Source organism: Leifsonia sp. PARNA 1/14 (assembly GCF_055720965.1).
In genome coordinates, this window is the sequence record NZ_JBVQSP010000002.1 from 322779 (window position 1) to 378736 (window position 55958).

The 55958-nt window shown below is 69.5% G+C and carries 47 protein-coding genes and 1 pseudogene; 20 read left to right on the top strand and 28 right to left on the bottom strand.

The window, feature by feature from the left end:
- The first annotated feature begins 16 nt into the window (after window positions 1–16).
- From AC0HS0_RS06535 to AC0HS0_RS06555, 5 genes are all read left to right on the top strand, one after another.
- Entirely contained in the window at window positions 17–1198 is a 1182-nt protein-coding gene (locus AC0HS0_RS06535; protein WP_472962594.1) for an ROK family transcriptional regulator, read from the top strand.
- Window positions 1199–1347: 149 nt separating this feature from the next.
- On the top strand, window positions 1348–2466 hold the full coding sequence (locus AC0HS0_RS06540; RefSeq protein WP_472962595.1) for an ABC transporter substrate-binding protein: 1119 nt from the start codon (window positions 1348–1350) through the stop codon (window positions 2464–2466).
- A 147-nt stretch (window positions 2467–2613) separates the two neighbouring features.
- A complete protein-coding gene (locus AC0HS0_RS06545; protein WP_472963531.1) occupies window positions 2614–3459 on the top strand; it encodes an ATP-binding cassette domain-containing protein in 846 nt (281 codons plus the stop codon).
- Complete coding sequence (locus tag AC0HS0_RS06550) at window positions 3456–4709, top strand: sugar ABC transporter permease (protein ID WP_472962596.1); 1254 nt, start codon at window positions 3456–3458, stop codon at window positions 4707–4709. Before AC0HS0_RS06545 ends, AC0HS0_RS06550 begins: the two co-directional genes overlap by 4 nt.
- A gap of 38 nt (window positions 4710–4747) precedes the next feature.
- The gene (locus AC0HS0_RS06555; RefSeq protein WP_055921732.1) at window positions 4748–4984 is read left to right on the top strand and encodes a hypothetical protein; all 237 of its coding nucleotides are present in this window, start codon (window positions 4748–4750) and stop codon (window positions 4982–4984) included.
- A 19-nt stretch (window positions 4985–5003) separates the two neighbouring features.
- On the opposite strand, the gene hemL is transcribed toward AC0HS0_RS06555, so the two are convergent.
- From hemL to hemE, 11 genes are all read right to left on the bottom strand, one after another.
- Window positions 5004–6380 (bottom strand): glutamate-1-semialdehyde 2,1-aminomutase, encoded by a 1377-nt coding sequence (hemL, locus tag AC0HS0_RS06560; protein WP_472962598.1) that lies wholly within the window; start codon window positions 6378–6380, stop codon window positions 5004–5006.
- On the bottom strand, window positions 6368–7294 hold the full coding sequence (gene hemB / locus AC0HS0_RS06565) for a porphobilinogen synthase (protein WP_472962599.1): 927 nt from the start codon (window positions 7292–7294) through the stop codon (window positions 6368–6370). Before hemB ends, hemL begins: the two co-directional genes overlap by 13 nt.
- Window positions 7295–7407: 113 nt before the next feature.
- The gene (locus AC0HS0_RS06570) at window positions 7408–8199 is read right to left on the bottom strand and encodes a uroporphyrinogen-III synthase (RefSeq protein ID WP_472962600.1); all 792 of its coding nucleotides are present in this window, start codon (window positions 8197–8199) and stop codon (window positions 7408–7410) included.
- Window positions 8196–9197, bottom strand: coding sequence for a hydroxymethylbilane synthase (gene hemC / locus AC0HS0_RS06575; protein WP_472962601.1), 1002 nt, complete (start codon window positions 9195–9197; stop codon window positions 8196–8198). Before hemC ends, AC0HS0_RS06570 begins: the two co-directional genes overlap by 4 nt.
- Window positions 9194–10375, bottom strand: coding sequence for a ferrochelatase (locus AC0HS0_RS06580; protein ID WP_472962603.1), 1182 nt, complete (start codon window positions 10373–10375; stop codon window positions 9194–9196). Before AC0HS0_RS06580 ends, hemC begins: the two co-directional genes overlap by 4 nt.
- Entirely contained in the window at window positions 10372–11106 is a 735-nt protein-coding gene (hemQ, locus tag AC0HS0_RS06585) for a hydrogen peroxide-dependent heme synthase (RefSeq protein WP_472962605.1), read from the bottom strand. Before hemQ ends, AC0HS0_RS06580 begins: the two co-directional genes overlap by 4 nt.
- 56 nt (window positions 11107–11162) lie before the next feature.
- Entirely contained in the window at window positions 11163–11378 is a 216-nt protein-coding gene (locus AC0HS0_RS06590; protein ID WP_472962606.1) for a DUF3618 domain-containing protein, read from the bottom strand.
- The gene (locus tag AC0HS0_RS06595; RefSeq protein WP_472962608.1) at window positions 11368–11778 is read right to left on the bottom strand and encodes a phage holin family protein; all 411 of its coding nucleotides are present in this window, start codon (window positions 11776–11778) and stop codon (window positions 11368–11370) included. Before AC0HS0_RS06595 ends, AC0HS0_RS06590 begins: the two co-directional genes overlap by 11 nt.
- 36 nt (window positions 11779–11814) lie before the next feature.
- Window positions 11815–12129, bottom strand: a complete 315-nt coding sequence (locus tag AC0HS0_RS06600; RefSeq protein WP_472962610.1) for a hypothetical protein — start codon at window positions 12127–12129, stop codon at window positions 11815–11817.
- 7 nt (window positions 12130–12136) lie between these two features.
- Window positions 12137–13750, bottom strand: a complete 1614-nt coding sequence (gene hemG / locus AC0HS0_RS06605; RefSeq protein ID WP_472962612.1) for a protoporphyrinogen oxidase — start codon at window positions 13748–13750, stop codon at window positions 12137–12139.
- Window positions 13747–14913, bottom strand: a complete 1167-nt coding sequence (hemE, locus tag AC0HS0_RS06610; protein WP_472962613.1) for a uroporphyrinogen decarboxylase — start codon at window positions 14911–14913, stop codon at window positions 13747–13749. The genes hemG and hemE overlap by 4 nt, the downstream gene beginning before the upstream one ends.
- A gap of 113 nt (window positions 14914–15026) precedes the next feature.
- Between hemE and AC0HS0_RS06615 the strand changes: the two genes are divergently transcribed.
- From AC0HS0_RS06615 to AC0HS0_RS06635, 5 genes are all read left to right on the top strand, one after another.
- Window positions 15027–16331, top strand: a complete 1305-nt coding sequence (locus AC0HS0_RS06615) for a glutamyl-tRNA reductase (protein WP_472962614.1) — start codon at window positions 15027–15029, stop codon at window positions 16329–16331.
- Window positions 16332–16363: 32 nt separating this feature from the next.
- Window positions 16364–16987 (top strand): GNAT family N-acetyltransferase, encoded by a 624-nt coding sequence (locus tag AC0HS0_RS06620; RefSeq protein WP_472962616.1) that lies wholly within the window; start codon window positions 16364–16366, stop codon window positions 16985–16987.
- A gap of 65 nt (window positions 16988–17052) precedes the next feature.
- Window positions 17053–18441 carry a glycine--tRNA ligase gene (locus AC0HS0_RS06625; protein ID WP_241703067.1) on the top strand — a complete coding sequence of 463 codons (1389 nt, stop codon included), beginning with the start codon at window positions 17053–17055 and terminating at the stop codon, window positions 18439–18441.
- Between the two features lie 54 nt (window positions 18442–18495).
- Window positions 18496–21057 (top strand): bifunctional lysylphosphatidylglycerol flippase/synthetase MprF, encoded by a 2562-nt coding sequence (locus AC0HS0_RS06630; RefSeq protein WP_472962618.1) that lies wholly within the window; start codon window positions 18496–18498, stop codon window positions 21055–21057.
- Window positions 21058–21087: 30 nt separating this feature from the next.
- Complete coding sequence (locus tag AC0HS0_RS06635) at window positions 21088–22155, top strand: NAD-dependent epimerase/dehydratase family protein (RefSeq protein WP_472962620.1); 1068 nt, start codon at window positions 21088–21090, stop codon at window positions 22153–22155.
- Window positions 22156–22182: 27 nt separating this feature from the next.
- Here the strand turns inward: AC0HS0_RS06635 and AC0HS0_RS06640 are convergent, their stop codons facing one another.
- From AC0HS0_RS06640 to AC0HS0_RS06700, 13 genes are all read right to left on the bottom strand, one after another.
- Entirely contained in the window at window positions 22183–23097 is a 915-nt protein-coding gene (locus AC0HS0_RS06640; protein WP_472962622.1) for a serine hydrolase, read from the bottom strand.
- 159 nt (window positions 23098–23256) lie between these two features.
- Window positions 23257–25233 (bottom strand): M13 family metallopeptidase, encoded by a 1977-nt coding sequence (locus tag AC0HS0_RS06645; RefSeq protein WP_472962624.1) that lies wholly within the window; start codon window positions 25231–25233, stop codon window positions 23257–23259.
- A 33-nt stretch (window positions 25234–25266) separates the two neighbouring features.
- Entirely contained in the window at window positions 25267–25668 is a 402-nt protein-coding gene (locus AC0HS0_RS06650; RefSeq protein ID WP_472962626.1) for a hypothetical protein, read from the bottom strand.
- 421 nt (window positions 25669–26089) lie between these two features.
- A complete protein-coding gene (locus AC0HS0_RS06655; RefSeq protein WP_472962627.1) occupies window positions 26090–26779 on the bottom strand; it encodes a hypothetical protein in 690 nt (229 codons plus the stop codon).
- Window positions 26733–26975 (bottom strand): hypothetical protein, encoded by a 243-nt coding sequence (locus AC0HS0_RS06660; protein ID WP_472962628.1) that lies wholly within the window; start codon window positions 26973–26975, stop codon window positions 26733–26735. The genes AC0HS0_RS06655 and AC0HS0_RS06660 overlap by 47 nt, the downstream gene beginning before the upstream one ends.
- Before the next feature lie 295 nt (window positions 26976–27270).
- A complete protein-coding gene (locus tag AC0HS0_RS06665) occupies window positions 27271–27981 on the bottom strand; it encodes a hypothetical protein (RefSeq protein ID WP_472962631.1) in 711 nt (236 codons plus the stop codon).
- Window positions 27975–34283 (bottom strand): RHS repeat domain-containing protein, encoded by a 6309-nt coding sequence (locus tag AC0HS0_RS06670; protein WP_472962632.1) that lies wholly within the window; start codon window positions 34281–34283, stop codon window positions 27975–27977. Before AC0HS0_RS06670 ends, AC0HS0_RS06665 begins: the two co-directional genes overlap by 7 nt.
- A 50-nt stretch (window positions 34284–34333) precedes the next feature.
- Complete coding sequence (locus AC0HS0_RS06675) at window positions 34334–37486, bottom strand: DNRLRE domain-containing protein (RefSeq protein WP_472962634.1); 3153 nt, start codon at window positions 37484–37486, stop codon at window positions 34334–34336.
- 114 nt (window positions 37487–37600) lie between these two features.
- Window positions 37601–38077 carry a GbsR/MarR family transcriptional regulator gene (locus AC0HS0_RS06680; protein ID WP_472962636.1) on the bottom strand — a complete coding sequence of 159 codons (477 nt, stop codon included), beginning with the start codon at window positions 38075–38077 and terminating at the stop codon, window positions 37601–37603.
- 10 nt (window positions 38078–38087) lie between these two features.
- A complete protein-coding gene (locus AC0HS0_RS06685) occupies window positions 38088–39788 on the bottom strand; it encodes an ABC transporter permease (RefSeq protein WP_472962638.1) in 1701 nt (566 codons plus the stop codon).
- A complete protein-coding gene (locus AC0HS0_RS06690; RefSeq protein WP_472962641.1) occupies window positions 39785–40759 on the bottom strand; it encodes an ABC transporter ATP-binding protein in 975 nt (324 codons plus the stop codon). The genes AC0HS0_RS06685 and AC0HS0_RS06690 overlap by 4 nt, the downstream gene beginning before the upstream one ends.
- 70 nt (window positions 40760–40829) lie before the next feature.
- The gene (locus AC0HS0_RS06695) at window positions 40830–41582 is read right to left on the bottom strand and encodes an HNH endonuclease family protein (protein ID WP_472962643.1); all 753 of its coding nucleotides are present in this window, start codon (window positions 41580–41582) and stop codon (window positions 40830–40832) included.
- Window positions 41579–42205 (bottom strand): hypothetical protein, encoded by a 627-nt coding sequence (locus AC0HS0_RS06700; protein ID WP_472962644.1) that lies wholly within the window; start codon window positions 42203–42205, stop codon window positions 41579–41581. The genes AC0HS0_RS06695 and AC0HS0_RS06700 overlap by 4 nt, the downstream gene beginning before the upstream one ends.
- Before the next feature lie 75 nt (window positions 42206–42280).
- On the opposite strand from AC0HS0_RS06700, the gene AC0HS0_RS06705 reads away from it, so the two are divergent.
- The gene (locus AC0HS0_RS06705) at window positions 42281–43630 is read left to right on the top strand and encodes an MATE family efflux transporter (protein ID WP_472962646.1); all 1350 of its coding nucleotides are present in this window, start codon (window positions 42281–42283) and stop codon (window positions 43628–43630) included.
- A 78-nt stretch (window positions 43631–43708) separates the two neighbouring features.
- On the opposite strand, the gene AC0HS0_RS06710 is transcribed toward AC0HS0_RS06705, so the two are convergent.
- Together AC0HS0_RS06710 and AC0HS0_RS06715 are read right to left on the bottom strand one after the other, a co-directional pair.
- Window positions 43709–44917 carry an amidohydrolase gene (locus AC0HS0_RS06710; RefSeq protein ID WP_472962648.1) on the bottom strand — a complete coding sequence of 403 codons (1209 nt, stop codon included), beginning with the start codon at window positions 44915–44917 and terminating at the stop codon, window positions 43709–43711.
- A gap of 129 nt (window positions 44918–45046) precedes the next feature.
- Window positions 45047–46117: a LacI family DNA-binding transcriptional regulator gene (locus tag AC0HS0_RS06715; RefSeq protein ID WP_472962650.1), complete on the bottom strand. Its 1071-nt coding sequence runs from the start codon at window positions 46115–46117 to the stop codon at window positions 45047–45049.
- A 66-nt stretch (window positions 46118–46183) separates the two neighbouring features.
- Between AC0HS0_RS06715 and AC0HS0_RS06720 the strand changes: the two genes are divergently transcribed.
- Window positions 46184–47443, top strand: a complete 1260-nt coding sequence (locus tag AC0HS0_RS06720; protein WP_472962651.1) for an MFS transporter — start codon at window positions 46184–46186, stop codon at window positions 47441–47443.
- Between the two features lie 13 nt (window positions 47444–47456).
- Here the strand turns inward: AC0HS0_RS06720 and AC0HS0_RS06725 are convergent, their stop codons facing one another.
- Complete coding sequence (locus AC0HS0_RS06725; RefSeq protein WP_472962653.1) at window positions 47457–48509, bottom strand: lactonase family protein; 1053 nt, start codon at window positions 48507–48509, stop codon at window positions 47457–47459.
- A 56-nt stretch (window positions 48510–48565) separates the two neighbouring features.
- Between AC0HS0_RS06725 and nucS the strand changes: the two genes are divergently transcribed.
- From nucS to AC0HS0_RS06745, 4 genes are all read left to right on the top strand, one after another.
- Window positions 48566–49261 (top strand): endonuclease NucS, encoded by a 696-nt coding sequence (nucS, locus tag AC0HS0_RS06730; protein ID WP_472962655.1) that lies wholly within the window; start codon window positions 48566–48568, stop codon window positions 49259–49261.
- Window positions 49261–49683 (top strand): SseB family protein, encoded by a 423-nt coding sequence (locus AC0HS0_RS06735; protein ID WP_472962657.1) that lies wholly within the window; start codon window positions 49261–49263, stop codon window positions 49681–49683. The genes nucS and AC0HS0_RS06735 overlap by 1 nt, the downstream gene beginning before the upstream one ends.
- Window positions 49684–49720: 37 nt before the next feature.
- A complete protein-coding gene (locus AC0HS0_RS06740; RefSeq protein WP_472962659.1) occupies window positions 49721–50416 on the top strand; it encodes an HAD hydrolase-like protein in 696 nt (231 codons plus the stop codon).
- 84 nt (window positions 50417–50500) lie between these two features.
- The gene (locus AC0HS0_RS06745; RefSeq protein WP_472962661.1) at window positions 50501–50911 is read left to right on the top strand and encodes a hypothetical protein; all 411 of its coding nucleotides are present in this window, start codon (window positions 50501–50503) and stop codon (window positions 50909–50911) included.
- A gap of 85 nt (window positions 50912–50996) precedes the next feature.
- On the opposite strand, the gene AC0HS0_RS06750 is transcribed toward AC0HS0_RS06745, so the two are convergent.
- Window positions 50997–52898 carry a BglG family transcription antiterminator gene (locus AC0HS0_RS06750; protein WP_472962663.1) on the bottom strand — a complete coding sequence of 634 codons (1902 nt, stop codon included), beginning with the start codon at window positions 52896–52898 and terminating at the stop codon, window positions 50997–50999.
- A 246-nt stretch (window positions 52899–53144) separates the two neighbouring features.
- Here AC0HS0_RS06750 and AC0HS0_RS06755 point away from each other — a divergent pair, with 246 nt between their 5' ends.
- The 4 genes and pseudogenes from AC0HS0_RS06755 to AC0HS0_RS06770 all read left to right on the top strand — a co-directional run.
- Complete coding sequence (locus AC0HS0_RS06755) at window positions 53145–53453, top strand: PTS sugar transporter subunit IIB (RefSeq protein WP_472962665.1); 309 nt, start codon at window positions 53145–53147, stop codon at window positions 53451–53453.
- Window positions 53454–53516: 63 nt separating this feature from the next.
- Complete coding sequence (locus AC0HS0_RS06760; RefSeq protein WP_055921832.1) at window positions 53517–53783, top strand: HPr family phosphocarrier protein; 267 nt, start codon at window positions 53517–53519, stop codon at window positions 53781–53783.
- Between the two features lie 2 nt (window positions 53784–53785).
- Window positions 53786–55474, top strand: a complete 1689-nt coding sequence (gene ptsP / locus AC0HS0_RS06765; RefSeq protein ID WP_472962667.1) for a phosphoenolpyruvate--protein phosphotransferase — start codon at window positions 53786–53788, stop codon at window positions 55472–55474.
- 30 nt (window positions 55475–55504) lie between these two features.
- Window positions 55505–55958, top strand: a pseudogene (locus AC0HS0_RS06770) (PTS mannitol transporter subunit IIB); the annotation flags it as partial.

The following is a 55958-nucleotide window of genomic DNA, read 5'->3' on the forward strand; positions in this document are numbered from 1 at the left end:
ATGTATCCTTCTCGTCGTGGCAACGCAGCGGCGGACTCCGGGCTCGCAGACTTCACTTCGTGAAGCCAACCGGGCTCGAATCGTCGACGCCATCAAAAAGCACGGAGGCCTGACCCAGGTCGAGCTGGCCGGCGCCACAGGCCTCTCCCCGGCCACGGTCTCGAACATCGTCAAGGAGCTGTCCACCTCCGGAGTGCTGCATACCGCGCAGAGCATCCGCTCCGGCCGCCGCGCCCAGCACGTGACCCTCGCGCACGCGCTCGGCCTGGTCGTCGGGGTGCATTTCTCCACCCGCCACCTCCGGGTCGCGCTCGCCGACGTCGCCAACACGGTGGTCGCGGAGAACCACATGCCGCTGGCCAAGGACCACCGCGCGGACAACGAGCTCGACAAGGTCTCGATGCTCCTGACCGACATGCTCGACTCCGTCGACGCGTCGCGCGACGAGGTGCTCGCCATCGGACTCGCTGTGCCCGCTCCGCTCGACCGCGCCACCGGCACCATCGCCCGCAGCGGCATCATGCGCGGCTGGGACGGCGTGGTCATCGCCGACGCCCTGGAGCGACGCGTCAAGCGGCCCGTGTTCATCGACAACGCGGCCAACCTCACGGCGCTCGCGGAGTCGCGGCTCGGCGCCGGGCGCGGTAAGCGCACCACGATCACGCTCGACGTGGGCGACGGGATCGGCGCGGGGCTCCTCCTCAACGGCCAGCTCTTCCGCGGGAACAACGGCGTCGCCGGCGAGTTCGGCCACACCACGATCCGCGAGAACGGCCCGCTCTGCCGCTGCGGCAACCGCGGCTGCCTGGAGGCGCTCGCGGGAGGCCCCGCCATCCTGGACGAGCTGCGCGACCACCTCGGCAGCCTCAAGCTGGGCGACGTCGTGCTGCAGGCCATGGCCGGCGACGCGCGCTGCATCCGCGCCATCGCCGACGCAGGCAAGCACATCGGGATCGCCACGGCGAACCTGTGCAACCTCCTGGACCCCGAGCGGGTCGTCGTCGGCGGCGAACTGGCGCGGGCCGGCGAGCTGCTGCTCGGCCCGATGCGGCATGCCGTTGAGCGTTCGATCATCGTGAACGAAGACCTGATGCCCGACATCGTCCAGGGGCAGCTCGGGGTGCGGGCGGCGACGCTGGGAGCGGTCGCCCACGCCGTCGACAGCCTCTCGATCACCAGCGTCGGAGTGGCCGTGTGACGGTCGGCCCCCATCCCGGACGCACCATGCCCCCCGTCCGTGACGAACCGTTATCGAAAGCTTGAATTCAAGTATTGACGCCAAGCGCGCCGCCCTGACACACTCAACCCAGCCGCCAACGAAGGCGGCCTCGAATCGGAGGTTTTTCAATGAAGATCGCCACCAAGAGAGCGGTCGTCGCATCCGCCGCGATCCTGGCCACAGCCCTCACGCTCACAGCATGTTCGAACGGTTCCGGCAATTCTTCGACGAACAACGCGTCGGACGCCGCGAACGCCAAGATCGGCCTCCTCCTCCCCGACTCGGTCACCGCTCGCTACGAGTCGGCCGACAAGCCGTTCTTCGAGGCGAAGGTCAAGGACCTCTGCTCCGGCTGCCAGGTGCTCTATGCGAACGCAGACGGCGACGCCAGCAAGCAGCAGCAGCAGGCGGAGTCCATGCTGACGCAGGGCGTCAAGGTGCTCGTCCTCGACCCGTTCGACGGTGAGGCGGCCGCCTCGATCGTCGGCGAGGCGAAGGCCAAGAACATCCCGGTCATCTCCTACGACCGCCTCATCAACAGCCCCGACCTCAACTACTACATCTCGTTCGACAACGAGAAGGTCGGCAAGCTGCAGGCCCAGGCGCTCGTCGACAAGCTGAAGAAGGACAACGTGGCCTCGGGCAGCGGCATCCTGATGGTCAACGGCTCGCCGACCGACAACAACGCGACACTCTTCAAGAAGGGTGCGCACAGCGTCATCGACTCCAGCGGCTTCAAGGTGCTGGCCGAGTACGACACACCAGGATGGGACCCCGCCAAGGCCCAGGACTGGGTGGCCGGTCAGGTCTCGCAGTTCAAGGACCAGATCAAGGGCGTCTACGCGGCCAATGACGGCACCGGCGGCGGTGCGATCGCGGCCATGAAGGCGGCCAACGTGACCCCGCTCCCGCCGGTCACCGGTCAGGACGCCGAACTCGCGGGCATCCAGCGGATCCTCGCCGGCGACCAGTACATGACGGTCTACAAGGCGCTCCAGCCCGAGGCCGAAGAGGCGGCGACCCTCGCCGTCGCTCTGACGAAGGGTCAGAAGCCGTCCGAGAAGACCACCGAGGTCGCCACGGCGGGCGGCGCGAAGATCGCGTCGATCCTGTTGAACCCGGTCGCTGTCACCACGGACAACATCGAGTCCACGGTCGTGAAGGACAACTTCTACGGCCCCGACTCCGCCTCGAAGATCTGCACCGCGGACTACAAGGCGGACTGCGACAAGTACGGCATCAAGTAACCACCGAGAGCAGTACCCACCCGGCCTGGGGAGGCGGACATCCGCCCTCCCAGGCCGGGTGGTTCCGCCATACAGTTAGCAAGAAAGCACGCGAACGATCGCGCAGCGTGATCGACAGCGTCAGGCCCGAAGGAGAACGCCGTGACGATGGAATCCGCGGTCACCGACCAGGATCGGTCCAGCCGAGAGCCCGTCCTCTCGCTCCGAGGCGTCTCGAAGGGATTCGGTGCCGTCCAGGCGCTCACCGACATCCACCTCGACGTCTACCCCGGCGAGGTGGTCGCCCTCGTCGGAGACAACGGAGCGGGCAAGTCCACCCTGGTCAAGATCCTCGCCGGCGTGCACCCGCAGGACTCGGGCACCATCACGTTCGACGGCCAGGACGTCAACATCCCCTCGCCCGCCGCCTCCCGCGCGCTCGGCATCGCGACGGTGTTCCAGGACCTTGCGCTCTGCGACAACCTCGACGTGGTGTCCAACCTCTTCCTGGGCCGCGAGATCACCCACGGCACCCTCGACGAGGAAGAGATGGAGAAGCGGTCGTGGAGCCTGCTCCGCCAGCTCTCGGCGCGCATCCCGTCGGTGCGGATCGCCGTCGCGTCGCTCTCGGGAGGCCAGCGCCAGACGGTCGCGATCGCCCGCTCCCTGATCGGCGACCCGCGCATCGTCATCCTCGACGAGCCCACCGCCGCCCTCGGCGTCGCTCAGACCGCCGAGGTCCTCAACCTCATCGAGCGTCTCCGCGAGCGCGGCCTCGGAGTCATCCTCATCAGCCACAACATGGCCGACGTGCAGGCGGTGGCCGACCGCGTCGCCGTTCTGCGTCTCGGCCGCAACAACGGGGACTTCCGGGTTCCCGACGTCAGCTATGAAGAGATCATCTCGGCGATCACCGGTGCGACGGACAACGTCGTCTCGCAGCGCGCCGGACGCATCGAGGAGCGCGTAGAGCTCATCGAGCGCGAGAGCACCGAAGGGAAGCAGGACCGATGACCAAGGCAACCGAGACCCCGGCCCAGGTCGCGGCCGACCTGCAGGACGAACGGCTCATCAGAGACGAGGGGCTCACCGGCGCCGCGCGCGCGTTCGGGCGCCGGGTGCGCGGAGGCGACCTGGGCTCCCTGCCGGTCGTCGTCGGCCTCATCGTGATCTGGGTGGTCTTCCAGATTCTGAACCCCAACTTCCTGAGCGCCAACAACCTGGTCAACCTGACCCTCCAGTGCGCCGCGATCGGCACCATCTCGATCGGCATCGTGCTCGTGCTGCTGCTCGGCCAGATCGACCTGTCGGTCGGCTCGGTGAGCGGCGTGGCCGCGGCCATCCTCGGTGTCGGGTTCACCCAGTTGCACTGGCCGCTCGCGTTGACGGTCATCGTCGCGATCCTCGCGGGATCCGCGATCGGCTTCCTCTACGGCATCCTCTTCACCCGGTTCGGCGTGCCGAGCTTCGTGATCACGCTGGCCGGCCTGCTCGGCTTCCTGGGCGTCCAGCTCTGGATCCTCGGCCCGAACAGCTCGATCAACATCCCCTACGACTCGTGGATCGTGAAGTTCGCGCAGCAGACCTTCCTGCCGCCGTGGGCGGCGTACGCGCTGGCCGCCATCGCTGCGATCGCGATGTTCTGGTCCGACTGGCGCCGCAACACGCGCCGACGCAAGGCCGGTCTCTCCGAGGGCTCGATGGCCGTCGTGCTGATCAAGGCCGTGCTCCTGCTGGTCGGCCTGTGCATCGCCGTCTGGTACCTGTCGACCGACCGCGGCACCGGGGCGATGTTCCTGTTCTTCGTGATCCTCGTGATCATCATGAACTTCTTCCTCACCCGCACGAAGTGGGGCCGTTCCGTGTTCGCGGTCGGAGGCTCGGTCGAGGCCGCACGCCGTGCCGGTATCAAGGTGAATCGCATCTTCATCAGCGTGTTCATCCTGTGTTCGACGTTCGCCGCCATCGGCGGGCTGCTGGCCGCGGCGCGCCTCGCGTCGGTGAGCGCCGGCTCCGGTGGCACCGACACGAACCTGAACGCCATCGCGGCGGCGGTCATCGGCGGCACCAGCCTCTTCGGAGGCCGCGGATCGGCCTGGTCGGCGCTGCTCGGCATCCTGGTCATCCAGTCGATCTCCAACGGCTTGACGCTGCTGAACCTCGACTCGTCGTACCGCTTCATGATCACGGGCGCCGTGCTGCTGCTCGCGGTCATCATCGACTCGCTGTCCCGCCGCTCGCGCGAATCGCACGGGCAGGCTTAGCGGCCGGCGACCCGGGACGGGTGTGAGAAGGTGGACCGGTGACCCGAACCACCACCTTCCACGCCCGTCTTCTGCGTTCAGGGGTGGACCCGCAGACGGTGACGGTGCGGGCGTCCTCTGACGTACCTCCGCGCACGCTGCGGCGCGCGGCGGGAGGCGGCGGTCAGCTCAACTTCGACGTCTACGCCCTTCTCGACGCCGACGGCTGGCCGACGTCGGCGACGTACACGTACGTCGAGTCGCTCTCGCGGGAGCCCTCGGCCGCCGACGAGTGAGCTAGACCGCCGAGGGGCGTCAGGCCGGGGTGCTGGAGGCCGTGGCGGCGGCGCGTGCGGCGGCAGGTAGCGCCTGGAGGATGCGGTCGACGGCTGTGTCGTCGTGCGCGGCCGTGACGAACCACGCCTCGAACACGCTCGGCGGGAGCGAGACGCCCGCGTCGAGCATGGCGTGGAAGAACGGGCGATACCGGAACGCCTCCTGCGACTGCACCTCCGCGTACGTACGAGGCGCCGTGGCGAAGTCGCCGAACACGAAACTGAACAGGCTGCCCGCCCGCTGCACGCGGTGGGCGACGCCCTCAGCCGACAGCGCGTCCGACACGGCGTTCGAGAGCGTGTCCGCCACGAGGTCGAGCCGGTCGTAGACCGCCTCGTCGGCGTGCGCCAGCGTGGCGAGACCGGCGGCCACCGCCACCGGGTTCCCGGACAGCGTCCCCGCCTGGTAGACCGGGCCGGTCGGCGCGAGGAAGTCCATGAGGTCCGCTCGACCTCCGACCGCCGCGAGCGGCATCCCGCCGCCTATGACCTTGCCGAACGTGACGAGATCGGGCGTGTAGCCGCGGTCGAGTCCCCAGAACCCTGCCTCGCTCACCCGGAACCCGGTGAGCACCTCGTCGAGGATCAGCAGCGCGCCGTACTCGTGCGCGAGGTCGGTCAGGGCTGCGTTGAAGCCCTCATCGGGTGCGACGACGCCCATGTTCGCCGCCGCGGCCTCGGTGATGACGGCCGCGATGTCGGGGCCGTTCGCCTCGAAGGCGGCGCGCACGGCGTCGAGGTCGTTGTACGGCAGCACGAGGGTCTGCGCGGCCGTCGCCTCGGTCACGCCGGCGGACCCGGGCAGCGACAGTGTCGCGAGACCCGAGCCGGCCTCCGCGAGGAGGCTATCGGAGTGGCCGTGGTAGTGCCCGGCGAACTTGATCAGCAACGGTCGACCGGTGTAGCCGCGCGCCAGGCGGATCGCCGTCATCGTCGCCTCGGTGCCGGTCGAGACCAGCCGCAGCTTCTCGACGAACGGGACGCGGGCGAGCACGGCCTCCGCCAGCTCGGTCTCGGCCGGCGTGGACGCGCCGAACGAGAGCCCGCGGGCCGCGGCCTCCTGCACCGCCGACACGACGGCGGGATGCGCGTGCCCGAGGATCGCCGGACCCCACGATGCGACCAGGTCGACGTACTCGCGACCCTGGGCGTCGACGATATAGGGGCCATATGCCGACACCATGAAACGCGGCGTGCCGCCGACCGAGCGGAACGCGCGCACGGGCGAGTTGACTCCGCCCGGGATCACCCGCTGTGCGCGCTCGAACTGCGCGAGATTCACGTCGCCGATCGCGGCGCCGTCGGCGAGGCCCTGGAGGTCTTGGGACGCAGTGCCGTAGTCGTTCATCGCAGCCATCCCGCGACCTCGGTCGCCCAGTAGGTGAGCACGGCGTCGGCGCCCGCACGGCGCGCGCCGATCAGGATCTCCTCGATCACGCGCTCACGGTCGATCCAGCCGTTCGCGGCCGCAGCCTCCACCATCGCGTACTCGCCGGAGACCTGATAGGCCCAGACCGGCACGTCGCTGATCGCGGCGACGTCGCTCAGCACGTCGAGGTAGCTCAGCGCCGGCTTCACCATGAGGATGTCCGCTCCCTCGTCGAGGTCGAGGCGCGCCTCGCGCAGGCCCTCGCGGCGGTTCGCCGGGTCCTGCTGGTAGGCGCGGCGGTCGCCGGAGAGCTGCGAGTCGACAGCCTCCCGGAACGGACCGTAGAAGCCGGACGCGTACTTCGCGGCGTACGCGAGGATGACGACATCGGTGCGGCCCGCCTCGTCGAGCGCGTCGCGGACCGCGGCCACCTGGCCGTCCATCATGCCGCTCAGCCCGAGCAGCTGCGATCCGGCGTCGGCCTGCGCGATCGCCATGTCGCGGTAGCGCAGCAGCGTCGCGTCGTTGTCGACGTGCCCGTCGCCGTCGAGCACGCCGCAGTGGCCGTGGTCGGTGAACTCGTCGAGGCACAGGTCGGTCTGCACGACGAGCGCGTCGCCCACCTCGTCGACGACGGCCCGCGTGGCGACGTTGAGGATGCCGCGCGGATCGGTCGCTGCGCTGCCGACGGCGTCGCGCGTCTGCGGCACGCCGAAGAGCATGACCCCGCCGACGCCGGCCTCGGCGGCCTCCACAGCCGCACGCTTCAGGGAATCGAGGCTGTGCTGCTCGACGCCCGGCATGGAGCCGATCGGCTGCGGCTCGGAGGCGCCCTCGCGCACGAACAACGGCAGGATCAGCTCGGCCGGGTGGAGGCGGGTCTCGGCGGTCAGACGGCGCATTGCGGGCGACTGCCGGAGCCGTCGCGGCCGCACAACGGGATGCAACTCACTCACTCTCCCCAGCCTACGCCCGCGGCGCTGAGTGCCCGCTCAGCCGGACGATCGCACAACGGTCAGGAAGCGCTGGGCCGGGCGACGGCGGCCGCCGCGACGGCCTCGATGAGGGAGGCCGCCGTACGCTCCTCGGCGATCACGTCCACGCGCAGGCCGTATTCGCGGGCGTCGCGCGCAGTCTGCGGCCCGATGGCCGCGACCAAGGTCGTCTCCGGGATGGGGCCGAGCTGCACCTGCACCTGCTCGGCCACCGAACCGCTGGTGACGAGGATGGCCTGCACGAGGCCCTCGCGCACGTCGGCGACGATGTTCTCCGGCACCGGGATGCCGACGGTGCGGTACGCGACGACGGATTCGACCTGGTGGCCGATTCGTCGCAGCCCCTCGGTGAGGAGGGGCTTGGCGATCTCCGAGCGCAGGGTGAGGATGCGCAGTGGCACGACGCCCTCGGTCGCGGCCTCCCACTCCTCCAGGAGTCCGCGGGCGGAGTTGTCCTCGCCGGGGACCAGGTCGACGGCGTACCCCGCCGCGGCCAGGGCGGCGGCGGTGGTCTCGCCCACGGCCGCGATCCGGGTCGTCGGCGGAACGACGGCGCGCGCGGCGCTCAAGACGTCGACGGTCGTCGCGCTGGTGACGGTGACCCAGTCGAACCCGCCGTCGGCGAGGCGCGCCAGGGCCGCCTCCAACGCCGGTGCGTCCGCCGTCGGCGCGAAATTGATCATCGCCGCCACGACGGGCGACGCGCCCTTCGCACGCAGGTCGGCGGCGACCGAGTCGCCCCACGGGCCGCCCCGCGGCACGAGCACGCGCCAGCCGGCGAGCGGCTTCGGGGAGGGGGATGTGGAGGTCATCGTGTGCTCCCGAGCGGGGCCAGGCCGGCCGCCCCCGCGGCGAGCAGTTCGGCGACCACGCGTGCACCGACATCGCGGGCGGCCTCATCGAGGTCGGCGGCGCCGAAGGACTCCGGAGTGGCGGCATGGGAGGCCGTCAGCCGCTCGGTCCCGTCGGGACGGTACACGGTCGCGGTGAGGAAGAGGAGCCCGTCGTCGACGAGCGCGGACGCGCCGATCGGTGCGGCGCACCCGGCCTCGAGGCCGGCGAGCACGGCGCGCTCGGCGGTCGCGCAGGCGTGGGTGGTCGTGTGGTCGACGGCCTTCAGTGCGCGCGCGACGTCGCCGCGGCCGTTCTGCTCGCCCTCGCGGACCTCCAGTGCCAGAGCGCCCTGACCCGGTGCGGTCGGGACCTGAGACAGCGCGAAGAAGTCGGTGACCGCCTCCAGCCGGCCGAGCCGGCCGAGACCGGCCGCGGCCAGGACGACGGCGTCGAGGTCGCCCTCGGCCACCCTCCCGAGCCGGGTGTCGACGTTGCCGCGGATGTCGATCACGTCGAGGTCCGGTCGCACCGACCTCAGCTGGGCGACGCGACGCGGCGATCCGGTCCCCACCTTCGCGCCCTCGGGCAGCGTCTCGAGCGTCCAGCCCTCGCGTGCGCACAGGGCGTCGCGCGCGTCGGCGCGCTTGGGGACGGCGCCGACGACGAGCCCGGGCGCCGGGGCCGTCGGGAGGTCTTTGAGCGAATGCACCAGGAGGTCGCACTCGTCGGCCCGCAGCGCCTCCCGGAGCGCGGTGGCGAAGACGCCCGTGCCGCCGAGCTCGGAGAGCGACTCGCGGGAGGTGTCGCCGTGCGTCGTGACAGTCACGAGCTCGACGTCGAGACCGGTGGCGCGTGCGATCGACTCGGCGACGGCGCGCGTCTGCGCGACCGCCAGCGCGCTTCCGCGGGTGCCGATGCGCAGCACACCGTCGCGTCGCTCCGAGCGGCCCTCGGCCAGGCTCACCGTGCCGGTCACGGCGCGAGCCCCGCGGCGGCGGGCTTGAAGCCCAAGCGGACGTTCTCGCAGCAGCCCGGCCGGCACACGTCGTACCAGGGGCCGAGGGAGGTCAGCGCCGGGCGCTGATCGACCGGCACGCCGTCGCGGCGCTCGAGCACCAGGTCGACGAGACCCTGCACGTAGCGCGCGTGCGTCCCGGGCGTCGGCACGCGGACGGCGACGAGGCCGTTCTCCTCGCTGGTCTCCATGGCCTCGTTGTCGAGGTCCCAGAGCACCTCCATGTGGTCGCTGACGAAGCCGAGAGGCACGATGACGACGGCCTTGACGCGGAGCGCGGGGAGCTCCGCGATGCGGTCGTTGATGTCGGGCTCCAGCCACGGCATCGACGGCGGACCGGAACGCGACTGGTAGACGAGGTCCCATCCGATCGTGCCGCCGGTCGCGGCCTGCGAGACGACCTCCGCGACGGCGAGGTGCTGGGCCGCGTACGCGCCGCCCTCACCGAAGCCGCGCTCCGCGGGGCCGGATTTCGCGGCGTCCGTCGACGGAATCGAGTGCGTCGAATAGAGGATGCGGATCTCGGTCGCCGGATCGATGCCGGGGACCTTCTCCTGCAGCTCGGCGACGGCGTTCTTGACGCCCTCGATGAACGGCTCGACGAAGCCCGGGTGGTCGAAGAACTGGCGCACCTTATCGATCTGGATGGTGCCTTCCAGCCCGGTCTCCTCGAGCTCGCGCGCGAAGTCCTCGCGGTACTGGCGGCAACTCGAGTAGGAGGAGTAGGCGCTCGTGGCGATCGCGATGATGCGCGTGAGACCGCGCTCCTGCGCCTCGCGCAGCGCGTCCTCGAGGTACGGGTCCCAGTTGCGGTTGCCCCACAGCACCGGGAGGTCGATGCCGCGCGAGGCGAGCTCGGCCTCCAACGCCGCCTTCAGCTCGCGGTTCTGGTCGTTGATCGGGCTCACGCCGCCGAAGTGCCGGTAGTGGTGAGCCACCTCCTCGAGACGCTCCTCGGGGATGCCGCGGCCGCGGGTCACGTTGCGGAGGAAGGGGATGACGTCGTCCTGGCCCTCAGGACCTCCGAACCCGGCGAGCAGGATCGCGTCGTAGGCGACCGGCACGGTGACGTGCTCGGGTCCGGACGCGGCGGCCGGTGTGGCGCCCAGCACTCGCGAGGCGGCCTCGGTTCCCGTCACTGCAGGACCTCCACGACCTCGGCCGGCAGGATGCGGCGACCGGTGAAGAACGGCACCTCTTCGCGTACGTGGCGGCGGGCCTCGGTGTAGCGGAGGTCGCGCATGACGTCGACGAGGTCGGTCAGCTCGTCGGCCTCCAGCGGGAGGATCCACTCGTAGTCGCCGAGCGCGAAGGACGCGACCGTGTTCGCGAGGACCCCGCGGAACGCGGCACCCTTGCGGCCGTGCTCGGCGAGCATCTGCGAGCGCTCCTCGTCGGGCAGCAGATACCACTCGTAGCTGCGCACGAACGGGTAGACGCACAGCCAGCCCTTCGGCTCCTTGCCGCGCAGGAAGCCGGGAACGTGCGAGCGGTTGAACTCGGCGTCGCGATGCACACCCATCGCGTTCCAGGTCGGGAGCAATGCCTTGAAGAGCTGCGTGCGGCGCAGCTGGCGGAGCCCCCACTGCAGCGCCTCCGCCTCCGGGCCGTGCAGCCAGATCATCAGGTCGGCGTCGGCGCGCAGACCACTCACGTCGTACAGCCCACGGGTCGTGACGTCGTGCAGTTCGAGGTCGGCGATCACGCCCTCGAGCTCCTGCACCGCGCGGGGGACGTCGGTGCCGTCGAGGTCGTCGGGGCGCGCCGGGTCACGGCGCAGAACGGCCCAGAGGGTGAAACCGCTGGGGTTCTCGGGGGCGCTGGGTTCGGAGGAGGTCGACTCTGCCGGAACGGCAGCCGGGGTACTCATACCGACAGTCTCCCTCGCAAACCTGTGAAGGCAAAAACGGTCAGCGGCCCAGGGGCTCAGCGGCGCACTGCCGCCACGATCCCCCAGACGGCTCCGCCGACGCCGACGGCCACCCCGACCGCGATGCCGAGGAGAGCCAGCGGGTTGTCGTCACGCAGTCGGCGAACGCGCTCCGCGGTGCGCTTGGGCACGTTCAACTTGTACGTGATCGCGTCGACCGTGGCGGCCAGGTCGGCGCGCGCACGATCGACGTCGCTGCGGTCAGTTGTCATACTTGCCCAGCCCCTTGAGTGCGTCGATGTCGGTCTTGACGCTCGCGATCGTCTCCGACGGTGCGACGCCGTTCATCTTCTTGAGCGACGAGACGCCGATCAGGACGAGGACGGCCGCGATGATCAGGAGCGCGCCGAACACGATGAGCGCTGACGCCCATCCCGGGAGCACGACCGCGAGCCCGAGGATCGCAGCCGCGACGAGCACGCCGAGAGCGAAGAACAGGAACCCCGCCGCGACGACGAAGAGCCCTATTCCGATTCCGGCATACTTCGCCTTCTCGGCGAACTCCGCCCGGAGATGAGCCAGCTCGGCCTTCAGCAGCTCGATGAGCAACCGCGGCAATGCCGTGATCAGCTCGCCCAGCGACTGGGATCTGGCCCGCTCTCGATCGGTCATCCGCTCACCTGCCCCTTCGGTCGCGTTCGACGGCCGCTATTCCTGGGAATCATCCCGCGTCTCGGGGACCACGGCCACCCCCGACGGCCGCGGATCCGGCAGCCGGGCCTCCCTGCGGCGCTCGTTCGCCCGGACCACGGCCTTCTTGACCGTGATGTACACCGCCTCCGGCACCTCGCCGACCTTCTCGGCCACGAAGTCCTCCACGGCGTTCACCTGCTTCTGCACCCCCGGCGACTCCCAGACCTTCAGCGCCGCCGACTTCATCTGCTCGTAACGCTTGCGCCCGGCTCGCGTGCCGAGCACGTAGCCCACCGCCGCGCCCGTCACGAAGAGAAGCTTTCCCCGCATACGTCCCTCACCTCTCCAGGTCGTCGGTCAGTGCTTTCCAGCGTAGACCCCGTGCCCGCTCCGCCACCCGGCGCGCGTCCGGGATGACGGACGCCAGCCCGGTTCCCGTCAGCCAGGAGCCGGTCACCTCGACGCCCTCGATGTTCTCGACCTCGTCGCGGACGCGCTGAATGCGCTCCCGCTGCCCCACTGTTGCATAGGGAAGGGCGTTCGTCCAGGGGGTCCGGGCGAATGCGGAGACAGCAGATGCCGCGAGTGGAATATTCAGGAGGGCTGCGGCGTCCGCGACGGCGCGTTCGCGCAGTTCGGCGTCGCTCAGGGCGAGCGTCTCGGCTGCCCGACCTGCCCGGCCGTAGGACAACCGGACGACGTGCCGGCCGGGACCGGCGGCCTCCGCGACCCACGCCCACTTGGCGCTCGAGTGCGTCATCGCCTTGGCGCCGACGCCCGAGGTCGCGATGTCGGCGACGAGCACACCGGTGCCGACGGGCGCGGCGCCGACGCGGTCGTCGGTGAGCACCAGGGTCACGAGCTCGACGCTCGAAGCAGGAGGCCAATCGAGCGCGGCCAGCCCGGAAAGCCCGTCGTCGAACCCGGGCAGGAGGCCGAGCGCGGCATCGGCGGGCACGGTCACGACGACGACGTCGGCGTCCAGCGTGGAGCCGTCGGACAGGCGGAGGGTCCAGCGCGCCGGCCGGTCGTCGACAGCGGCGGCCTCCGGAGGCGTGACGTCGTCGGGCTCGGTTTCCTCGTCCAGGCCGGCCAGAGCCTCCTCGACGGCGACCGCGGCCGACTCCTCGGGGTCCGGCGCGACCCAGGGCTCGACGGCCATGACGGCCGCGTCGGTGCGGATGACGCCGCCGCGCCCGACGATGTCATCGGCGAGCGCCGCCGGCAGCCTCCACATGCCGCCGCGGAGACCCTGGACGGCGCTACCCGCCTTCGCCGCCGCACGCAGATCGCCGACGGCTCCGGAGAGCGATCCGAGGCGGGTCAGCGCGGCGTTGAGCCCGGGCGCGACGACGTCGACGTCGAGCGCGTCGGGGTTCGCCGAGTAGACGCCGGTGACCACCGGCGCCACCAGCTCGTCGAGGACCTTCCTACCCATTCGCTTGCGCACCAGGGTGCTGAGCCGACGCTCCTGACCGATCTTGAGCACCGGAAGAAGCCGGTCCAGGTACGCGCGCACGGCGCCTCCCCAGCCGATCGCCGCGACGACGTCGGCGGCGAGCGGTGAGCTCGGGATACCGAGCAGGCCGGCCTTCGGCAGCGGGACGCTCCGCGTTGCGTTCCGCACCCAGGCGCCGGCGGGGTTCGGCGTGACGATCTCCTCGGTGAGGTCGAGGTCCTCCAGCAGATCGGCGACGTGGCCGCCGCGCGTCGCAAAGCTTTCCGCTCCCGCGTCGAGCGTCAGATCGTCGAGCTCCAGCGGCGCGACCGAGCCGCCGACGCGACCCGACGCCTCGAGAACCGTGACCTCGAACCCGGGCCGGGCGCACTCGCGCGCCACCACGAGCCCGGAGATACCTCCGCCGACCACCACGATGCGGGTGGCCGGAGCCTCGACCGCGTGCCGGATCTCCGCGGCGACGGCGTCGTGATCGAGCGGCCCGGAGGTCATGGCCGCCACTCGTGGACGAGCTCGACCACCCGGGTCAGCACGGCGGGATCGGTCTCGGGCGGTACGCCGTGGCCGAGGTTCAAGACGTGCGATGGGGCCTCACGACCACGCTCCAGCACGTCGACCACGTGAGCGGAGAGGACCTCCCACGGCGCATCGAGCATCGCCGGGTCGACATTGCCCTGCAACGGGACGACATGGCCGAGCCGGCGCGCCGCTTCGTCGATCGGGGTGCGGTAGTCGACGCCGACCGTATCGGCGCCCACGTCGTGCATCGCGTTGAGAAGCTCGCCCGTGCCGACGCCGAAATGGACGATCGGCACGTTGCGCACCAGAGGTTCGTCGATCGTCGCGGCTTCGCCTGGCTCGTCCGCTGCGGCTGCCGGCGCCTGCGGCCGGGCGACTTCGTAGGTCAGGTCGCGGATGTGCGAGAGCGCGCGCGCCGACGCCGGCGCCACGTGCTCCACGTAGTCGCGCAGCGAGAGCGAGCCCGCCCACGAGTCGAAGAGCTGGGCAGCGCTCGCACCGGCGAGCAGCTGAGCCCGGAGGAACGCGCCGGTGACGTCGGCGCTCCACGCCATCAGTCGCGCCCAGGTCTCCGGGTCGGCGTGCATCATCGTCCGGGCCCGGATGTGGTCCTTGGACGGGCCGCCTTCGACGAGGTACGCGGCGAGGGTGAACGGCGCTCCGGCGAAGCCGATGAGCGGTGTGCCGCCCAGCTCGGCCGTCGTCAGCCGCACGGCCTCGGCGATCGGGGCGAAGGTCGCGGCGTCGAGGGAGGCCGGGTCGACCTCCTCGAGCCGGGACACGTCGGCGGCGGTGCGCACGGGCTGTTCGAAGACCGGGCCGCGGCCGGGCTGGATCTCGACGGCGACCCCGGCGAGCTTGAGCGGCACGACGATGTCGCTGAAGAAGATGCCCGCGTCGACGCCGTGCCTGCGCACGGGCTGCAGTGTGATCTCGCTGGCCATCGCCGGTTCCAGACAGGCGTCTAGCATGCGGGTTCCGACGCGCAGCTCCCGGTACTCGGGCAACGAGCGGCCGGCCTGACGCATGAACCAGACGGGGACGACCTCCTGACGCTCGCCCTGATATGAGCGGACGAGGCGGCTATCGGCGGTGAGGCCTGCGGAGAGCGGGTGGGACGGGTCGAGAGAGGTCACGCGACCATTCTTCCAGGGACGAATCTGCCAATCCTCCGGGAATCTCGGGGAACGCCCGCGGGACGAGGTAGCTCGATTCGAGGAACGTCGACGGCGAGCGTAGGCTTTCCCCCGTGCTTCTCTGCTTCTCGTCGAGCCACCGCACTGCGGAGTTCGACCTCCTCGAACGGCTCGAGCGTCATGCGCCGGCCGTCACCGCGGCACTCGCAGAGCACAGCGAACTCGTGAGCGGATCGGTCGTCCTCGCGACCTGCAACCGCTTCGAGGCGTACCTCGACATCGACGAGCCGCTCCCTGCCGCGCGCGCCGTCTCGGCGGAGGCCGTGATCGACGCCGTCAGCGTCGCCGCCGGCATCGACGCGGACGTGCTGCGCGCCTCCAGCGCCGTCTACTGCGACGACGCCGTCGCCGAGCACCTCTTCTCCGTCTCCAGCGGCCTCGAGTCCGTCGTCGTCGGCGAGGGCGAGATCGCCGGCCAGGTGCGGCGTGCGTTGCAGGCGGCCCGCCAGGCAGGCACCGTCACCGGAGACCTCGAGCGCGTCTTCCAGGTCGCCTCGCGCACCTCCCGCGGCGTCAAGAACCAGACCGGCATCATGACGGCAGGGCGTTCCCTGGTCCGCCTAGCCCTCGAGCTGGCCGAGAGCCGCATCACCGACTGGACGCACGTCCGCGTGCTGCTCGTCGGCACGGGCAAGTACGCGGGCGCCAGCCTGGCCGCCCTGCGCGACCACGGCGTAACCGACGTGCGCGTCTACTCCCCCACCGGTCGCGCCGCGAAGTTCGCACTGTCGCACGATGTGACTGCAGTGGAGGTCGGCGGGCTCCTCGACGAGCTCGCGCGCGCCGACCTCGTCGTCACCTGCTCGGCCGTCACCGACCACGTCGTCACGCGCGGCCTGATGGCCGAAGCGCTCGCCCTCCCCGGAGCCGCGGAACGCCGCCTGGTGATCGACCTCGGCCTCCCCCGCAACGTGGAGCCCGCCGTCGCCGAGCTGACCGGCGTCGAACTCCTCGACCTGGAGACCATCAGTATCCACGCCCCCGTGGAGGAGCTGAACGCCGCGGCCGACGCCCGCGAGCTCGTCGACGCCGCCGCGGCCGAGTTCGCCGCCCGCACCTCCGAGCAGGCCGTCACGCCCGCGCTCGTCGCCCTGCGCTCGCATGTCTTCGGCATCCTCGACGCCGAGATCGCGCGGGCCCGCTCGCGCGGCGACTCCTCCGAGCAGACGGAGGCCGCGCTGCGCCACCTTGCCGGCGTGCTGCTGCACACCCCGTCGGTGCGCGCCAGGGAGCTCGCCCGGCAGGGCGACGCCCAGGCGTTCGTCGACGCGACCTCCGCCCTGTTCGGCCTCGAGGTCGAAGACGTGCCGTCGACACGCACGCTCCGCGCCGTCGACGACCAGAGCGCCGCATCCTGACGGATCACCAGACAACCGACCGAGGAGGACACGTGAGCGACGAGGCCACGATCACCACCGAAGCACCGCACGCCGCGACCGGGCTCCCCTACGCCGCGGAGGACCTCCGCACGGAGCGCCTTCTGCTGCGCCCGCTCAACAGTGGCGACCTCGAGAACGGGCACGAGTTCGAGCGCCTGAAGGATGTGGCCCGCTACCTCTACTGGGAGGTCCACGACCACGACGAGTCGGCGGAGCACCTCCGCAAGCGCATCGCCATGAACCGGCTCGCCGCCGACGGCGACGGCATCGTCTACGCGGTCGAACTCCCCGATCCCGAGGGCGGGCACAGCCGGGTGATCGGCCACGTGAGCATCTTCCTCAAGAAGGCGGAATGGGCCAAGTTCGAGATGGGCTGGGTCTTCCACCCGGCCGTGCACGGCCGCGGCTACGCCACCGAGGCGACGAAGCGCCTCCTGGAGCTGTGCTTCGACACCCTCGGCGGCCACCGCGTGTTCGCCCAGTTGGACGCCCGCAACGAGGCCTCGGCCCGACTCTGCGAGATCGTCGGGATGCGTCAGGAGGCCCTCCTGCGCCAGACCGAGATCTTCAAGGGCGAATGGTCGGACACCGCCGTCTACGCGATCCTCGAGCAGGACTTCCGCGCGGGCCGGTGACGCCGGCGCATCCTCAGTAGGATGGACGGGTCCCCACACCACCCGGCACCGAACAGGGAGCACCCATGGCCGCACCGTCGAGACTGGATTCCGTCATCACGCTGGCGCAGCACCGGGGATTCGTGTTCCCCTCCGGCGAGATCTACGGCGGTACCCGCTCGGCGTGGGACTACGGCCCCCTCGGTGTCGAGCTCAAGGAGAACATCAAGCGCGAGTGGTGGAACGCCTTCGTGCGCGGCCGCGGCGACATGGTCGGCCTCGACTCGGCCATCATCCTCCCCACCGCGGTGTGGGAGGCCTCCGGTCACGTGCAGGTCTTCAGCGACCCGCTGACCGAGTCTCTGATCACGCACAAGCGCTACCGCGCCGACCACCTGTTCGAGGCGTACGAGGCCGAGCACGGCCACCCGCCGGCGAACGGCCTGGACGACATCGCCGACCCCGACCACCCGGACAAGGTGGGCCAGTGGACGCCGATCCGTCAGTTCTCCGGCCTGATGAAGACCTACCTGGGCGTCGTGGACGACGAGTCCGGCCTCCACTACATGCGTCCGGAGACCGCACAGGGCATCTTCACCGACTTCGCCGCCGTGCTGCAGACCGCCCGCAAGAAGCCGCCGTTCGGCATCGGCCAGATCGGCAAGGCGTTCCGCAACGAGATCACGCCGGGCAACTTCATTTTCCGCACCCGCGAGTTCGAGCAGATGGAGATCGAGTTCTTCGTCGAGCCGGGCACCGACGAGGAGTGGTTCCAGACCTGGATCGACCTCTGCTGGGACTGGTTCGTCGACCTCGGCATCGACCCGCAGAACATCCGCCGCCTGGAGCACGAGAAGGACAAGCTCGCGCACTACTCCAAGCGCACCATCGACATCGAGTACAAGTTCGATTTCGTCGGCAGCGAGTGGGGCGAGCTGATGGGCGTCGCCAACCGCACCGACTTCGACCTGAAGACCCACATCGAGCACTCCGGCAAAGACCTCAGCTTCTTCGACCAGAACAAGAACGAGCGTTACGTGCCGTATGTGATCGAGCCGTCCTTCGGTCTCACCCGCGCGCTGATGGCGTTCCTGGTCGACGCGTACGACGAGGAGGAGGTGCCCAACGCCAAGGGAGGCACCGACAAGCGCACCGTGCTGCACCTCGACCCCCGCCTCGCACCGGTCAAGGTCGCCGTGCTGCCGCTCTCGCGCAACGAGGCCTTGTCGCCGCTCGCCCGCGGCCTGGCCGACAAGCTGCGCAAGCGCCGCAACGTCGACTTCGACGACTCGGGCGCGATCGGCCGCCGCTACCGCCGCCAGGACGAGATCGGCACGCCGCTCGCCGTGACGGTCGACTTCGACTCGCTCGAGGACGACGCCGTGACGGTGCGCGACCGCGACACGATGAAGCAGGAGCGCATCCCGCTCGAGGGCCTCGACCGCTACCTCGCGGAGCGACTGCGCGAGATCTGACCTCCGGATCCGGTCACCGACCGCTAGGGTGGTGGCCACCGCGACGGAGACACGATGAGCACGGCTCCCCCCAACACCGCACCGGCCCCGCCGGCCGCTCCCGCACCGGAGCGTCCACGGGCCTGGGCGATGCTGCGTGCGTACGTGCAGGTGGCGCCTGCGAGCGTGGCCCTCGCGCTGATCGTGCTCGCGACCTCCATCGCCACCGGCACGCTGTGGAGCGCCGCGACCGCGGGAGGCGGTGCGCTCGTCTGGGCGGCCGGCGTGTCGACCACGATCCACGCGGGCTTCTGGTGGACGCCGCTGACGGCGCTCTTCGTGCCCGAGGATCCCGTCCAATTCGTGATCTCGTTCGTGCTCGCCCTCACGCTGCTGGCTGTCGCTGAACGTCTGCTCGGCACAGCCAGGCTCGTCGTCGCCTTCCTCGTCACGGGCGTCGTGGGCATCACGCTGGGCGTGCTCGGGCAGTGGGCGGCGGCTAGCGTGGGAGAGATCCTGGCGCGGGCGACGGAGTTCGACTTCACGCTCGACCCGACCATCGGGATCGTGGGGGCACTGATCGCGGCGAGCGCCTTCGCCAGCACGCTGTGGCGACGACGCATCCGGCTGCTGACGTTCGCCGTCGTGATCATGTTCGTGCTCTACAACGGCGACCAGAACAACGTCTACCGTCTCATCGCGGCGCTGCTCGGTCTCGCACTCGGCGTCGTCCTCCGCCGGGGGCGACTGCACCGGATGCGCCGCAGCTCGCATGCCGAGACGCGCAACCTCGTCGCCGCGATCGTCGCCATCACCGCCGTCGGGCCGCTCGCGGCGCTGCTCCCGCCGGGCGGCCTCGGACCGCTCTCATTCGTGGCGGCCCTGTTCCTCCACCAGGAGGTCGACGCGACCTCCGTGCTGGCGGCCTGCCGCGCAGTGGACACCTCCAACTGCCGTGACGAGCTCGCGGCGGTCTCGGTCCAGGGCGTCGGGCCTCTGCTGCTCACCCTCCTGCCGCTGGTGCTGCTCATCGTGACGGCCATCGGCCTCCGGCGCGGCCGACATTTCGCGTGGCTGCTCGGGATCGTCGTGAACGTCGCGATGATCGTGCTGCCGTTCACGGCGCTGCCCGGTGGCGACGTGGACGTGCGCGTCGACAGCCTCGACGCTCTCGCTCCGGCGATCGAGGTGTTGCTCTGGTTGCTCGCCGCATTCGTCGTGCCTTTCGCCTCGATCGTGCTGCTGCTGGCGACGCGCCGTCAATTCCAGATCCGGGCGCCACGTGACGCCGTCGTGCGGTTCACGATCCTGGTCGTGGTCTCGTTCGCTTTGCTGGCGGTCGCGTACCTGATCGCCGGTTTCGCCGGCCTGACCTCGTTCGTGCCGGAGGCGAGCATCGGCGACGTGTTCATGTCGGCACTGCGCCGCTTCGTCCCCTCGGGCTTCGAGTCGGTGCTCGGGCCGGTGATCGTGCCGACCGCGCCGTTCGTCCTGTTCCTCTACCAGTGGGTCGGCCCGGCGTTCTGGACGATCTTCATCATCGGCACGATGCGGCTCTACCGCGCGACCTCCACGGGGCGCACTCTCGGCGACGAGCTCCGCTTCCGCGAACTCCTGCATGCCGGCGGAGGCGGGACCCTCGGTTTCATGGGCACCTGGCCGGGTAACGTGTACTGGTTCTCGGAGGACGGCGAGGCGGCCGTCGCCTACCGCGTCATCAACGGCGTCGCCATCACGCTGTCGGACCCGGTCTGCCGGCCGGAACGCGCCGAGCAGACGGTCATCGACTTCATCGGATTCTGCGACGCCAACAGCTGGACCCCCGCGTTCTACAGCATCCATGGCTCGTTCCTCCCGGTGTTCGAATCACTCGGCTGGCAGAGCGTCTCGGTGGGCGAGGAGACGCTCATGCACCCGCAGACCTTCGACATGCAGGGAAAGCCCTGGCAGAAGGTGCGGCAGGCGCACAACCGCGGCGTCAAAGAGCGCATCTCGACGCTCTGGACCACCTGGGACGAGTTGGCGCCCCTGCAGCAGAGCCAGATCGTGTCGCTCAGCGAGCAGTGGGTGTCCGAGAAGGAGCTGCCGGAGATGGGCTTCACGCTGGGCGGCATGGCCGAGCTGAAGGACCCGGAGGTGCGGCTCTACCTGGCCTACGATCCGCAGGGCGACCTCCAGGCCGTCACCAGCTGGTTGCCGAGCTGGCGCGATGACCGGATCGTCGGGTACACGATCGACTTCATGCGGCGGGCCGACCGTAGCATCCCGGGCATCATGGAGTTCGTCATCGCCTCCGCGGCCCAGCGCATGCGCGGGGAGGGCGTGGAGGTGCTCAGCCTGTCCGGCGCCCCACTCGCGACGAAGCCGGCGGGCGCCATCGACGATGAGGAGGCGGAGGGCGAACCCGCCATCATGGACCGCCTGCTGGCGTTCCTCGCGAAGACCCTGGAGCCAGCGTACGGGTTCGCCTCACTGTTCAGCTTCAAGAGCAAGTTCAACCCGACCTACGAGACGCTGTGGATGGCCTACCCCGACGCCGTCGCGTTGCCCGCGATCGGCAACGCGATCGGGCGCGCCTACCTCCCCGACGCGAACGCGAAGGAGTACGTGGCGCTCGCCCGGACGCTGATGCGCTGAGCGTGCGGTCGCGCGGCGTACGGTTGCCTCATGAAGGTCGAAACCGGCGCCGCTGCGCGCACCGCGATGATCATCGGCGGCACCGGGCAGATCGGCTCGGCGGCCGCACGCCGGCTGGCGGCCGACGGCTGGTCGGTGCTGATCGCGCATCGCGGCCGGCACCACGGCGACACCGAGCTGACCGAGCACGACGTGACCAGCATCCGGCTCGACCGCGACGACACGGAGGCGCTGCTCGACCGCGCCCGCGGCCACGACCTGGTGCTGGACACGGTGGCCTACGAGCCTCGCCACGCCGACCAGCTGGCCGGCCTCGCGGGAGAGGTCGGCTCCCTCGTCGTGATCTCGACGGGCTCGGTCTACACCGACCGGGAGGGCCGCTACCTCGACACCGTCACCGGCCCCGACGATTTCCCCGACTATCCGGTGCCGCTGCGCGAGACCGACCCGACCATCGACAACGCCGAGCGGACGTATTCGCCGCTCAAGGCAGCCATGGAGCGCCGATTGCTCACCACCGAAGGGCTGCCGGTGAGCATCCTGCGGCCCGGCGCGATCTACGGCCCGTTCAGCCCGGCGTTGCGCGAGTGGTACTTCATCAAGCGCGCACTCGACGGCCGCCATAGGGTGCTGCTGTCGGACGGCGGCGCCAACCGGTTCAGCACGTCCTCCACGGACAACATCACGGAGCTCGTCGCGCTCTGCGCAGCACGTCCCGGCCGGCGCGTGCTCAACGCGGTGGACGAGGACAACCTCAGCGTCGCCGAGATCGCCCGCGCCGTCTACGCCGCGCTCGACCGCGACGTGGAGGTCGTCACGTTCCCCGGGCCGCCGGAGGACGGTCTCGGCGGAACGCCCTGGACGGTCGCCAACCCGCTGCTGCTCAGCATGGCCGCGGCCACGGTCGAGCTGGGCTACCACCAGCCCGTGCGCTACCGGGAGGCCGTCGCTGCGGCCGTCGACTGGGCAGTCCGCGAAGCACGTGCCGCCGAGCGCCGTCAGGAGAGCTGGGAGAAGGTCTTCCCCTCGATAGCGCAGCGCGCCGAGGCGGACCGCTGGTTCGACTACGCAGCCGAGGACGCCTTCATGCGCGGCTGACCCGGAATCGAGTCGCCTGGCACGCCTCTAGAAGACGTACTCGAGGAGGTCGAGGCCGACGGTGCGCATCCCGTCGATGACCGCCAGCCGCGCGGGAAGCGCCGTGTCGTCGAAGTACGTCGAGACCGCATAGGTGACACCGGAGCGCGGCCCGCGGAGCACGCCGACCTCGCTGCGGACGCCCGCGTCGGTGCCGGTCTTGTTGACGAGCAGGATGCCGTGCTCAGGATGCCGGTGCGAGTGCGGGTCGAGACCGAACGCGCTCGAGACCAGGGAGAAGTCGCTGTTGAGCGACAGCCACGAGATGACCTGGCGGCTGGTCTGCGCGTCGACGACCTCCCCGCGGGCCAGCGCCGAGAACAGCCAGGTGAGCTCGTTCGCGCTCCCGACCGACAGCTGGGGCGCGTCGTCGGGCCCGCGGTGGTCGCGGACGAGGTCGAGGAGGGCGGTTCGGGTCAGGCCGAGCGACTCGGTGCGAGCGCTCACGGCCTCCAGGCCGACGCGGCGGAGGAGCACGTTGGTCGCCAGGTTGTCGCTGGTCGCTCCGACCAGGGCGGCCAGGTCGGACACGGGGAGGGCGGGCACCTGCAGGTGCTGCCAGATCCCCGAGTCGCCCGCGACGTCTTGCGGCGCGCGATCGAGCTGGACCAGCGGGCTCAGCTGACCCGACTGCAGCCGCGCGGCGACCTCCACCAGGAGGAGCACCTTGCCGATGCTCGCGGTCGGCATCACGACGTGGTCGTCGACCGAGAACAGCACCTCTCCAGTGGAGAGGTCTGTTGCCCGCGCGGACACCTGCACACCCTGCACGGCGAGCCTGCCGAGCGCATCGAACCCGCGGCTGAACACCTCCGGGGTGGCCGCAGCCGACCCGCGGTGGCGCCCTCGGCGCGTGGTGACATGACGGCGTCGGTGGTCGGTCTCCGGGGTCTGGATCGTCACGAGTCGCGCTGGGTCTTTCTTCCGAGTCGGGGCATCGGCTGGTTCAGCGGTCCCCCCGGCCCGCGTCGCGGCAGGGAGGGCACCCCGACACGATAGGGACGATGTTACCCCGATCGGGGGGCAACGTCAGAGACCTTTCGCGGGTCGACTGCGGCCGCTTCACCAGATGGTGACGCGGTCCTCCGGCGCGAGCCACAGCGCGTCGGCATCTGTCACTCCGAACGTCTCGTAGTACGCGTCGATGTTGCGCACGATCTGGTTGCAGCGGAACTCGTTGGGCGAGTGCGGATCGATCGCGAGCAGGCGGATGACCTCCTCGTCGCGCGACTTCTGCTGCCAGGCCTGCGCCCACGAGAGGAAGAACCGCTCGGCGCCCGTGAGACCGTCGACGACGGGAGGCTGCTCGCCGCCGAGGGAGAGCAGGTACGCCTTCCAGGCGATGCCGAGGCCGCCGAGGTCACCGATGTTCTCGCCGATGGTGAGCGCGCCGTTGACGTGGTGTTCGGGCACCTGGGCGGGCGCGAGCGCGTCGTACTGCGCGATGAGGCTGCCGGTGCGCTTCTCGAACGCGGCGCGGTCGGCGGCGGTCCACCAGTCCTCGAGCTTTCCGTCGCCGTCGAACTTGGACCCCTGGTCGTCGAAGCCGTGTCCGATCTCGTGGCCGATCACCGCGCCGATGGCGCCGTAGTTGGCGGCGTCGTCGCGGGTCTCGTCGAAGAACGGGTACTGCAGGATCGCGGCGGGGAAGACGATCTCGTTGAAGCCCGGGTTGTAATAGGCGTTGATCGTCTGCGGCGTCATGAACCACTCGTCGCGGTCGAGCGGCTCGCCGATCTTGCCGAGCTCGCGGTTGAACTCGAACAGCGCACCGGCGCGCACGTTGCCGATCAGGTCGGTGGGGTCGATGACCAGCGACGAGTAATCGCGCCACTTCACCGGATAGCCGATCTTGGGAGTGAACTTGGCGAGCTTGTCGAGAGCGCGGTCGCGGGTGTCCTCGCCCATCCATTCGAGCTTCCGGATGCTCTCCCGGTACGCCTCGATCAAGTTGCCGACGAGCGCGTCCATCGCCTGCTTGGCCGTGGGCGGGAAGTGCTTCTCGACGTAGATGCGGCCGACGGCCTCCCCCATCGCGCCCTCGACGAGCGAGATGCCGCGCTTCCACCTGGCGCGCATCTCGGGCGTGCCGGTGAGGGTGCGCCCGTAGAAGTCGAAGTTCGCATCGACGAAGTCGCCCGAGAGGTAGGGCGCCGAGCCGTGGATGATCTGCCAGGCCAGCCAGTCCTTCCACGACTGGAGGCGGTCGTCGGTGAGGAGGGCGGCGATGCCGGAGGTGAACGACGGCTGCCGCAGGACCACCTCGGCCAGCGCGCCGTCCGGCGCTCCCAAGCCCTGGGCCCAGCTGTCGAGGCTCGCAGCGCCTCCGCTGTCGCCGCCGCCGGCGAACAGCTTCGCCGCGTCGGCCCACGAGTAGAGGTTGTAGGTCTTCTCGGAGTCGCGCGAGCGGACGTTGTCCCAGTGTTGCGCGGCGATCTCGACCTCGAGGTCGTAGACGCGCTGCGCACGCTCGGGGGCATCTTCGAACCCGGCGAGCTCGAACATCCGCTGGATGTGCGCGGCGAAGGCCTCACGGACGGGCGCGAACCGCTCCTCGCGGAAGTAGGACTCGTCAGGGAGGGAGATGCCGGCCTGCTCGGCGAACACCAGGTAGCGCTCCGGATCGCCCGGGTCGTTGTCGACGAAGAGCTGGTAGAAGCCGCCGACGCCGTGGCGCTCGAGCCGGCCGAGCGTCTCGAGGAAGGCGGGGATGCTGTCGACGTCGCTCGCGATCGCCAGCTGTGCTTCGATCGGCTTCGCCCCCAGGGCGTCCACGCGCTCCTCGTCGAGGAAGCTGGTGTAGAGGTCTCCGAACTTGCGCTCCTCGGTGCCTTCCGGCGCGCTCTGCGCGGCCTCCACGATCGCGCGGACCGCCGCCTCCGACTGCTCGGCCAGCTCCATGAAGGATCCCCAGCGCGCCTTGTCTGAAGGGATCTCGGTGCGCGAGATCCAGCTGCCGTTGACGTGCCGGAACAGGTCGTCCTGCGGGCGGATCGTGGGGTCGAGGTCGTCGGTCGCGATTCCGGAGGTGAGCGTCATGGGGCCAGCCTACGTGGCCGCGCCCCGCGGCTGTCAGGCGCGCGCCGGGGAGGCGCCTCGGAGGCGCGAGAACGAGAGCAGAAAGAGCGCGGAGAGGACGATCTCCGCGAGGATCGAGATGGTGCCGGACGGGCTGCCGTAACCGGCGAACGAGAACCCGATGTTGACCACGGCGAGGAGGCCGTATCCGGCACCGAGCACGCCCGAGAGGAGCGGCCGGTTCGTCATCCGCCACCACGGTCGCGCCGCGCGAACAGACTCTCCCGGCCCGCGGAAGACCCGCGACGCGGCATACCAGCCGACGAGTTGCAGCACGGTCAGGACGATGGAGGCCGCCTCCGAGTGCAGAGCGTCGAACACGAGAGCCAGCACCAGGTTGACCCCGAGCAGCACGGCGACGACGAGCGCCTTCTGAGCCGGAGTGGTGAAACGCATACTGCCCCCTGGTGAGTTCGGGGCTAGCATTTCAGATTTTGGCCACGGGTCGCGAACGGCGCGCCGGAAGCCGAGCGGATGCAGTGCCATCGCGGCACCGAACCGATTGACGGACCCGAGCGCGGCGGCCCCCTGCATCCGCATCGCACTCGAACCCGGCCGCCGGGCCTCCGCCCGACAACCGGCGCAGCCGCCTCTCCCCAGGAGGCGGCGCGGCGCCTGTAACAGACGCTGGTAAAACTCTATTACTGATATTTGGAGTTCGCAACATGAAGGGTGCGGTCGGGCGTGTCGCGAGGTGCCGATATGCCGGCCTTGAGCTCAATGCCCAAGCAGGCGGTATTCATCCGTTACCGCGCCGGAGTCCATCCGATGCCGTTTGCGCAGTCGTCGACTCGCGGTTTCCGGTCGCCCGATGGGCTCACGATTCCCAGCAAGCGCCTCGTACAAGTCGAACTATCAGCTCGTTCGTTTCTTCCCGAGTGATGTCCATCAGCGTAGAAAACTCCCACTCGTCTAGCTTCTGAGACACATATGAAAGGGCGAAGAGAAGTGCGAGATAGCTATCAACGGGTATTTGTAACTCGATATCGCCCCCCTGAATTCGTTTGCTCGAGAGGATCGGGCCGTGAAACTCGTCTTCGGCGCCCAGCGTTCGCGAGCATATTTGGAGGTCTTCGACGAGCCTTTCCGATGTGTCTGCGAGAGCTGGCTCAAGATTCGAGCGCGGGGAAAATGGGTACCACAGCAAGTTCACTAGGGCCAAACGAAGGACCACGACTTCTGGCTCTGTCACGCGCAGGCGCCCCCGTAGTTCCCATCCGTCAGTCCCCCCAGTCTCAAGTAGTAACCCAAGCCACGGCAACTTATTCACCATCGAAGGATCTCCTTCCAGCAGCCGTGAATCCCAGCCATAGAAGGCGAGCTTCGGCGCACGCCCGTTCGCCCAGTCCGCCACAATCTCGCCGGGTCCGGTGTCTTTGGCTCCAGGAGAAGAGGGCTTCCCGGCCCCATTCACCGCCACCACCGCATGAGGACGCGCCGCACCCGAGGCCGGATACGCGTCACGCCCGTCGGAACGTGAAGGTAGGGCTTTGGTCAGGATCTCCACCCTCAACCATGTTCAGCGTCATGCCCCAGTCACGACCTTGTGCCCACATCACTGTGCCCACCCGTTGCGTGTGAACTCGGATTCTTCCATTTCCCTCAACCTCCCACGTGCCGTCGATATCGACCGGTTCACTCCAGTCCGGCGGCGAATAGCCGCCCAGCGTGAATATGGCTTCGGGAATTTTCTTGACGCTCATTGAGCCGTCCTCTTTTACGACCAACGTCGCAACATGCCCATCGGGGCCAGACAGTTCCCACCGTCCGATAAAGTCCCTTTCGGGAAGGGTCCCCCAGCCAACGCACCCATAGAGCACATATACAACGGCGATGAGAGCGGTCACCGCGGCCAATCCAGTTGATATACACCATCGCAGGGACTCCCTCCACCCAAACTCCTGTCAGGAAAAGTCGCCGTTCACCGACAATTGCCCGATTGGCGAATAGGTCGCCTCCCCATAGAGGGTGGTACCCACCAAACCCGGGGTGATTCAATCAGCCTCTCAAGCGGTCGCCCGACCAATCGGTCTTCGCAACCACCACTCCTCGCGACTCAAAATCCTTGATCATTGCGGGGCTCAACTTCCCAATGCCCAGCAAACCGTCAAACGACCAGCCAAGAGCAAGCGGCCCTCCCACGCGTCCGACGGTGGCAAACGAGATGAGCCTCTCGCCAACGGCGACGAGGACCAACGCTCCCGTTACGCGAACGTCCACACCGACTACTGCGATGTCGCGCAATGCAATTCGCGAGGTGCTCCCGTCCCGATCGATGAGAAACGCGAAATTCTTGCCAAGCAAAAACCGGCGTCTATTGAAGGGGGAACCACCTACAAAGTACATGACCAGGTCGGCCCGCTTCAGAGCTCTAGCAGCTTGCACACCCGTGACGGCTGGGATCACGCGAAACAGATACAAAACGAAGAACGGAATGACAAGCGCCAGTCCGGGCCCAAGGACGCGTGCCATGACTGGGGCATCAACGGATTCCACTACCACGATCGCCGTGAATGACCCAAGAACACCCGCAGCCGCCAACGCAGCTATTCCAAGCGTAGCAACGTGCAGCTTTCCTGTGGCCCGCCGTAAGGCAGCATCGATTCCGTCAGTGTTTAAATGAGACGCGACGATCTCCGAAGCCTGACTCGCAATCCTGTCCTGCCTCGAAAGTATTTCCAACCGTTCTCCGTCGATCCCAGCTAGCACGAGTAGCCCACCCTGCAAGACGACCCGGCGGAGATGCCCGCGGACCCAACTCCGCCACCAACTCCAGCTACGCCCCGGACCACGAACATCCAGATGAATTGACCATCTTGGGAGGTACCAAACGTATACGTCGCTCCCACGCCCACCCCCCTCGAGATCTCCCCGTCGAATCCGCCGACTAGCGAATCGAGTTCTTCAGCCGTTCTGGCGTTTGTATATCCGATTCCTGCACCGACGGAAGCACCCAGCTTCAATTGGGTTGAGAGCCCGACGTCAAATGAAAGCACACCCGCACTTTCACCATCGAGTCGCACAGTGCAGCCTGACGCGCCTACACCGGCGATGACCGCCCCGCCTCCACCAGCCACGCACGTCACCATCCCAATGTTCTCGCCGGCGCCGCATTTATTGAAGCTGTACGTGCCACAGTTCTCAATCGAAGGCGTGGTGGATCGCGGGCCAGCCGTCTGCGTGGGCGAGGTGCCGCAGGACAGGTAACTAACCACGCAGGACATGTCGGTCGGTGGCTTCGGCTTCGCCTCCGGACTCGGGCCCTTAGGCTTACCGGGCTTCTTTGCAGGCGGTGGAGTCGGCGCATCTGGGCGGGGGTTCCCCCCGGGAATGTACCTGCTGGTATCTGGTCCTGGCGCAGCGGGATCGCCGTGCGTGATGACCGGGTTGGGTCCGCCCGTGGAACAGTTCGAATGGAAGTTCAGTGAATCGGTGGATCCCACGTAGCATTTCCCGTCGGGGTCGCTGTTGGTCACCGGGTTGTTGGCGGAGTACCCGTACCCGTTGTTCTGCTGCGGGTTCTCCGGTGCGAGCACCGGGTCCACCGACACGAACTTCCCCAACACCGGGTCATACGCACGCGCACCCAACTGCGTCAGCCCCGTCGTCGGCGACGCCGGCGCATTCAAATACCCGCGACCGGAGGACCACTCCACACCCGCACCACGCGGGTTGCCGTACGGGTCCGCGAAGCGACGGCTGATCTGCCCCGACACCACATCCACAGCGAGATCCTGCGTGCGATTCAGATCACCAGACACCCACGACACCACCGACCCCGACACATCCGCCTTCGTCGAACGCTCCGCGATCGGCACACCACCCAACGCGTACGTCCGCACCGCAGACGCCCTACTGGCACCCGGCGCCATCGTCACCTCGGTCTCCCCCAGATACAGGGTGGTCCCGGACTTCGGATCCGTCTGCAGCAACACGTTGCCGTCCGCGTCATACACCCGCGACTGGGTCACCCCATCGGCGGTCACCGCGGACAGCTTCCCCGACTCATCCCACGCCAGGGATTGCCCCGGACGGGTCAGAGTGTTCCCGGACTCGTCATACGTGAAATCAGCCCCGCCCACCGCGCTCACCGCATGCGGACGAGCCGCACCCGCTGCCGGGTACGCGTAAGCAGTCGTCGTGTCACTAGCCGCAGTGTGACTGGTTGAGGACAACCGGTTCCCGGTAGCCGGGTCCACCGTGTATGAGGCCCAGTACGGCGCCGCCCCACCCAACGACTTCGCCGACGGGGCAGCCTTACAGTCGCCCGACGTCGGGGTCCACACCTCGGCCAGCGCGTGGAACGCTCCATAGCTGAAACACTGATGGTCCGCCCCGGCCGAGCCGGTGGTCTTGATGCCGATCACATCTCCGGCATCGTTGCGCGTGTACAAACGGTTGGCGGCCTCACTCGAGGTGGCACCGACGAACGCCGTGTCGATGACCTGCGTGGTCTCCCCGGTGCCCGGGTCGAACCCGAACGTGGTCCACAACAGCGACTGACTGCTTCCGCGCGCGATGACCGCCAGCTGCCCGATCGGCGAATAGGTCGCCTCCCCGTAGAGGGTGGTGCCCTGCACCGCATCGACGTTGCCGACTCCGTCATACGTCGTCCGCAGTCGCTCCAACGCGAGACCGCCGATCGCCGGCAGACTTCGCTGCTGCAGCAGACCCGCCTCGTTATACGTCATCGACACCTTGTACGTCGTGCCACCGAACGCCGGCGCCCCAGACGGAATCGAGACCGACGTAGACGTCGGGTTGTACAACTCGTCATACCCATCCACCGAGCTGGTGTACGCCAGGCCAGGCTTGCCTGGCGTCGAGCCGGTGTAACTGGTTGCCTTCGACAGCCGGCCCTTTTCCGACTCATCGTGCGACCACGACGCCAGCAACGCACCGGATGCGGAGCCGGAGTACTTCCCGGTTTTCCGATTCAGCTCGTCGTAGGTGTAGGCAAGGGTCTGGCCCCGGGCATCCGTCGTAGAGGTCAGATTGCCGACCAGATCGTACGTGCTGGTCGTCTGCCCCGAGTCAGGATCCATGGCCTCGACCTGGTTGCCGATAGTGTCGTAGGCCCACGTCCACCGGTTGCCGACCGGGTCCTGCATCGCCGACATCGCGCCGCGGAGATCGAAGGCGTACGTGGTGGTCAAACCCTCTCCCGCGGGCTTGTCTCCCGTGTATTGCGTCAAAGCCGTCCGCTGTCCCAGCGAATTGGTGATGCTCGAGGTCGGAGTGCCTCCGGCCGGTGGTGTCACATCGACCCGATCGGCACCCAGATACGCGGTGCCTGTCCGCTTCGACTCGTCCCCGTATGTGTAGAGGACGGTCGCCACAGTGCGTCCGACCGCGTCGTACGTAACATCGGTGCGCGAAGGTACCTGCGCCATGCTCGTGGGTACGAAGAGCTTGTCTGATGGTGTCGTCGACGCCCAATACGGGCCTGCTGTCGACACGACACGGCCTTGGCTGTCGTACGCCGTGTCGGAGATCACGGCGCCGCTCCGCACCGCGGCTGTCTGCGTCTGGACGCTGCGGCCGAGACCGTCGACCAGATCGAGCGTCTTCTTCGTTCCCAGAGGCAGAACGCTCTCGGTCGCGACGCCCGACGGCGCAGACTGAGACACCGTGTAGGAGAACGCGGTCGACGGGCTGGAGGGGTTCTCCGCCTTCGGTCGGTTCGGCAGCCAGACCCCTGTGCGGCGACCGAGCGCATCGTACGATGCCGTCGTCACCTTGCCGTTCTCGTCTGTAGCGCTCGTGACGGCACCCCATGCGGGATCGAACTCCGTGCTGCTGCTCCATCCGACAGGGTTGGTGGCAGTCACCTTCGTGATCGGGCCCGTGCCGGACGGTGTGTAGGCGATCTTGCTGACACGACCGAGAGCGTCGGTGGCCTCCACCGCGCGGCCGAGGGCGTCGTACTTCGTCGTGGAGGTGGTGGTCCACGTCTGAGCCGAACCATCGAATCCGGTCACGGTTTCCGTCGTGGTCGGAATTCCCTTCGTCGGAACCGCACCGACCGCACCCCCGTCGTAGGAGGTCCGCACGTGGCTGATCATCCGGTCTTCACCGGCAGACGCAGCCTCCTCGCACGTTCCGGAGGTGGCGAGCACCTCCGCTACCCGGCCGAAGATATGCGCCGCCACGTTCGGCGCCGCATACTTCGTGGTGACGCACGACGCCGGCGCATCCGACGGAACGGTCAAGACCGCGACCGGCAGGCCGATGGTCGAGTCGTACGCGGTCGTCGTCGTGATGGTCCGGTTGCCACCCGTCGAGACCGGCTCCGTCACCACGACCTGCGCGTCGCCGGTGTACCAGGCCGAATGCGTACCCGCCGAGACGGTGGGCGCAGACCAGGGCACAGTTGCGGTGTGCGAGACCACCGCACCGCCGACTCCCGCAGTCAGGACCTGCTCTCGCACCCGACCGGCGAATTGCCGCGCGTCGACCACTCCGCCGACCTGCACCGACTTGACGGCGCCCGCAGCCGTGGCGCGGTCGCCGTCGAGCCCGCGGAAGAAGGTGTACTTCGTGACGTTCTGCTCGGCCGGCGTGTTGCGGTCGCCCACTCGGACTTCGGTGGTCGCGAAGCCGGCGAAGATCGACCAGGTGCGCTTGTCCGCAGGGGTCAACGGAGAGTCGTTGTACCTCCAGCCTGGCTCGGTGTACGAGTAGTACTTCTGAATCGGCGGCGCACCCGCCCCTCCGGTCGTCGGGCTGTCCATGACACTGGTCACCACGTACTTGTGGAAGAGGTCCTGCTGAGGCGCCATCGGCGGGTTGTTGGAGGGCGACCACCACTGCGGGTAGCAGCGTTTCGCGTTCGACTGAGGCGCAGCGAAGATCGCCGCGCGGTCCCCCGGGACGCACTCCTGTCCCGAGTAGTTCACCGAAACGATCGCGCCGAGCTCGGTCTTGATCGAGCTGATCCTCCACTTGTCCAGCGGAGCCAGACCGTCCACCGCCCACACCCGGTTCTGCAGCGTGGTGCCGGCGAAGGTGACAGCCGCCTCGGAGATCGGGGTGGAACCGGCAAGACCGGTGTGGACGACGCTGTTCAGCCACAGTGCCGCGGAGGTGCCGTCGCCCGGCTCGGGGAAGCTGTGCTTGAGCGCCCACGAGTCCACGTCCTTGTACGAGCCGCCGGAGAGCACCTGCGTCTTGACGGTGGACAGTTTGGAGGTCGTCCAGAACGTCGGCGAGATCTGCTCCGGGCAGGTGCCCGAGACGCACAGCTGGTCGAAGGGGATGTCCGGGTACGCGGCCGGCTGTGCCGGCTTGACCGCATCGCCCGACGCCGGCTGCGCGGTGCAGCGTCCGCCTCCGTCGTCCGAGCAGCGGCCGTTCTTGTCGTACTCGAACAGCGCCTTGCCCGACGCGCCGTTTGCCGCGTAGGCGTTGGAACCGGACAGACCGTACTCGATACGGGCCAGCTCGCCACCGCGCGTGTAAGACGTGACGGCGGTGCCGTTCTTCGCGTACTTGTTCGTCTGCGCGTTGTAGTAGAAGGCCTCCGCGTTGCCGTGCACGTCGATGACCCAGTCCAGGTTCCAGCGCCAGGCCAGCGCGCAGGAGGACGCGGTGAAGGTGGATGCGTGACACGGCTCGCCCGCGTCGTTGCCGAACACCGGAACCGTCCACGCCGAGTTCGTGGTCGCCTTGCCGTCGGCATAGCCCGGCAGCCGGTTCAGCCCGAAGTAATACTGCGTGCCGTCTGTGGTGACCATCTGCCAGCACGCGGTGTCGGAGGTCCCGTTCGCCGCGCACGGCGCCCCCTTCAGCTCGGTGAAGCGCGTGCCGTCGTCGTTCGCGAGCCGGTACTGGTTCGTCCCCGCAATCGGGATGAGCTCCCCGGAGTGTCCCGCGAAGGACACCGTCGCGTTGGCGTTCTTCCAGCAGAGGTCGCCGGAGGTCTTGACCGCCCCCGACGGTCCGTCGTCGACCGCGCACCCCACATAAGACCGTTCGATGAATCCTGTGCCCGAAAGCGACCAGCCTTCACCGACGGCCGATGGCTGGTTGTTCGTCGATCCGGTCAGCCCGTCCACCGACTGCGAGTCGTACGAGAGGGAGAGCTCCGGCGCCGGGCCGGCAGCCGCAGGCGGAACACGCAGCGGGTACTCCCAGCTGAACGTCCCCGTCTGCGCCGAGACATCCCACGACGCGGACGGTTTCAGCGACGTGGTCGTGAAGTCACCGGTTCCGGCAGCTCCGACGGTCGCCCCCATCGCCATGAGCATCACCGGCGCATCCGCCACCCTCGGCGCGATCAGGATGTCGTCGCCGCTGGTCGATACCTCCGACTCCACCGGCTTCGCGTTCTTCTGGACTTCCTTGGCAGAGGTGGGGGCCTTCTTCGCGTCCACCTGCACCCAGCGAGCACGGGAGGCGTAGTCCGCTCCGAACGCACCCTCGAGCAGCTTCTTCGGCACCCGGACACCCAGCGCGGACGTACCCGACTTGCCGTCGACTCGCTTCAGCTCGAGCACCGGCCCGGACAGTCCCAGCTTCTTCGCCCTGTCCTTGTCGACGAACTTCGCCGAGACCTTGGCCGCCCGCGCCTTCGCTTTGGCCTTGGACGAGCCCTTCTTCGACGCCTTCAGCTGCGACTTCGCCTCCTTCGAACGCACCGGGTCGCCCGCCGACGCGACCTTCACGCCGGTCCAGCCCAGCTCACGCCACTCGCCGTCGACGACGGTCGCGGTCGACCCATCGGCGCTCGCTACGGTGACCGAATCGGACTTGGCCGATCCATCGGTCGACACGGTGTACTCGCCCGACGGGAGGTCGGCGGAGACGATCTCGGCACTGACGGGAGGCTTGCCACCCTTCGCCGAGACATCGGAGGCGCGCGAGCCGGGCACCGCCTTGGCCCAGGCAGGCGGGGTGGGCGCGTCGACGGCTGCCGCGGGAAGCCCCTGAACGGTGGCAAGGACCAGTGCGGCCGCTGTGCCGGCGCCGATGAGCCGTGCGCGTGAGCGCGAGGGATTCTTCAGTTTCACGGTTGTCCTCTGAGAGTGATTCGTGCGTGTCAAGTGCGGTGCAGCCGTATTCAGGGCTGAGGTACGTCCGGGCCTCGGAGGGCGCTGTCCGGCAAAGCGGTCTGATACACCGACACCTGAGCGATCTCGCCATCGAAGAATTGGACGGGCACGGATGACGCCGCGGCCCCGAGGGCGATGGCGCCGATGGCGGGAATGTCGTCCGCCGGCGCAGAGTGGATCGTCTCGCCGTAGGCGACGGCCGTGTCGCTGGCGACGGTAATGCTCAACCGTTTGTTGACGGCGTCCCAGCGACCGGTCACGGTGACGAAACCCGACGTCGTGGCGGCGGACGACACCTTCACGGACCCCGTCGACAGGGTGGCCCCCTGGGAGCGGAGGACGAACTGCCAACTGGAGCCGAAGGACTGGAGGTAGAAACCAGCGTTGACCGATCCGCTCGCTGAGACGAAAGTCTGAGACTCAGGGGCGCCCGTCGTCTTCACGCGTGCCGATACCGTGAACGACTTCGTGGTGTCGATGACGCCCGGTACCGAGGCGGTCGGCTCATACGACACCAGGAAACCGCGGCTGCCTTCATCGACAGCGCCGCCCTCGCACCCCTCGTGAGAACTGATGAAGTAGTCAGCGCCGAGCCGGCACCGGAAGATCTCCTTGGCGGTGTATCCCGAAGGGACCGCGCTCGCTGAGTTCCAGGCGTAACCCAAAGCCCGCCCGACGACTCCTGCGCCTTCGCAACTGGAGCTTGTGGAAATCAGGTTTCCTGCGCCATACGTGCACGCGTACAAGAGGTGCGTCGAGGGCGGCTGCGGGTTACCTACTCCAGCGCGGGCCAGTTGACCGATGGGACCCTCGAGTACATAGTCGGGTACCTCCCCTGTCTCCGCGACGTGAGCGCCCGGCTTCCAATACCGGTTGAGCGTGGTCAGACCGAGAAAACGCAGTTGGGGGAATTCCTCGTCGGAGGTTCCCCACCCCGCGTGACCGCCGATCGCGATGGGCTGGCCTCCCAGGCGGTCCTCCAGAGTTGTGACGCCGCGCTCGTCCGCGTCCCAGACGTGTCCCTGTGACATGTCTGCCCCGGAGGCGTTCACCTGCGCACCCGCTGCGGCCGACTTGGTCGCGGCGTCGTACGAGACGTTGCCCGCCTTGTCATAGGCCGCTACCCACAAGGTCGACAAACGATCGATCGGCGCAACCGAGACTGTCGCCTGTCCGTCTGAAGTGTCGGCACACACCACGCGGACTGACGTGGGCGCTTTGCCGGCGACGTTCCCCGTGAGGCAGTCCGGCATACCGGTGGTGTAATCCGTTACTGGGGCGGGCGGGCTTGCGGCCGGCATGCTCCCCTTCGTCCACCACACCTGGTACCCGGCGATGGCCTCCCCCGCCGGCGGCGTGATGGTCGCGGTCAGCGCCTCCCCGATGCGCGCGCCCGTGGCGTCGAGCGTGACCGTGGGCAGGCCCGGCTTCGTCGAGTCCACGACGAAGTAGCACCATGCAGACGTCCCGGCGGAGAGCTCGATGCCGTCGCCGCTCTCGGCCGCCCACGCGTAGAGCTCGCCGTCGACGAGCGAGTCGGCGGCGATGGTGTGCGTGATGCTGGTACCGCGGGCGAAGAAGCCCGTGCCGGTGCGGGTCTGGGCGCCCGTCGACAGGCGCTTCACGTAGAAGGCGGCGGAGACGTTCTGGTCATCTTGCTCGTGCACGACGACGCTGAGCGTCAGCGGCTGGCGGCCGTAGACGTACGCCGGATCTTGAGGGTTCGTGTTGCAGCCCCGCACGGGCGACGTCATCTTCGACTCCGTCGGCACCTCGGGACGGGTGTTGTAGACGACGATCAGCTGCGCATCGGAACGGTAGTGCTTACGGGTGAGGGAGTTGCCCTCATCTGCTGCGCGGAGTGCCAGCGTCACGTACGGCGCTCGCGCCGCAGCGGCGTCCGCGACGGCCGCGGTCGCAACGTAGCCGACCCACGCCGGGTTCGGCTGACACGATCCCCCGACGTTGTAGCCCTGCTGATCGAGCTGCCGCACCCACTGCCCGGGGTCGCCGTTCCAGGTGAACCCGGCACCCGACTCGCCGTACTGCCAGAGCTGCATCCAGGTGCTCGCGCAACTGTTCGCCCAGGTCTGGACGACGTCGAACCGCGCGCTCAAGATGGTCCGCCCGGCGAGGGAGGAGGTGTCGAAACGGAAGAATGCGCGCGAAAGATAGCCGACGCCGTCCTGGACGCCGTAGCCGGCGCTGTGCTCGGCAGCGTTGAGGTAGGACTGGCCCGGGTAGGCGCGATCGGTGTACCAGCTGGCCTGCGCGTACCGGCTCCAGTCCGGATCCACGTAAAGCGGATAGGTGATGTCGCTCGCTACGATCGCTGCCACATCGAGCACAGTCTCGGAGCCCTCGATCGTCGAGCCCACCGTCTGCGGTTCGACCGCGCCGGAGGACTCCGCGTCGGCGCTCTCGTGCGACGAGTCCCACCACAGGGGCGTGGCCGCCACGATCGGCTCGCCCGCGTCAGTGTGCGCTTCGAGCGTGCCGGTCTCCGCGGCGGTGGCCAAGCGGGCGCCGCGGACCGCGAGGCGCAGCGACGCGAGGCGCTCGTCTTTCGCCGCCTCGGCATTCTTGACGACCAGCACCTCCCGCATGCCCGCCTTGGTGATGGAGACGCGGAGGTCGACGCCGGGCAGAACCTCCCGGAACGTCGCTGTGGCTTTGTTCACGGTGGGCTTCGGGAGGTCGCCGTGCGGCCAGGTCTCGGTGATCCAGTCCCCGGACTCCGCGCGCACGGACACGATCGTCGAGTCGCCGCCCGCGCCGACGCGCACGGGTACAGCGGCGACCTTCGGCTCGAGCCGACCGTCCTTCTCGACCAACGTGGTGTCGATGGGCTTCCAGCGGCCTCCGGCCTTCGCCTGCTCCGGTTCCTGACTGCTGACCGCCTCGAGGTAGCCGTCGGGACGCGCCGACACCAGGAGCGTGGGCGAGCTCAGCGACTCGACGACCACGTCGTGGCCGTACTTCTCGGCGATCTCGCGAGCGGCCGTCTCGGAACCGGCCTGCGAGGCGTCCGCTGGTGCGGATGCCTCCGCGGCTACCGGGCCGGCCAGCGCGGGAGCCGCCCCGAGAAGAGTGGATGCCAGAACTCCCGAGACCAGGAGCGCAAGTGCGGAGCGCCTCCAGCGCGCAGCATGGAACGACAACGGATATCCCCCAGATGATCATCGAGGCGGCCAGAAGACCGCCTCGATCACCTTAGGTTGATATTTTGGGCGTCGACAACTAAATACTAATATTTTCTATGGTTGACCAGTGAATCAGCCATCGGATCGCTGCGCGCGGATCTGCTCCCACTCGTTCAGCATGTCCGGCAGACGATCCTGCATGAACCGGTAGAAGCCCGCCATGTCGCGCAATCGTTCCGTCGCCGGGTCGGCCGGGTCATCGACTGCTGCCAGTCCGGTCTCTGCTTGGTCGGCGAGCACACCGTAGATCGGGCTGTTGCGCACCATCAGCGCGTACCAGTCGGCGGGCATCTGGTAGAGATCCCGTCGGCTGCCGTTCTGCGACAACCGGCGCACGATGCCGAGCGTCTGGAGGTAGCGCACGGCTCCCGAAATCGCGGCGGCGCTGACGTCGAGCCGCTCCGCGAGCTGCGCGGCGGTGAGGCCGGCCGACTCGGTCACCGTGAGGGCCATCAGCACGCGGGCGGGCATCTTGGGGAACCCGGCGGCGGTGAGGACCGCCGCCGAGTGCTCCATCATCTCGGTGAGAGCCCGCTCGTCCCTGGCCATGCCGCCCTCCCTAGCCGATCGCGAAGTCCCGGCGGCGGATGAGAGCCGCGGACGCGGCGAGCGCGACCAGCGCGATGCCGAACATCCAGTATCCCCCGGTCCAATCGACTTTTCCGACGACGACCGGTGCATCCGCGAACGGCGACACGTGCCGCAGCCAGTCGGGCAGCTTGATGAGGGCGCCGAAGATGCCGATGAAAGCGCCGGCACCGAGCGCCGCCCAGCCGACGGGGACCGTCCAGCTCGGCAGCAGGACGAACACCAGGGCGAGGACGCCCAGATACACCATGGCGACCGGGAACTGGGCGGCCGCCGCGGCGAAGGCGTCGTTGAAGGTGGAGGCTTTCTCGCCCGCCGCCACCGCCGACAGCCCGGCGGCGAGCGCGGCCGCCACCAGCACCAGGACGATCGCGATCAGGCCGACGAGCACGAACTCGAGCAGCCAGCGCACCCGCGAGACGGGCGTCGCCATCATCACCTCAGCGGAACCGCTCACCTCCTCCTGTCGCAATCGGATCACCGCCTGTACCGCACACGCTGCCGCGAGCACGCCCACGATCGACATGATCGCCGAGAGGAAGAGCGCGGTCATCGGACCGGAACCGCCGGCGCCGAGGTGGGCGACGGCCTCCCGGATGTTCGAGAGGTTCGGGTCGGAGGCGATCGACGAACTCACGACACTCCCGAGCGCGCCGGCGAGCACGCCGGTGAGAAGGCCGCCGACGGTCCAGCCCAGGATGATCGGCCACTGCAGCCGCCAGGCAAGCCCGAGCGGCCCGTTCAGCATCGGCAGCGCATTCCGCCGGCCCGCGCGCTCGGGCACGATGCCCGCTCCCGAGTCACGCACCGCCTGGAGGCCGAACACCCCGGCGATGAGGACCGCCGCGAAGCCGACCTGCAGGAGCAACGGCCACCAGTCGTTCTGCACGTACGGCGAGAACTGCTCGCCCCAGCCGATCGGGCTGAGCCACGTCGGCCACCCGGACACCATCGTGGTGCCGGAGCCCGTGACGGTGCCGATGGCGTCGCCGATGCCGCGGAGCGCCCAGGCGAGGACCACGACGGCGGCGGCGAACCCGTTCGCGCCGCGAGAGGTGCTCATGACCTGGGCGAGCAGGAGGCCGACGGCCAGGAAGGCGATTCCGGCTCCGCCCACCGCCGCGCCCGCGACGAGCGATCCGTACGCCGGAAGCCCCGAAGCCATGAAGCCGAGCGCAGTGGCGAGCGCCAGCACGATGTTCGCGAGGACGCCGTGGATGACGGTGGCGATGGTCGGCATGATCCGCGCCGCCGGCGTGGAGCCGACGAGCTCGGCGCGACCGGATTCCTCTTCGGCGCGCGAGTGCCGCACGGCCAGGAACGTGTTCATCAGGCCCGCGAGGAGGGCGAGGAAGGTGTAGATCTCGAAGAAGGTGACGGCGGCGATACCGGTCCCCTGCGGGAGGCCGCGCAGCACGAGCACCGTCGGGTTCGCGATCGCGAGCCGGATCAGCTCGGCGCGGCCGGATGCCGAGCCGTAGGTCTGGTCGATGCTGGCGGCGGAGAACAGCGCGAGGAACGCGATGCAGAGGATCCAGATGAGCAGCTGCCAGCGGTCGCGCCGCAGGCGCTGCCGGAGCAGGACCCGTACGGTCGCGCCCCGCCCGCGCGCGGGCGCCGCGGAGTGGCCTCCCGAGCGGGTGGTGGCACGATCGGCGGTGGTGGTGCTCATCGCGTCTTCGCCCCCTCACCGGCGCGATCGACGTCCGCGCGATCGGCGTCGGCCTGTTCGACGGCCGCGAGCTCGTCGCCGTAGTGCCGGAGGAACAGCTCCTCGAGCGACGGAGGCGCGACGGTCAGGCTCTTCGCGTCGAGGCCCGCGAGGGCTGCGAGCACGGGCGCGAGCGCGTCACTGTCGGCGGTGAACTTCACGCGGCCGTTGTCGAGGCGGAGGTCGTGCGCGTCCGGGATCCGCGAGAGCTGCTCCTGCGTGACGCCGTCGGCCGCGAACGAGATCTCGGTGCGGGTCAGGTGGCGCAGCTGGTCGAGGGTCCCGGACTCGACGGTCCTGCCCGCGCGGATGATGCTCACCCGGTCGCAGAGCTGCTCGACCTCCGACAGGATGTGGCTCGACAGCAGCACGGTCGCGCCCTCGCGGGCGATGCGCGCGATCTCGGCGTTGAAGGTGGCCTCCATCAGCGGGTCGAGACCGCTAGTCGGCTCGTCGAGGATGTAGAGGTCGGCCGGAGTCGCGAAGGCGGCGACGAGCGCCACCTTCTGGCGATTGCCCTTCGAGTAGGCGCGCCCCTTCTTGGTCGGGTCGAGCTGGAAGACCTCCACGAGCCGCTTCTTGCGCTCGGCGTACGCGGCCTTGTCCGCGGTTCCTCCACGCAGGCGCGCGAGGAGGTCGATCGCCTCACCGCCGGAGAGGTTCGGCCAGAGGCTGACGTCACCGGGCACGTACGCGATTCGACGATGGAGGGCGACTGCGTCGCGCCAGGGGTCGCTCCCGAAGACGCTGGCGCGTCCGCCGCTGGAGCGGGCGAGGCCCAGCAGGATGCGGATGGTGGTGGACTTGCCCGCACCGTTCGGCCCGAGGAATCCGTGTACTTCTCCTTCGGTGACGGCGAGGTCGAGCCCGTCGAGGGCCCGCACCCGGCCGAAACGCTTCTCGAGGCCCGTGGCCTCAATCACTGTGCTCATGGGCGGGACTCTACGCTTGTTTCAGTAATTTGTGAAAACTATTAACGGAATCCTTACGCGTGTCGGACCGTCAGCAACGGGCGAGGATGCGCTGGAGCGCCGACTTCTCCGCCGGGTTGACCCAGAGACCGTACTTGACCTTCACGCTGACCTGACGGGCGGCATACTCGCACCGGAAGCCGACGGCCGGCGGCAGCCAGGTCGCCGCGTCGCCGGCGCCCTTGGCCTGATTGGTGGGGCCGTCCACAGCCAGGAGCTCGAGCGGGTCGTTGGCGAGCTGAACCCTCGTCTTCTGACCCAGCGCCTGAGCGCCGGTCTCCCAGGCGTCGAGGAGGGCGACCACATGGTCGATCTGCACGCGGGCCGAAGTCTGCTGACCGCGGGTGAAGGAGATCGTCGTGCCGGTGTACGGATCGGCGAGTGCGCCTGCGAGCACGCGGCAGTCCGCCTGCCGGGTGATGTCGGACAGATCGCGGGCGAGGATGTCGTCGCGGGTGTCGCAGCCGTTGTGGTCGACGTCGAGCCAGGCCTCGCCGAACTTCGCGACACGGTCGTAGCCGGTCGCGGGCGCCCTGCCTTTCACCGGGAGACCGTCGAGGGCGGCGCGTGCTGCAGCGGCATCAAGGAGGCCGGAGGCGGAGCGCGCGCCGGGCGGGGCAGACGCAGGCGCTGCGGTCGAGCTCGCCGCGCCGGCCGGACCGCCACCCTCCGTCGTGCCGCCGCTCAGCACGGCGTAGCCTCCCGCGCTCGCAAGGGCGATCAGCAGGACGACGGCAGCGATCGGCCAGGGAGCCGCGCGGCGCCGGGTACGAGCCTGCGTCACAGGAACGAATCGTCCGGGAGCCCGCGGCGAAGCCCGCGTCGCGACACGTGCACACCCGGCCGCTGCGACGTGGCGATCTCCCCGAGCTCGCGCATCACGCGGCCATAGAAGGGCGCGGCCGTCGCATTGCGGTACGCGCCGGGGTGGAGGTCGGCCTCGTTGCGCAGCCGGATCTCGGCCCGCGCGGCCTCGACCGGCGCGATCACCTTGGCGCCGCCTCGATACCGGATGAGCCGGTGCACCCACTCGTCGAGCGCCTCGGGCAGCCCGGCGGGGACCCGGTCGTGCTCGGCGACGAGGGACGTGCGCGGGACGCCCGCGCTGTCGGGAGAGGTCGCGTAGCGCTCGCGGGCGGGCTGGTCGCTCGCGCGCCGCTCCGCTCGGAGGACGGCGAGGAGGTCGTCGCTGCGATTGGCCTGCTGCGCGAGAACCTCGAGCGCGTCGACCGCCGATGCGTACTCCTCTTCGTAGCCGGCGTAGTCGGACGGATGAGCCGACCGATCATGCGCCAGATCGGTGCGGGCGGAGGCGGCCTGACCCTTGGTGAGCACCGTGCGGCCGTTGCGGACGCGATCGAGACGCCAAGACCAGGTGGACAGGAGTTCCGGCATCAGGTGGCTCATGCCTCCACCCTAGGAAGAGCCTCCGACACCCGGCCCGTACGACACGTCGGCGGCCCGCGGTAGCGTTGTCGAGCCGTGAACCTCCTCCTTCGCCGCCCGCTCGTGCGCCGCCCGCTCGATCGGGAGATCCTGCGCCTCGCCGTGCCCGCGCTCGGCGCGCTCGTCGCCGAGCCCCTCTTCCTCCTGGCCGACTCGGCGATGGTGGGCCACCTCGGGGTCGCACCGCTGGCCGGTCTCGGGATCGCGAGCGCGGTGCTGCAGACGATCGTCGGCCTGATGGTGTTCCTCGCCTACTCGACGACGCCGGCGGTCGCGCGCCGCCTCGGCGCCGGCGACGAACGCGGGGCCGTGGCCGCCGGCGTCGACGGAAGCTGGCTGGCGGCCGGCCTGGGGATCGTGCTGGCGGCGCTCGGCTGGCTCGCCTCGCCGTTCCTCGTCGGACTGTTCGGGGCCTCCGCCGCCGTGTCGGCCGACGCCACGACCTACCTCGCACTGTCGATGCTCGGCCTCCCGGCCATGCTGCTCGTGTTCGCGACGACCGGCCTACTGAGGGGCCTGCAGGACACGCGGACGCCGCTGGCGGTCGCCGTCTGCGGTTTCGGCGCGAACATCGTCCTGAACTTCGTCTTCATCTACGTGGCGGGTCTCGGAATCGCCGGGTCTGCACTCGGAACCGTCGTGGCGCAGTGGGCGATGGTCGTCGTCTACGCGGTGATCGTCGTGCGCCACGCCCGTCGCGTCGGCGCTCCGCTCCTCCCCCACCACAGCGGCATCGGGCGCACGGCGCGGGCCGGCGGCTGGCTGTTCCTGCGAACCGCGAGCCTGCGCGCCGCGATGCTGCTCGCGGTCTTCGCGGCGACACGGCTGGGGCCCGACGACCTCGCCGCGTTCCAGGTGACGATGACCGTCTTCGCGACGCTCGCCTTCGCGCTCGACGCCCTCGCGATCGCCGCGCAGGCGCTGGTCGGCAAGGGTCTCGGAGCCGGACGACTCGGCGATGTGCGGGAGGTCCTCCGTCGCTGCGTGCAGTGGGGTGTCGGAGCCGGGGTGGTGCTCGGCGCCGCGACCGTCGCGCTCAGCCCGGTGGCCGCCGGTCTCTTCACGAGCGACGCGTCGGTCGCGGCGCTCCTGCCTGTCGCCCTGGCGATCATCGGGGTGAGCGCGCCGCTCGGCGGCTACGTCTTCGTCCTCGACGGCGTGCTCATCGGGGCGGGAGACGCGCGCTACCTGGCGCTGACCGGCGTCCTCAACGTCGCGGCGTTCATCCCTCTCGCGCTGGCCGTCGTGGCGTGGGGATCGCATGACGCGGGAGGCCTCGCCGCGCTGACCGCGGCCTTCGCGTTCGGGTACCTCGGAGCGCGGGCGCTCACGCTCGGCCTCCGCGCGCGGGGGCATGCGTGGATGCGGCCGGGCGCCGAACGCTGACCCGTGTGTGGGCCGCTGGTTTTGCGGCAGCTCTGTCTTTGTGCAGCCACTGACGCCGCATTCGGCGCAGCTGTGGCCTCAGGCGAGCCACTCCCGGGCCGCGACGACGAGGGCGCGCACGCCGATGTCGATGGTCGGCTGGGCCAGCGGAGCGAAGAACGGCGAGTGGTTCGACGGGATGTCGGTGTCGACCGTGCCTGCCGCCATCGCCGCGCGCACGACCTCCGGGTCGCCACCGCCGAGCAGCCAGTAGACCAGCGGGACGCCTGCCGCCGTGGCGAGGTTCCCGACGTCCTCGCTGCCCGAGAGCGCGCCCGGCTCGAGCACGGCGTCCGCCCCGAACTCGGCGGCGAAGGCGGCGTTGACGCGGGCGGTGGCGTCTTCGTCGTTGACGGTGACCGGGTAGCGCTCGCCCCATTCGACCGTCGGCTCGTGCGGCGAGCCGCTGGCCTGAACCTCCGCGCGCAGGATGCGGTCTACGCCGTCCAGCACGCGGCCGCGGACCGTCTCGTCGAAGCTGCGCACACTGATGCCGAGGGTCGCCGACGGCGCGATGATGTTGTTCTTCGTGCCGGCGTGGAGGGTGCCGACGGTCACGACGGCCGTGTCCTGCGGCGCGGTCTCGCGGGAGACGACGGTCTGCAGCCGCATCACCGCCGCCGCGGCCATGACGACCGGGTCGATGGTGGTCTCTGGGCGCGATCCGTGGCCTCCACGCCCGTGCAGCGTGACCTCGAAGGCGTCGACTGCGGCCATCGCCGCGCCGGGGTGCGCGCCCACCATGCCGGCGGGGAACGGCGTCACGTGCTGCCCGAGCACGACGTCGGGCACCGGGACCTTCGTGTAGAGGCCGTCCTGCACCATCACCTCGGCGCCGCCGCCGTGCTCTTCGGCGGGCTGGAAGACGGCGACCACGGTTCCCGACCAGTCGTCCGTGGAGGCGACCAGCCGCTCGACGGCGCCCAGCAGACAGGTGATGTGGATGTCGTGCCCGCACGCGTGCATGACGGGGACGGGGTGACCGTCGTCGCCGGGCGCTGTCGCGGTCGAGGCCCAAGGCAGCCCGGTCTGCTCGAGGACGGGGAGGCCGTCCATGTCGGCCCGCAGCAGGACGGTCGGCCCGTCGCCGTTGCGCAGGACGCCCGCGACGCCCGTGCGGGCGATTCCGGTGTGCACCTCGAGGCCGAGTGCCGTGAGCTGCTCTGCGACGACGCCGGCGGTGCGGTGCTCCTCGAACGAGAGCTCGGGGTGGGCGTGGAGGTCGCGGTACAGGGCTTCGAGATCCATGGCTCCACCTTATGCGTGGCCGACGGAGGAATCCTGCGGCCACGAGGGACGAAAGTCGGCTTGCGGAGGAGATACGGGCCGCGTGCGGACGCATCTCCTCCCTTGGCCGCGTCGCTCGACGCCGGGCGACTATGCCCGGCGCGGTTCGGCCGTCGTGTTGCCGAGGTGGAACTCGCTCGTGAAGGACGCGGGCCGCGGCGGCCGGCCCTCCAGCATCTCGACGATCGCGCGGCCGGCCGCGCGGCCCTTGTCGACAGCAGGCTGGACGAGCGTGGTGAGGTCGTACGGCCAGAGGCCGTCGACGCGCACGCCGTCGAACCCGACGACGCTGACGTCGCCCGGCACCTCCAGCCCGAGCTCCTCCGCCGCACGGATCACGCCGGCGGCGAGCAGGTCGCTCTGCGCGATGACCGCTGTCGGGCGGCGGGCCGGGTCTGAGAGGAGCGCCATTCCGGCGATCCGGCCCTCCTCGACGAACGATCCCCGCGTCATCCAGCCTCCTGCGGACGGGAAGACGTCGCGCGCGCCCGCGAGGCGTTCGTTGCCCGTGGTGGAGCTGCCGCCGCTCACGTTCTCGACCGTCAGCGGTCCGCGCGCGCGGTCGCGCGTGAGCGGCAGGGCGACGATCGCGACGTCGCGGTGGCCCAGGTCGCGGAGGTGCTGGGCGGCCGCACGGGTGGCCTCCCGGTTGTCCTGTCCGATCGAGGGGACCTCGTCGGAGGGCCCTCCCTCGATCGCGACCAGCGGGATGCCGCGCTGGCGCAGCATCGCGACCGATTCGTCGAGCCGCGGGCTGCAGCCGACGAGCACGACCGCGTCCATGGGTGCGTCCTCGATGCGCTGCGCGGTCTCGCCCGCGTCGGTGAGGATGAGCAGCCCCGCGTCGATCGTGGCGATCTCGTCGGAGATCCCGTCGAGCAGGGCGATCTTGATCGGGTCGCGGAATGCGTCGCCGACCCGCTCCTCCATCACGACCCCGACGATTCCCGAGCGGCCGCGGCGCAGCGAGCGGGCCCGCGGGTCGGGGCCGGCGTAGTTGAGCTGCTTGGCCGCCTCGAGCACGCGCTCGCGCGTGGCATCGGAGACCGGTCCCGTGCCGGAGAAGGCGAGGGAGGCGGTGGAGTTGGAGACACCGGCCAGCCGGGCGACCGCGGCCAGGGTCGGCCGGGCGCCCAAGAGGGGTGTGCTGCTGTCGTTCACGTGTGGTAGCTTAGTCGAATCGTTTCGATCGAAACGATTCGAGTGCCGAATTCACCAGGAAAGCCGATGTCACAGCCGACCCCGACGACGACCCGGTCGCGCCGCGAGCTGCTCGCTTGGCGCAACGCCGTCTTCGTCATCTTCATCCTCAGCGGACTCGCGATGGCGACCTGGGTCGCCCGCATCCCCGGTGTGCGCGACGACCTGGGCCTCGGCCGCGATCCGTCGTCGGTCGGGTTCCTCATCCTCGGGATGTCCGTCGGCGCCATCGTCGGACTGTCGGTCTCGTCGCTGGTCATGGTGCGCTTCGGACCGCACAAGGGCATGGTCGGCAGCCTCACGATCGTCGCGATCGGCACCCTCCTCATCGGCTTCGGCTCCAGCGTCTTCCACGCCGTCCCCCTCGTCGCGATCGGCCTCATCCTCCTCGGCTTCGGCAACGGGATGGTCGACGTGATGATGAACGTCGAGGGCACCGCCGTCGAGCGCGAGATCGGCAAGACGCTGATGCCGCTCATGCACGCGTTCTTCAGCTTCGGCACGGTCCTCGGCGCCGGCATCGGCGCCGGTGCGGCCGCCCTCCACATCGCGGTGTCGTGGCATCTCTCGGTCATCGCCGTGCTGATGGTCGCGGTGGCGCTGGTCGCCATCCGGTACATCCCGCGCGAGGCGGAGCTCGGTGACGAGACCGAAGCCCAGCCGCGCATGCCGTTCGCGCAGCGGGTACGCGCTTCGCTCGCGGTGTGGGCCGACTGGCGCCTCATCCTGATCGGGGTGGTCATGCTCGGCATGGCGTTCGGCGAGGGATCGGCGAACGACTGGATCGCGCTGGCCACCGTCGACGGCCACGGCCAGCAGAACTCCACCGGCGCCGTCGTCTTCGGCTTCTTCGTCGCGGCGATGACCCTGGGCCGAGTGCTGGGTGGACCGATCGTCGACCGCGTCGGCCGGGTCGCGGCGATCCGGGTGACGGCAGCGATGGGCGTCGCGGGGCTCCTGCTGTTCATCCTCGGAGGCCCGCTCTGGGTGGTCGTGCTGGGAACGGTGCTCTGGGGCTTCGGCGTCTCGCTCGGCTTCCCGCTCGGGATGTCCGCGGCGTCGGAGGGTCAGGACAACCCCGCAGCCCGTGTGTCCGCCGTCGCCATCATCGGATACTGCGCCTTCCTCGTGGGACCGCCGCTGATCGGCTTCCTCGGCAAGGAGTTCGGCCTCCTGAACGCGCTCTACCTCATCCTCGTGCTGCTGGTCGCGTCCTTCCTGGCCGCTCCCGCCGTCCGGCCGCTCGCAGAGCGCCGCGCCCGCGCGACCGCCCCGGTGGCCGAGTAGCCGGTCGGCTCATCTAGACGAACGCGAGGCAGACCGGGGTCGGCACCGGCGACGCGCCCAGGCGCGTGAGCGCACGGGAGTCCGCATCGAACGCCCAGACGACGACCTCGTCGCTGTCCTGGCAGGCGGCGAGCACACGGTCGCCGGAGGGCGCGAACACCAGATCGCGGGGCGCCCGGCCACCCACCTCCACGACCCGCACGAACTCGAGCGCGGAGGCAGCCGCATCGAACGCGAACACTCCCACGGTGTCGTCGCCGCGATTGGTCGCGAGCACTGTGCGCCCGTCTGCGGAGACCCGGACGGCTGCGGTCTGGTTGTTCGCGACCGACCCCGTGCGCTCCGGCCCGCGCGTGCCGAGCGACGCGATCTGCTCGAACCGGTCGTCCTCGCGGCGCAACAGGGCGAGCGTGCTGTCGAGCTCGTTGAGGAGGAAGAGGTGGCTCCCGTCCGGGTGGAACGCCAGGTGACGGGGACCAGCAGCCCCGACCGACACCGTCGCCTCCGGCCGAAGGGTGAGCGCGCCCGCCTCCGTCAGCGCGTACCAGCGCACCTCGCCCAGCCCGAGGTCCACCACGACCAGGTCGCCCGTCACCGGGTCGAGCACGAGCTGGTGCACGTGCGGCGATTCCTGCCGCGGGTGCGGACCATGGCCCTCGTGCTGCACGAACGCCGTGCGCTCGCCGATCGAGCCGTCGTCGCGCAGCGCGAAGACAGAGACGGTGCCTCCGACGTAGGTGCCGGTCGCCAGCAGTCGCCTGAAGGGGTGCACCATCAGGTGCGCGGGCGAGTCGCCGCCGCTGGACACGCGGCCGAGTGGCCGCAGCGTCCCGTCAGAGGCCCGGGCGAAGGCCGAGACGCCGCCGTCTGGCCCTGTCTCCTCGACCGCGTAGACGTGCGCGCCGTCTCCGGTGACGACCACCCACGACGGATCGGGCACCCGAGCAGCGACCGAGACGTCCGCGACCGAGGTGCCGTCGAACCGCGCGGCGAGCACACCCTCCGCATGGCCGTCGACGTGCGGGAGCGTCTGGGTGTACGTGCCGATGAGGAGGTCGTGGGCCATCCCCTCATCCTGCCAGCAGGCCGACCACGGCGAGGCACGCACCGTACACTTGACCGGTGCGCCTCGTGATTGCCAACTGTTCCGTCGACTACGCCGGGCGACTGAGCGCTCACCTCCCGCTCGCCAAGCGGCTGCTGATGCTCAAGGCCGACGGCAGTCTCCTCGTCCACTCCGACGGCGGCTCGTACAAGCCGCTCAACTGGATGAGCCCGCCGTGCACCCTCACGGTCGACGAGCCGGACGAGCAGCAGCGGGAGGCCGGGATCACCCAGGTATGGCGCGTCGCTCAGGCGAAGACCGCCGACCTGCTCATCGTGTCGATCCACGAAGTGCTGCACGATTCCGCGCACGACCTCGGTATCGACCCGGGGTTGCAGAAGGACGGCGTCGAAGCGCACCTCCAGAAGCTGCTCGCCGAACAGATCCACCTTCTCGGCGACGGCCACGTGCTCGTCCGCCGCGAGTACATGACAGCCATCGGCCCGGTGGACATCCTGGCCAGGGACGAGCGCGGCGCCTCCGTCGCCATCGAGCTCAAGCGCCGAGGCGACATCGATGGCGTCGAGCAACTCACGCGCTACCTCGAGCTGATGAACCGCGATCCGCTGCTCGCACCGGTGAGCGGGGTGTTCGCGGCGCAGGAGATCAAGCCGCAGGCCCGCACGCTGGCCGAGGACCGGGGCATCCGCTGCCTCGTGCTCGACTACGACGCCATGCGCGGCCTCGACGACAGCGACTCGAGGCTGTTCTGATGGCCGCGCCGTCGGGGCGGTTCCCGCAGACCTATGAGAACGGCCCGGTCCGCAAGGCGCTCGCCGACATCGCGGCCGAGCCGACTCTCGAGCATCTGGAGGCCCTCCTCGGCGCCGTGCTGAAGGGCGGCCTCGTCGTCGACGTCACAGGCTCGGACCCCGGGGAGGTCCGCCTGCGGACCATCGAGTCGACCGCCGGCGAGCCCGTGCTTCCGCTGTTCACCTCGATGAAGGCGCTGCGCAATGCCGTTGGCGCGGCCGGAGGCAAGGGAACACGCGTGCAGGCTGTGATCGTGCCGGCCGCCGAGGCGCTCGGGTACATCCGCAATGCCGAGTTCGTCGCCGTGCAGTTCGACCCGGGAGCGGCCCACACCATGGTCGTCGCCCGCTCGCACATCGAGTCCGCTCTCAGCGAGCGCTGACGTCACTCCCGAATACGTCACATACCATAGGACCGCTATGACCAACCCGACCATCACCACCCCATCGACGGCGACCGTCGCACGTACCTGGACGTGCGTCCTGTTCGACCTCGACGGCACCCTCACCGACTCGGCGCCCGGAATCACCGCGTCGCTCGCTCGCATGTTCGAGACCCTCGGCATGCCCGTGCCGACCCCTGCCGAACTCGTCGAGTACGTCGGGCCCCCGCTGCTCGACTCGCTGCAGTCCATGGCCGGCTTCGACGAGGCGGGAGCCCGTGCAGCGCTGAGCGTCTACCGCGCCGACTACGCCACCCACGGCGCCTTCGACAGCGCGGTCTTCCCGGGCATCCGGGGCCTCCTGCAGCGACTGCACGCGGCGGGCATCCCGCTCGCCGTCGCCACCAGCAAGCCGGAGACGCAGGCCGCACGCATCCTCGAGCACTTCGAACTGGCGCAGTACTTCGACGTCATCGCCGGGGCCACCGACGACGAGAGCCGCAGCGCCAAGGCCGACGTCGTCGCGGAGGCGCTCCGCCGCCTGACCGAGCAGGGTGTGGCGCTCGACCACACCGTCATGGTCGGCGATCGCCAGTACGACGTGGAGGGCGCGGGCGAGCACGGTCTGCCGACAATCCTCGTCGAGTGGGGCTACGGGTCCCCGGCGGAGGCCGCCGGAGCGATCGCCGTCGTGCACTCGGCGGACCAGCTCAGCGCCCTGCTCCTGGGCTGATCCACTCCCGACAGGGGGCGTCGGAGGTCGCGCAGTAGGCTGGAGCGTTGCACAACCACACCGCATACAGCACTAGGAAGAATCATGCGCACCGACAGTACATTGCTCGTACCCGCCGCCATCGTCGCGGCGCTCTCCATCGCCTCGCTCACCGGCTGCTCCGGTGGCGGGAGCGGCTCGAGCTCGTCGCCCACGGCGACGGCCTCGCAGGAGGCGACCTCCAAGTCGCTTCCGTCCGACTTCCCGAAGTCGGACGTCCCGCTCGTCGACGGCACGATCCTCGTCGCCAACGGCGACCACAACGACGGCTGGTCCGTCACCGTGCAGCCGAAGGACAAGAACGGCTTCGCCGACGCGAAGGCCGCTCTCGAGAAGGCCGGTTACACCGTTCAGGCCGGCGCGACCGACAGCAAGGCTGTGTACACGAATGCGAAGTACACCGTCGCGGTCGGCACCCCCGGCGTGTCCGTGACGTACCTCGTCACCGCCAACTGACCTCCGCCACCGAGACCGCCGGTCACGCTCACCCGCGTGCCCGGCGGTCTCGCATATGGGGCGGCAGCTCCTGACCGGAGGCGGCTCAGGCGTCGATGATGCGGACGAGCTCGTCGATGAAGGCGGTGAAGGTGTCGGCGCGGCGGATCAGGCCGAGCACGGCCTCGCGGTCGGAGAAGACCTCCACGAACTGGTCGAAGACCGTCTGGAAAGCCGCCCGGCCACCCTCGGAGAAGGCGATGAACGCGATCACGTTGACGCGGGCGTCGCCCCAGTCCATCGCGGTGTCGTTGACGACGATCGCGATGGCCGTGCGCTTGGCGTTCATCGTCATCGCATGCGGCACCGCGAGAGTGTCGGTGAACGCCGTCGATGACATCTGCTCGCGCTCGACCGCTTGCTGCACGTAGTCGCTGCCGATCGCGTCCGCCGCGATCATCCGGTCGCCGAGCGCCCGGATCATCGTGATCGCGTCGCGCGCGTAGAAGTTGCGCAGGAACAGGCTCTCGTCGAAATACTCGAGCAGCTCGTTCTTGATTCCGGCGCGACGGCGCTGGCGTCGGATGCGCGCGACCGACTGCCGGATGTGCTCGACGTCGGTCTCGATGAGGAACGGCTGGACGATCACGGTGTTCTCGCGCCGTCCGCGCGGATCGATGGTCGTGAGCACGAGGTCGGCATCGATCGACGCCCAGTCGGCGTCGGTGGAGGTGATGATGCTCACGATGTCCAGCTCGTCGCCGAGCGCGCTCTCGAGCTTCTCGCGCAGCAGGATGTGCATGTCGTAGTAGTTGGGGCAGACTACGGCGGTGCGCACGGCGTCCCGACGCCGCGACTGCTGCTCGAGGTAAGCGCCGACATGCATCGCGATGTAAGCGATCTCGTCGTCGTTGACCGCGATGCCCTCGGCCGCCTGAAGGCGGCTCGCGATGTAGACCGCCAGCTCGTAGGTCATCGGGTACGAGCTCTTGATCGACCGGGTGAGCGGATTGCGTGAATAGGTGTTCTCGTGTGCGCGAGCCACCAGGTTCTGCACGTGGAGGGTGAGGCGGACGATGAAATCCTCGTCGCGGAGGTCGACCAGGTACTCGGTGGAGGCCCGCGCCACGATCCCCCGCACGATGGCCAGGTCCTCCTCGCTGACGAATTCCGCGACGCTCTCCGCGCCCGCGCCTGGCGCGATGACCCGTGTGCGCAGAAGGATCGCGAGATACCGCAGCTCGGTCGGGTCGAGCGTGACGTCGAAGTGCTTGTGCACCAGCTTCCCCAGGTCGTCAGCCAGACCCCGTAACGCCTCTCCCGAGTCCGCGGCTCCGGATGCCGGCAGCACGCGGTCCTTCGCCACCCGGTCGAGCGCCACGGCCATGTGCAGCAGCACGTCGTTGATGCCGTACTCGTTCACGAAGAAGCCGCGCGCGTCCAGCATCTCGACGAGATCGGACTTGAATGCGGCCAGTCCCTCGGACGCGAACGCCTCCTGGATGCGCGAGACATCGACGACGCCCTGGCGCATCTCGTCGCGGAACAGCCGGCTGATGAGCTTTCGCCGGGCGATCTCCGGGCCGGTGAGGCGCGCGATCGCCCCGTGCCGGTCGAGCTCGAGCTCGGTGCCGGCGAGGAGGCCGCGCACCCGGGTCAGGTCGGACTCGATGGTGGAGTCGCTGACGAACAGGCTCTCCGCCGTCTCATAGACGTCGACGCCATCCGGCTCGTCGAGCAGCCGTCGGGCGAGGAAGGCCAAGCGCTCCTGCGGCGAGCCGGCCGCGGGTGACCCCACGGTCTCGTCGGCGAGGTACGCGGCGTACGCGTCGCCCTTCACCCGGTAGCCGCTCGGCCCCGACTCGATGAGTTGGCCGAGCGCCGCCGCGTAGCTGCGGATACTGCGGGAGGTGACACCGAGATCGTGCGCCAGCTCGGCGGCCGTCACCCAGGCAGCACGACGCGACAGGATGTCGAGCATCCTCGTCTGCTTCGCCGAGAGCGCCACCGGCCGAGACCCCCTTTCAGTATCGAGTCAACCACTCGCCCGCGGTCGACGCGGGAAGGTCCGGCCAGATTTCCGGCCCTCAGGAAGATCCGCTGGACCCCGGTTCGGACGGCGCTTCCTCTCCCCAGGAAAAAACGTTGCTGGCGCGCGGTGGGCTGCCGGACGACGATGGTCACGATCCATCGGACCATCGGTCCAGCTCCACCCGCCACACCCGTTCCAGCGTCACCGAAAGGCAAGAGGTCGATGAAGATCATCGTTGTCTGCGGCGCGGGCGCCTCCAGCACCTTCGTCGCCGTGAAGCTCCGCTCGGCCGCAGCCGCGCGCGGCCTGCAGGTGGAGGTCGCCGCCGGCAGCGCGAGTCAGCTCGACTCGCTCGCCGGCATCGACGTCGTGCTGGTCGGCTCCCACCTGGAGGCCGCGGTCGCTGGGCTGCGTGCCCGGGCCACCTCCACCGGAACCGCCGTGGCCGTCCTCCCGCCCGTCTCCCCCGCAGCGCTCGACGGCCCCAGCGCGCTGGACCTGGCCCTCGACGCGACGGCCGGGGCACGATGAGTACCACGGGCACCGCGGAGTCGCGGCGTACGTTGCCACTGGAGAACGAAGGAGACCGAAACCATGGCTGAGCGGATCATCACCGTCGGATCGACCCACGGGCTGCACGCCCGTCCCGCCAAGCTCTTCGTCGAAGCCGTCGGCGCCTCGGGCGCCAAGGTGTCCCTCTCGAAGGAGGGCGGCCGCACGGTCGACGCAGGCAGCATCCTCGGAGTGATCTCGCTGGGCATCGACCACGGCGACAAGATCGTGCTCACCACCGACGCGCCGAACGCCGAAGCCGTGCTCGACGACCTGGCCGAGATCCTCACCACGGACCACGACGCCTGATCATGACCGAGACCAGCACAGTCCTCACCGGAGCCGGCATCGGCCAGGGCATCGCCCTCGGCCCGGTCCTGCGGATGTCCGACCCGCTGCCCGAGCCCGCGGCCGCTCCCAGCACCCGCACTCCCGACGAGGAGAAGGCGCGCGTGACCGCCGCCGTCCAGACTGTCGCCGCCGACCTGCGCGAGCGCGCGGGCAAGGTCACCGGCACGGCGGCCGACGTGCTCGAGGCGCAGTCCATGATGGCGGAGGACTCCTCCCTCGCCGACGACGTGGCCTCCCGGATCGACGGCGGCACGACGGCCGAGCGCGCCGTCTTCGAGGGCTTCGGCGTCTTCCGCGACATGCTCATCGGCCTCGGCGGCTACATGGGCGAGCGCGCCACCGACCTCGACGACGTGGCCCAGCGGGTGATCGCGGCGCTGGAGGGGCGGCCGGCACCGGGTGTGCCCGAGTCCGACCAGCCGTACATCCTCGTGGCGACCGACCTCGCGCCCGCCGACACCGCGCTGCTCGACCTCACGAAGGTGCTCGGTCTGGTCACGCGCGAGGGCGGCCCGACCTCCCACACCGCGATCCTGGCGCGCGAGAAGGCGATCGTCGCGATCGTCGGCGTCGCCGGGGCCGACGGCCTCGCGGAGGGCACCGAGGTGATCCTCGACGCCGGAGCCGGCACGGTCACCGTCGCACCGAGCGCCGACCAGAGCGCCGACGCGCGGCGCCGCATCGACGAGCGCGACGCGGCCCTCGCGGGCGGGCTGGAGCCGGGCGCACTGGCCGACGGCACCCTCATCCCGCTGCTGGCGAACCTCGGCTCGGCCGAAGCCGCCGAGAAGGCGGTCGAAGCCGGGGCGGAGGGCGTGGGCCTGTTCCGCACCGAGTTCCTCTTCCTCGACGCCCGGATGGCGCCGACCGTGGAGCAGCAGCGCGAGCAGTACGTGAAGCTGCTGCAGGCGTTCCCGGGCAAGAAAGTCGTCGTCCGCGTTCTCGACGCCGGTGCCGACAAGCCGTTGGAGTTCCTCAACGACGCCCACGAGGACAACCCGGCTCTCGGCCTGCGCGGCATCCGCTCGCTGCGCGCCAACGAGGACATTCTCCGTGAGCAGCTGACGGCCCTCGCCGAAGCAGACGCCGCGACGGAGGCCGACCTGTGGGTCATGGCCCCGATGGTCGCGACCGTGGAGGAGACACGTTACTTCGTGGGCCTCGCCACCGAGTTCGGGCTGAAGACCGTCGGCGTGATGGTGGAGGTCCCTTCCGCGGCACTGCTGGCCGACCGCGTGCTGCGCGAGGCGGCCTTCGCGTCCATCGGCACCAACGACCTCACCCAGTACACGCTCGCGGCCGACCGCCTCCTCGGCTCGGTCGCCGGCTTCCAGGACCCGTGGCATCCGGCCGTCCTCCGCCTCATCGGCGAGGTCGGCTCCGCCGGAGCCGCGTACGGGAAGCCTGTGGGAATCTGCGGCGAGGCCGCCGCAGACCCGCTCCTCGCGGTCGTCCTCGTCGGCCTCGGCGCGACGACCCTATCGATGTCGCCGGCGGCTCTCGCCGACGTGCGGCTCTCCCTCACCCGGTACACCCTCGACCAGGCTCGAACCCTGGCCGGGGCCGCCCTGGCCGCTGAAGGCGCGGCCGAAGCCCGGGAGGCCGTCCGAACCACGGCCGCCGGGTTCCTCCCTCCCGACGCTGCCTAGCGCGGGCCGACACAGAAACGAGGCACCATCATGACATCGGCGACAGCGACGACGCCGAAGAAGCCCAGCAGCGCTCGCGTCCACGTGCAGCGCTTCGGGACCTTCCTCTCGAACATGGTCATGCCGAACATCCCGGCGTTCATCGCCTGGGGGTTCATCACGGCCCTGTTCATCGCGACCGGCTGGCTGCAGAGCACCGGCTGGGCGATCAACGGCATCCTCGGCGGCTTCGGCGACCAGGCCAAGATCGGCTGGACCGGCGCCGCCACCGTGCTCGCCCAGGATCCGAGCGGTCACACCTTCCAGCAGTACGTCGGCCTCGTCGGCCCGATGATCACGTACCTGCTGCCTCTGCTCATCGCGAACACCGGAGGCCGCATGGTCTACGGCGTGCGCGGCGGCGTGGTCGGCAGCATCGCGACCATGGGCGTCATCGTGGGCTCGAACATCCCGATGTTCATCGGCGCGATGATCATGGGCCCGT

Excerpts from the sequence above, each read along its gene's own strand:
- AC0HS0_RS06540 (WP_472962595.1), top strand. The coding sequence starts at position 1,348 with ATGAAGATCGCCACCAAGAGAGCGGTCGTCGCATCCGCCGCGATCCTG.
- AC0HS0_RS06545 (WP_472963531.1), top strand. The coding sequence starts at position 2,614 with ATGGAATCCGCGGTCACCGACCAGGATCGGTCCAGCCGAGAGCCCGTC.
- AC0HS0_RS06550 (WP_472962596.1), top strand. The coding sequence starts at position 3,456 with ATGACCAAGGCAACCGAGACCCCGGCCCAGGTCGCGGCCGACCTGCAG.
- hemL (WP_472962598.1), bottom strand. The coding sequence starts at position 6,380 with ATGGCTGCGATGAACGACTACGGCACTGCGTCCCAAGACCTCCAGGGC.
- hemB (WP_472962599.1), bottom strand. The coding sequence starts at position 7,294 with ATGCGCCGTCTGACCGCCGAGACCCGCCTCCACCCGGCCGAGCTGATC.
- AC0HS0_RS06570 (WP_472962600.1), bottom strand. The coding sequence starts at position 8,199 with ATGACCTCCACATCCCCCTCCCCGAAGCCGCTCGCCGGCTGGCGCGTG.
- hemQ (WP_472962605.1), bottom strand. The coding sequence starts at position 11,106 with ATGAGTACCCCGGCTGCCGTTCCGGCAGAGTCGACCTCCTCCGAACCC.
- AC0HS0_RS06590 (WP_472962606.1), bottom strand. The coding sequence starts at position 11,378 with ATGACAACTGACCGCAGCGACGTCGATCGTGCGCGCGCCGACCTGGCC.
- AC0HS0_RS06595 (WP_472962608.1), bottom strand. The coding sequence starts at position 11,778 with ATGACCGATCGAGAGCGGGCCAGATCCCAGTCGCTGGGCGAGCTGATC.
- AC0HS0_RS06600 (WP_472962610.1), bottom strand. The coding sequence starts at position 12,129 with ATGCGGGGAAAGCTTCTCTTCGTGACGGGCGCGGCGGTGGGCTACGTG.
- hemG (WP_472962612.1), bottom strand. The coding sequence starts at position 13,750 with ATGACCTCCGGGCCGCTCGATCACGACGCCGTCGCCGCGGAGATCCGG.
- AC0HS0_RS06625 (WP_241703067.1), top strand. The coding sequence starts at position 17,053 with ATGGCCGCACCGTCGAGACTGGATTCCGTCATCACGCTGGCGCAGCAC.
- AC0HS0_RS06630 (WP_472962618.1), top strand. The coding sequence starts at position 18,496 with ATGAGCACGGCTCCCCCCAACACCGCACCGGCCCCGCCGGCCGCTCCC.
- AC0HS0_RS06635 (WP_472962620.1), top strand. The coding sequence starts at position 21,088 with ATGAAGGTCGAAACCGGCGCCGCTGCGCGCACCGCGATGATCATCGGC.
- AC0HS0_RS06645 (WP_472962624.1), bottom strand. The coding sequence starts at position 25,233 with ATGACGCTCACCTCCGGAATCGCGACCGACGACCTCGACCCCACGATC.
- AC0HS0_RS06650 (WP_472962626.1), bottom strand. The coding sequence starts at position 25,668 with ATGCGTTTCACCACTCCGGCTCAGAAGGCGCTCGTCGTCGCCGTGCTG.
- AC0HS0_RS06660 (WP_472962628.1), bottom strand. The coding sequence starts at position 26,975 with ATGAGCGTCAAGAAAATTCCCGAAGCCATATTCACGCTGGGCGGCTAT.
- AC0HS0_RS06680 (WP_472962636.1), bottom strand. The coding sequence starts at position 38,077 with ATGGCCAGGGACGAGCGGGCTCTCACCGAGATGATGGAGCACTCGGCG.
- AC0HS0_RS06685 (WP_472962638.1), bottom strand. The coding sequence starts at position 39,788 with ATGAGCACCACCACCGCCGATCGTGCCACCACCCGCTCGGGAGGCCAC.
- AC0HS0_RS06690 (WP_472962641.1), bottom strand. The coding sequence starts at position 40,759 with ATGAGCACAGTGATTGAGGCCACGGGCCTCGAGAAGCGTTTCGGCCGG.
- AC0HS0_RS06700 (WP_472962644.1), bottom strand. The coding sequence starts at position 42,205 with ATGAGCCACCTGATGCCGGAACTCCTGTCCACCTGGTCTTGGCGTCTC.
- AC0HS0_RS06710 (WP_472962648.1), bottom strand. The coding sequence starts at position 44,917 with ATGGATCTCGAAGCCCTGTACCGCGACCTCCACGCCCACCCCGAGCTC.
- AC0HS0_RS06720 (WP_472962651.1), top strand. The coding sequence starts at position 46,184 with ATGTCACAGCCGACCCCGACGACGACCCGGTCGCGCCGCGAGCTGCTC.
- AC0HS0_RS06725 (WP_472962653.1), bottom strand. The coding sequence starts at position 48,509 with ATGGCCCACGACCTCCTCATCGGCACGTACACCCAGACGCTCCCGCAC.
- AC0HS0_RS06735 (WP_472962657.1), top strand. The coding sequence starts at position 49,261 with ATGGCCGCGCCGTCGGGGCGGTTCCCGCAGACCTATGAGAACGGCCCG.
- AC0HS0_RS06740 (WP_472962659.1), top strand. The coding sequence starts at position 49,721 with ATGACCAACCCGACCATCACCACCCCATCGACGGCGACCGTCGCACGT.
- AC0HS0_RS06745 (WP_472962661.1), top strand. The coding sequence starts at position 50,501 with ATGCGCACCGACAGTACATTGCTCGTACCCGCCGCCATCGTCGCGGCG.
- AC0HS0_RS06755 (WP_472962665.1), top strand. The coding sequence starts at position 53,145 with ATGAAGATCATCGTTGTCTGCGGCGCGGGCGCCTCCAGCACCTTCGTC.
- AC0HS0_RS06760 (WP_055921832.1), top strand. The coding sequence starts at position 53,517 with ATGGCTGAGCGGATCATCACCGTCGGATCGACCCACGGGCTGCACGCC.
- ptsP (WP_472962667.1), top strand. The coding sequence starts at position 53,786 with ATGACCGAGACCAGCACAGTCCTCACCGGAGCCGGCATCGGCCAGGGC.